The organism is Pseudomonas monteilii NBRC 103158 = DSM 14164 (assembly GCF_000730605.1).
Lineage (GTDB): Bacteria > Pseudomonadota > Gammaproteobacteria > Pseudomonadales > Pseudomonadaceae > Aquipseudomonas > Aquipseudomonas monteilii.
This window is the reverse complement of record NZ_BBIS01000058.1, coordinates 1-52,572: the sequence shown is the minus strand read 5'-3', so window position 1 is coordinate 52,572 and position 52,572 is coordinate 1. Positions and strand designations below refer to the sequence as shown.

Below are 52,572 nucleotides of genomic sequence, written 5' to 3'. Positions count from 1 at the left end.
CCCCGCTAAGGCGGGGTCGTGGGGTTTATCAGAATCGGAACATTGGATCACCTGTATCCACTGCACCATTCGGCGTTTGGCTGTTTGGCGTTGCAGCATCAGCTGATGGCATTTGCTGGCTAGCTGGCTTTACTTTGGGTGAAACCGAGAGGCTGATGAATGGTGCTCCACCGTCAACGCCTTCCTTACGCCATCCCGCGATCCGCATTTCGTGGTTGAAGCCGAAGCTCCCCGCGTAGTCGGGACCCTTTTCCTTCTTGTCGGCCTCCTTGAAGAGGCTCGCGTTGATGCCACCCACCGACAGCGAATAGAACTTATCGTTCGTACCCTGCTTCTGCTTGACCCAGACGGCTACCTCAAGCTTGAGCTTCTGGTTGCGCTCCTTGTTCAGCGGGAACTCCATGTAGCCGACCATCACAGGTGCTGCGTCAGACGTGCGGTTCTTGTTTTCAAAGATGGTTCCAGAGCCTTCACTCAATACCAGTGCAATAGACATGCGTTTCTCCAGATCTGATTTGGGGGCGTTTACGCCATAGGTTGTACTGCTGATATGCAGCACATGGTTGTGTATCCGCTATGTAACACGTAAACGTACGCTATATGAATCGAATGATAGCAGGTTGTGGTTTGGCTCCGTGAACCTAAAGCACGCGAAGGATAGGACGGTACTCCATTGTGGTGGTACAGGACCTACCTAGGACCTGCTAGCACAAACCGTGGGAATGGGTACTGGCCTATATCCGCTAATCGAGTCAGCCGTGCTCGCTCCCTAGTCAGCCCGGATGATGCCTGTCGGCTTTCCACAACCAGAGCTGACCGTTGGGTTTTGCCGCTAAAGGTTGAGTCGCTTGGGCAGCATCAAACCAGGATCTATGGCCTAGCATGAGACATCCCTTTTCACTGTGAAATGACAGGGACCAACCAGGCAGAGACACACGCCCTGGAACAGCGATCGAGGCGCCCTAGTTTTCACAGTGAAAAGTCTCAACCTTCTCGTGTTTCAAGCCTTGGCATGTGGCTCTGTACCTGGGAAACCTTTTCACTGTGAAAAGCCCGCGAGATGTTGATCGGCCTGCTCGTGTAAATCAGGTCTGGTCAGGCGACGCTTCGTTGATGCTCCGAATGATTGAGTCGCTTGGGAAGCATCAAGCTGTTCCCCCTTGGGGCAGCTCAGGTCTACCTTTTCACGGTGAAATGGTTGGAGCCACTCAAGTGGAGTCATCTACTGGAAAGTAGGTACATGCGTTAACAGCAAAAGCTGAGAGTCGTGGTACTTGGAACTTAGAATCTGGTGACCAGGTTTTCACAGTGAAAACCTGGCATGTCTCGTTCTAGCTGCTCTCGGCCAGTGGCTCTAAGCCGGGGATGCCTTTTCACTGTGAAAAGCTATCCATGATGAGGGTCGACCTGCCGGTGTGCATCAGGTGGGGGCGGAGCGACCGTACTAGCGTTACCCAAACAAGGGCTAAGGCGCTGGGTAGCATCAGCCCAGCAGCTCGGGACTGTTCCTTTTCACTGTGAAATGCAAGGCCCCCTCCGGCAAGACAGCTCTTAAGGTGCAACTGCATCCCATGGCCGGTAGATGGTTTGAGTCACACAGCCTGGATCGGAAAATGAGGCGCGATTTTCACAGTGAAAAAATCAGGCAGGTCGCGTGCTTGCGCCCTTGGCCAGTTGCTCAAGATCAGGGAGAGATCTTTTCACAGTGAAAAGCCCAGCGGGATGCGTATCAGCCTGCCCGTGATAACCGGCTCGCCTCACGACCAAGAACCTGGTTGTACCCAGTGAAAGGCTGCAGCTCTTGGACTGCATCAGGTCCCATTGAGTCGACGTTTGGGTATTCCCTTTCACTGTGAAAGGGCGGCTTAAGCCTATTTGAGGGCGTGGGGGCCTATCCTCGTCATCCCCAATGCTTGCCACTATATGTGGATCGTTCGAGCGCAGATGACGTCCAGGAAAGCTCATGATTTCACTGTGAAAGGGTGGTGATTAAAACCCTCGCCATGGGGTTGGTGTGCTTGCAGTTGATGCGTGGTCATTCACAGTGAAAAGACAGGCAGGCCGAGTGTAGGACTGCCCAGACCAGTCTGAGCAGCTGGTTCGTTCGCCGGCTCATGTTGAGGTGCTTTTCACTGTGAAAGGGTGAGCGGATCTGATCGGCACCGACATCAGCCTGTGGGAGATGCCAGTGATATCGCTCTCGTTGATCTTAGAGCTCAGTTCTGGAGCGCAGCCTGTAGCCGGCAGTCAGGACGGGGCTCCAGTCTCATTGGGAAGTGTGTATGAGAGCTACAAATTCCCCCAGTCGACGCGCAGTGGCTGGAGGCGAGGAGTCGGCCTGGGCGAGGGGCAAGCTCGATGGACCTTTTCACAGTGAAACGGTCTCCACGCGGGCATCTTCGTTGCTGCCCAAGCAGGTAGGACGATGTGCACAGTGGTAACTGTGCAGTGTGCAGTTATCACTGTGCAGTATGCAGTGAATGGTGCGTTGTGCGTGTTGGTTTGAGCAGCAAGATCTTCTCACCAGGCTAATGCCGACTGTTAAGTCAGACGCCTGGTCGCGACACCCTCGATGATGAGTGAAATTTTCACTGAGAAAAGATGCGAGCGATCTGATTTTCACAGTGAAAACTAGCCAACGGAACCTAGAATTTCACTGTGAAAAATAGGAGCTAAAAGGAGAAAACGCAGGATGAGATTTTCACAGTGAAAACGTGAAAAGCCAGAAATATCAGAGGATTAACCGGGGGAGGGCGTAGACGCCACGCCGCCGGAGGACCCGGCGGCGGAGTGGCAGCGAATTAGCTACGAGCTTTGAGCATCTCCTCGATGTAGGCGAGGACCTCCGCTGGATCAATGCCTTTGGGAGGGGTGAGGATCAACTTGCGCCCATCAATACGAGCATCCAATTGGGTGCGCTCTTTATAGTCGATCTGCCGTGGAGGGATTGGTGCTTGAGGAGAAGTCTTGCGCCGGACCTCGCCCTTGGCCCAGTTGATTGCGCTGTCCTGGGACGCACCTTCTTTAATTCGGTTGGCGGCTGCCAGTACGGTTTCAGTATGTCCCTTGTCAGCTAGAGCAACCATCTCCGAGACAACCCTATTACCAATCAGGTCAGGATCTTCTTCCAGCAGTGAAATGACACCCTCAGGCAGCTTGAAATAAGCAAGGCAGCGGCTGATCGTGGCCATGCTACGGCCGACACGGCGGGAAAGCTCTGCCTGGGATTGCACAACCTTGTCATCGAGAAGCTTCTTGTAACTCGCACCTCGCTCGAATTCAGTAAGGTCTTCCCGGGCGTCGTTGTCCGTAACCGACAAGATAGCCGCTTCAGCATCCGACAGATTACGGATGAGCGCGTAGATGTGGTCTTTGCGGAGCAGCTCATGGGCTAGGAACCGGCGCTCACCGGCAATCAGCTCGTAAGTACCGTCCGCGAGAGGGCGAACGATAATCGCGTTGTTGAGGCCTTTATCTTCAATCGTGTTTGCGAGAAGACCCAGCTTCTCAGGGTCGAACTTGCGGCGTGGCTGATACGTGCCTCGGCGTATGAGCGCCAAAGGCAAGAACGTCGCCTCGCCTGGCAAGCGCTCCCCGCTCAAGACTATGTCATCCAGGCTCGGCTCATGTACGTGGTCCGCCTGAGCAACTGGTGCACGCTCAAGCGGCTCTTTTGAGCTGCTGGTTTCCGCATCAAGGTCCATCTCACTCAGCACATCGCTCATCGGCCGGAGGTTGGCCTCCGGAATCACTTTAGGTACGTGAACACCTTGAATGCTGCTCGTACCCTCAGCCGTCGGGATTACGGTTGGTTTGCCAATTGGGCTAGAACTCCTCATTTACCCTTCTCCAAAACCGTTTTGATTCTGCCAACCATTTCCTCAAATACGCTGCGGAACGCCCCCAGAGAGTTTTCGCTACCTTGCTTCCAAAGTGAGAGAGGAACACCGTCTTCCAAGCTTTTCGAGTAGTCCTCGGAGTGGAACAACTGTTGCTCGGTAACCTTGCCGGGGAACAAGCTGGACAAGCGAGCGAGGTTAGCTTGTAGACGTGGGCGGTTGCGCATGTACATGGTGGGAATTGCAACGATCTCTGGGGCCCGGCCGAAATCGGAGCTCATTTCATTGATCTTGTGCGCCAGACGGGAAAGTGCACGGAAGGAGAATTTGTCCATACGGATAGGACACAGCAGGAAATCAGCAGCGGCAAGGCTGTTACGGGAAAGCATAGTTCCAGAGGGTGCGTTATCCATGATGATCACATCATAGCTCGACAGGTCGCAGTGCGGCAGAAGGCCTTTGCGGGCTCGCTCGATGAAGAGTGAATACCGGAAGTCGGCGCCCTGGGCATTCCGTAGCACAACGTCCATGTCGTCCAGAGAATCAAACGCTGGGATGAGGTGAGGGCCATGCTCGCCGAAAGGTTTCTTGATTACCTGGTCAAGCGTCATCTCTGTGAAGTTACCGAGGCGGATCAAGTTGCCGAGATGACCCTCAACAGCTCTATCAGCAGGGAGGCCAAGCTCTACAAGCTCTTCGGTTGTTTGGTCAGGATCATAGCCCAGCATGCTGGACACGTCGGCTTGAGGATCGTTGTCGATGATCAGGGTTTTGAATCCCGCCAAAGCGAACTCGATGCCGATGTTGCAGGTCGTGGTGGTTTTCGCGGTGCCACCCTTCTGTACGTACGTAGAGCAGGTGATGGGGCGGGAAAAGCCTTTAGTGTTTCCATTCCCGCGACGAATCGAGGCGATCAAAAACATGTCAGCGAGCGTGTAGCTACGAACCTCAACGGATCCACGAGCTACACGAGCGATGTTGAGGTCGTTTTCCTTCTCTATGGCCTTGAGGGTCTGAGTGCTTATCATCAAGCGTTCAGCCACAAATTGTGGGGTGAAGGTTAACTGAGTGAAATCAGTGAAAGTGTACTGATCGAGGGGAGTAGCAGCTGCAGTCATGTGATTTACCAGTGCCAAGTAGGTAGGATGACCGCATTCTCATACGAATCCATACGGTCAGACAAGCATAAATGCGTTTCTACCAGATAGAGATAGACCATAAACCGAAGTTTGTCATTAGGTCATATCTCGAAGAACCAGCTGTCAACCGCATGACTGAATTGATAGTTAGACCGTTTTGCGGCATGAAATGTCGAGGGTAGGGCGCTCAGGATTAGGTAAGGGAGAGGCACAAAACAAAGGACAACTAGGCAGGGGGCCTAGAGCGAGCCCCGCGGTTGGCCGGGCATCGAGCGAGGTGAAGTAGGTCACGGAGCTCATAGGTGTGTCGGAGCTCAGGGCTCAGCAGACCTGTGCAGCGCTTGGCGCGACCTCATTCTGCGGCAGCGGCCAGCCGCTCGACCTCGATGCCGGCGGCCTTTGGCCTGCGGCAACACTACCGGTGTAGTCGCGGTGTGCTTAGTGTTTGGACGACCCCTGCATGCAAAGCGTCGTCTTCTGTGTGCAGATATCGGCTGGTTGTTTCGATTTTGCTGTGACCAGCCAGCGCCTTGATCATCACCAGGTCGCCGGTAGCTTTAGCCAGGTGGCTAAAGCACGAGTGGCGGAGCCAGTGTGTTGAGGCCTCTTCAAGCCGGTCGGCTAAATCAAATAAGCTGCGCTCAACAGCGAGGGCTGCAGCGCGATGCATGATGTCTTTGATCGATTTCAGGATGGTGTCGTTATGGGCGCGTTTGAGCTTTGAGTTCGAGGCTAGGAGGAGGGGGGTTGTGTCCTTAACTGGAACCTCACGTGGCAAACCGAACGCTTCGCGATACTGCAGTAGGTCCTCATAGAGATCATCGGATATCGGTACATCTCGAATTTTGTTCCGCTTGCCCAGGACCTCCAACCACAGAACCCCGCTAGCAGAGCGCCTGATCTTGCCCATGGTTGCCCCAGTCGCTTCGAACGTCCGCACACCGGTCATGTAAAACAGGCTCAGCATGAAATGGTCACGGGCCCGTTTGCGTGGGCTTTTGGTCGCTGCAATAGCCTCGAATGCCAAGGCGATGGCAGCCTCGGGCAGCAGTCGCTTGATTGTTAAGTCCACTTCGACCTGTGGCTTTGCCACGAGCGATACGGGGTTCGCTTTCAGGCGTCCACCCTTGATCATCCATTTGTACATGCTGCCAATCTGGATCAAGGCATACTGCTGGGATGCTTTGCTAAGAGGTCCTGCAAATGGTCTCCAGTCTGGGTTCGAGCGCTTGTGCTTTGTAGGCGATACCCAAACCTCAGTCGGCTGGGGGTTATCCATAAAGTCGATGTACTGGTTGATGTCCATCACCGTGATCTGTGAGAGCTGCTTACCCAGGGTGTGCATTGCCCAGAGAATGAACCTCTCCACTTCCTTTTGCATAACGCGCCTGGTCTTCGGATTTTTTCCTTTGGCATGGAGCCACATCCAGGCTGCTTCGATGTCGCTATCCGCTTGGATTACATCGACCTGATCAAAGTCGTCAGCTGACTCGCGATCGAGCAGAGCAACTTCTGACTTGGCCTGGAGGTAAGGAATTCCGTGTACGGCTGGAGAGTTCGTGCTCATCGTATGTCTCGCGTTTTGCCGTTGTAGACAAGGCAGTCGTCAATCTCATCGGGCTCGAACCAGCGCTGCGCCCCTGATGGTGCTTCGCACTGGTACTCTTCCTGTGCACCTCCAGCCGAATCGACGCCTTCCCGTGTGGCGATCACCACCAGGATGGCCCCATACGCTGCAAAGTTGTCGATCTCCCTGTCGACGACAAGCTCGGCGCCGCGGGTTAGGTACCGTCTCCAACGATAGCCGTCGGTATAGGCACCGGCGAAATCGTCGTCATCATCGTCATCATCATCATGATCCCAATTGAAAGGCTTGGGTGTCGCAGCAGGGGGCGCTATCGCTTGAGGCATTTCAGGCGATGCTTCATGGACTGCATTTGTCTTGCGCGGCCGTTTTGTTGGTGGCGCCAGCACTAGTCGAGCTGCCTTAACGGCGGCCTGTTCGTTAGGGCTCAGTGTAGGTAGAGCTCGCGCCAGATCGTCCCATTTACAGTCTCGGTCGTCGTCTGCTGCGATGCGACTCATGTGCTCAGGGCGAATTGACCATCGGCAAGCCACATCTGCCATGCGCCATCCCTTCTGAACGATCAGTTGCTTGAAGTCATCTCGGGACAGTTTCCCCGGGCGCAAGAGCAGCAGCCCACGAGAAATCTTTGCATTTTTGGCTTGATCCACAGCGCAAGTCTTTTGTGGTGAAAGCCCTGATTTTAGGGCCTTTCATGGTGAAATCAAGTGGCTGGATGAGCTAGGTGGACTATGTCCGGTAAGCCCTGAAATGAGCCCAAATAACCGGATCCTCACGCGCTCCTGTGTGAAATCTGACGACGTTAGCCCCTGCGAGTTGATCAGAATCGACGTAGGAGCGGCATTCGAGGGCGGTTCAAACAAACCCTGGACGGCGCTGCGGCTCATGAGCAAGGTGAAGCTGTGCTTTTACTATGTCCTCGGAAGTAATTCTTAGGATGCTTGCGGAACTAATTCCCAGACCATGGCGTTTTTCCTCCAAGTCCACGAATTACTTCCGGCCGTTGGCTGTCATGCCTCGGATCGTGTGGATTGCCGCCGGCGTCCGTCTGCTCGACATAGAGGGCTTCTGCAGGTTTTCTGCAACTGGTCGGACCTTGGCCGGGCAGCGGTCGCTCCGTGCTAAGCTTTGGAGGATGAGCATGGATCGATTCGACGATGGTGCTCCGCGGATGCCATGCCGCTTTGCTTTAGCATGTTTAACTGTGGTTGTGCATTTTTCGCATATATGACTGTGGTTTCGCATTTTTAGCTGACGTAGACACTTGATCTCCAGCGCAAGCAAAATTTCCAGAACCCCTTGTCCATAAGGGTTTAGCGAGAAATCAAAAACGCCTCTCTGTAAAGCCAGCTACTGATAGCGATGGGCTTTTAGAGGGGCGTTTTTTTGCCATCTGAAAAATTCGTGATAATCGGAGATATTCACGAGTTTCGGCTCGCATCGATAGGGATCGTATGATACACAGTACATTTTTGCAGTTTTGGGGGCGTGGGGGTAAGCTCCCCCCTGGGCCGCGCCACCCCGTCTGATGGCGCGACCTAGGCGCAAGCCAGCCTCTCGTCGAGATCGTCGACGCCCAGCCTTCTGACTTTACCTATCTACCTATCAGGTTACGCCTAATGACCAGCACCGGAATTTCATCTGACAAAAGGCTAAGTACGCGGGATCTTGTGCATGTCTACGCGAGGAAGCTACTTGATGCGGGGCGCGAAGTGCGCCAGGCGGATATTCGTGAGTGCATTTACGTCAACCACGACATAAAGGCCTCGCCCAACCTGGTGTACGAGGAGATCAAGAAATTCTGGAGCGAGATAGGCCCTGTCCTGAGTGCCAGGCTGCGAAGACCTGGTGTTCCTGACGCGGTGTGCGAAAAGCTCGATGAGGTCTGGGATGTGGCCCTGAGAGCGGCAGCTGACTCCCATGCGGTTGAGCGTAAAGCCCTTGAGGCGGAGGCCGCAGCCGCCGTAGTTGCGGCAAAGGTGGCGCAGGAGAATGAACGGACTGCTTCAGCGAGCCTTGAGGCCCAGCGCCGAGAGCTGGCCGGACTCATGGCGGACAAGGAGCGGCTGACTGTCCAATTGGATCAGGTGAGCGCTGATGTTCGACAGCTCCAAGCAGAGCTCGCAGATCTCAATGCAAAGCTCGTTACCTCAAGCCAGTCGCATAGCGAGGAAATCAAGCGCCTTCAGGAAGTGCACCACGGTGCAATCGAGCGCACCCAGGAGATGCATCGTGGAGAGCTTGAGCGCCTTCAGGAGCAGCTCAAAGCAGCCAACACGGCGACAGAGACTGCCCAAGCGAAGGCCGAGACCGCCCGGGTTGCCGCAGAGCAGCACCTTGAGAAAACCGAGAACCACTTGATGATGGAGACCGCAAGGGTTCGGGACGATGAGAGAGCCAAAACAGAGAGGGTCAGCAAGGAGTTGCAGCAATCGTTGACGCTGGTTGACCAGTTAAGGATTCAGCGATCGAAAGCCACTGACGAAGCGGCTGAGATGCGTGGTCGGTTAGAGGCTACCCAGCAGGGGCTGCGCGCCCTAGAGGCCCAGAACAAGGAGCTGAGAGAGTTGAACACCACCCTGCAGACTGCCCTGCTGGAAGGCTTGAGGGATGCTAAGGCGGGATCGCTAGCGGCAGACGAATAGTTTGCTATATTGTCATTTTGTCAATTTGTCAAGTGTTTGTTGATTATTTCCGATGGATGGTGGTATCTTTGTGATGCATCATTTGGTGCACCAACATAAATGAGGAAATCACATGGAAATCAACCGCAAGACTTCATCGGACACCGACACCAACCTGAAAGCACTTCTGGATGTGTTCGCCCAAAACAACTTCCAAACAGTCATCTTTTTCGCAAGTCCTACCGTCGGTGGATCAGATCATGATGGTCCAGACACGAACTGGCCATTGATGGCGGCCTTGGTTCAGACCCTTCAAGGCAATTATGATATTTACGATGGATTGTTCCTGACCGCAAAACGGTACCCGCGCTACATGGAGGTGAAGAGCTTGCTGGATGCAGCCGTAGCGGTTAGCAACGGGAGCGTCCACTATGCGCCAGCACCGCTGCCGTTCACTGCTGGTAAAACGGAGGAGGACGCTCTTGCTATGATGCTTTCAGTCCAAACCAAGGTGTTTGACCAAGATTCGCGAGCGGATTATTTCAGGCTGCTGAGTCGAGTGACCGAAAAGCAGCTCGCTGAAATGAACTACTGATCATGCCTCCCTGGCTTTCTACGTGACAGCCAGGGAGTCATGGTCAGGGTCAGTAGCTCATAGGTACCAGTTGCATCGGTGCAACCGGAATGCCCACCATCACCACTCCAGGTGCAGCCTCTACAGTGGGCAACTTCTCGGTTCGAATCAGCGTGCTCAATTTCAGTTTAGGGTCGTAGATCATCAGGTCGGCCTCCAGCACGTAATCAAATCCATCCCTTGTCCCACAGATCGGAATTTCTGCCGCTTTCACTGCTGCGCGGATACCTTGCAGCTGCTCAGCTGAGCTGGTTTTTTTCTTCCTAGGTGCAACGAATGCAGTGAAGTTGGCGCCCGCCTCTGCAAGTGCCTTGAGTGCCGCAGCCTCGGCAGCCGGGCTTACCCTCCGCGTTGGCACAGCGTCTGGATCAGGGATAGCTACCGCTACAGGAACGGAAACGTCTGGGGCGTCATTGTTCGGTACAGTGGCAGGGGCAGTACCCTCTTGTTCTGGCGCTGAAGACCCACTTTGCTCGGTTGTATCCGCCAGCAGGGGCTCACTGACCGCGAACGCGCCGAACACATCATCAACATCATCGACGTCATCGTTACCAGGCTGCCCAGATTCCAGATTTAGGAAGTCATCCTCTGGTTCTGCCTCTGGCCCCGGCCCAAACGAGCTGAGCGACAAGCTCTGTAGATCGTCGTCTAGTAGGTCGTCATCATCACCGCCGCTCACGATCGGGTCGTCATCATCCAGTGCCGCTTGCGCTTCAGCTGACATACCAGTTGGAGCGTCGTGCTCGTCGCTGGCCTCGTTAGCCGTGGTGCGGGCTGGCGAGGAGCTTTGATGTTCGTTTGCATCGGTCGTCATAGCACCTGGTTTCGCTCCACTGGTGACAGCAGTTGCAGGTTGACCCTGCTCCACATCAGGCTGAGCTTGTGGTGCTGGTGCTGGTGCTGGTGCTGGTGCTGGTGCTGGTGCTGGCTTCTCTTCCTGCTTGCCGGCGATGTTCACCTTCGCTGCAATCTCAGCGCTGAATCCGCGAGCAACAATCGCACGAAGCGCATCAGCTTCAGTGATACCCAGGTTGTGTGTGAACAATGGGCGCTCGATGTCCAGTTTGGTACCCATGTTTGGCAAACCACTGAGGCCGGCAAGCTCGGGGGTCGTGGCAACTGGCAGTACGATGATGCAAGGCTCCCAGGTAGTCAGATGTGCACCTGTTTGCGCGTTGCGCAATGACACCGAGTACATCGGCAAGAACCGGCTCATGTCGGCATGATTGTGCCGCGAGTACAGCAGCCCTTTTTCTTGGAGTGTTGTCATCAGGTTGAGGGTCATGCGGTAACGACCCTCACCCTCCTCCAACGACCAGCCCATTTTGGCCAAGATGAGAGACCGTAGGTCCTTTTCCCTGATGACGATCAGTCCGTCATGCTTCTGAGCAATTTTGAGTGTGGAGTCTTTGGCCTGGTCACCGGTGCCGTTTACCCTGCCGTACTCCGTGATGATTTCGACGAAGCAGTGATAAATGGCGTTGGACTCGTCCTCAGAAATCTCGTGATCACTCAGTGTCTCTGTGATGCTCGACTCGGCCATGCCGGTCTTCTTGTCTGCCAGGATCAAGAACTCCATGAGGGCTGTCATGCGGTCATCCAGGCTAAGGCCATTGCGGTCAACCGGGAAATCACTTGGGTGGTGGTAATGTGCGATGACCAGGTTCACGGCTTGTCGATCGCGCGCAGGGAGGGCCCAGTATTCTGGGAAGCGAGCAAGAATTCGCGCACCCAGGGCGTCGTGGGAGATGCGGTTGTCATCTTGAGGGGTGAGCGCTCCGCCCTCCTCTTGGGTTTTCACGCTACCGTCGGGTAGGAGGACGTAGGCTTCGAGCTTCCCGATATCGTGCGCCAGGCCCAGAATCGGGATCAGTGGATCAGTAGCGTCAAATCGATATTCCTTGTTCTTCAGGTCGATGATTTTGAACTTGGGCTTTCCACGGGCCTTTATGTAAACCCCGTCGAATACGTAAGTGCCAGCGTCCTCCAGCGCGGTGTCTGCCACGGCCAGACAATGCTCCCAAAGCCGACGATTTCCGTGCCCCCCTTTGCGATGCGATGCGGGGAAGTGAGCATGTGCAGAATAGGTATCCCAGATGGCCCAGAAGAACGCTACATGGGCTGGCCACTTCTTCTCATTGGCGGCAACCCAGGCGAGCACTTTTTTGCTTGCGATAGGTAGTCGCTTTGACGCAGCCTCGACGCGAGGTAAAGCCAAAGTGGGCATAGGAACTTTGCCGAGCGTCGAGCGGGCGCCGTTGAGGATGTTTCCTTTCTTGCCGGCGTACAGCTTGTTCAGTGCAGACAACCTGGTGAACCAGATGAACCAGACACCGATGAACAGGCCGGAAACAACACCCAGGATCCAGTGTGAGACGTTGTAGCCCACCAGAGGCCAGCTATCTAAAAACTCCATAGGAGAGCCGCCGAAGGCCCGGGCAGTGAGCAAAAGCCACCAGAAACCGAACACGATGGTCGTTGCGCGTATGACCTTGTTGTTGGTGTTCACAGAAAAGCTCCGCTGTCTGTCTGGATCGTTGGAGACGGCGCCCCGTCAGAACTGGCTGGTTGTTCCTTCGGTACCGGAGTCCCGTTGTTGTCTTTCAAGGTGTTAGAGCACCCACCGCCCCCCTTCACAAAGCCACTGCAACCCCAGAAAGGAGACTTTTCAGCGTTCCGCAGGTACATAGGTTTGCCGCAGAGGTCACATGGAAATGACTTTGGCCGCTCCACTGGATCGCCGTCGCGATCATTCATCGTGTGGTTGCACTGCTCTCGATCGACGCAAGCCCAGAAGTGCCCTTTGGCCACTTTGATTCTGCGCATGCCTCCCTGACATTTCGGACAGGAAACGAAATTCCCTTTGGAGTCCTTGGTATTCGCCGTCGGGTCGAAGTAGAACTCAACCTTTCCGGTGTCGAGCAGCTTAAGACCGGCCTCGAACTTGGTGGATTTCTTCGGGTTCACAAAGCCCTTGAGCCCAAGCACCACCTTGTCGCGAAGCAATGTTTCTGCTTCTGATACCTTCAACATGCGGCCGGCAATCTCCCGCCATATCGAAAATCCGCACTGCCGCTCGCACATGAACGTTCGGGCCTGGATCTCAACTGCGCCACCACAGGTGGGGCAAAGAGCGCCAAGCTTCTTGACCTGGACACCTGCGTATTTGTTCTTGATGGTGTCGAGGATTTCCGTCGTCAACTCTGCAAGCTCGGACTTAAAAGCGTCCCGCTTGTACGCCCCCTTTTCCATCTGACGGAGCTTGTGCTCCCATTCCCCGGTGAGAACTGGCGACGTAAGGGCATCGATGCCGTTGTCGACCAGGAAACGGTAGACAGTCATCCCCTTTGCACTGGGAGCAAAGTACTTCTTCTGCTGGATGAGATAGGGCTCTTTCTTTCGGCCGGCACCGTCCTTGGTGGATTGGAGCGATTCGATCATTGCAGAGCGCGTGACCGGTGTACCCAGCCCCCGCTCTTTCATCGCCTCACGAAGGTCCTCATCCTCTACCAGGCGCCCTGCCGTCTCCATCGCGCCCAGCAACGTGTCCTCGGTGTACCGTTCTGGAGGCTTGGTTTTGAGCATCTTCAGCTCGATGCCCTGCGGAGTGACTGACTCTCCCTTGACGTACCGTGCGAGCTCTTTCTTGTCGTCGGAGTCACCATCTCGATCGGTTGCGTCTTCGACGATCCCGGCTCCGTAAACCACCATCCAACCTGGGGAGACAAGCACACGGCCAGTCGACCTGAAGAGTTCGTCAGCCACCGTCGTAAGCCGGACAGTCACCGAATACTCAGCCGCTGGATGGAAAACGGCTATGAAGCGCTTGACGATCATGTCATAGATTTTCTGAACGTCCGGCTCTAGGTCCCCTGCTCGCTTTCCGGTCGGAATGATTGCGAAGTGGTCCGACACCTTCGTCGAGTCGAAAATCTTCTTGTTGGGTCGCACCCAGCCTTCATCTAGCACGCGTTGCGCGTGCTCTGCATAGGGGGTTCCTCCAAACATCCCCATGACCTTCTTCGTGTCATTGATTGCGTCATCAGGGAGGTAAGCCGAGTCTGTTCGTGGGTAAGTGGTGAGGCTGAGCTCCAGGTAGAGCTTCTGCGCAATCTCCAGCGTGTAAGCTGCAGAAAATCCAAGCTTGCGGTTCGCCTCGCGCTGCAGTGAGGTGAGGTCGTATAGCTTGCCAGGGCCTGTCTGGGCAGGCTTGACTTCATCCACCACACTGCTCGGTGCTACTCCAGAGCACTTGCTGATCAGAGCATCCGCTTTTGCTCGATCCATGATCCGGTGCTGGGATCCGCCCCTCGCCTCGGAGGGCTGTGGTGCCACCCACTTGCCGGTGTATTTACCAGCGGCCACCCCAAAACTGCCGTGCACTTCCCAATAGGGAACCGGTCGGAAGGTTAGAATGGCCAGCTCCAAAGCACAAACCAGGGACAGCGTTGGGGTCTGCACGCGGCCGAGCGGGAAGATTTCAGCTTTGGCTGTCTCACGCTCGTAGAGGCGGGAAATCCCCCGACTTGCGTTAATGCCTACGATGTAGTCGCCCTCGCCTCGTATCTCTGCCGCCATTGCAAGGTTGTCGAAGTCAGCGCCGGGCTGCATATTCTTGTATGCCTGTCGGATGGCGTCATCGACCATGGATCTCATCCACATCCGAAGCATCGGCTTTGTGCACCCAGCCATCTTGTAAATGAGCCGAAAAATCAGTTCACCCTCGCGGCCGGCGTCACACGCGTTCGCTACAGCAGTGACATCCGGGCGCCGCATAAGGCGTTGAAGCACGTTGTAGAACTTGGCCTTGGGCTCGATGACCCTCAGGTCGAATTGATCAGGGATCACTGGCAAATTGCCGATGTCCCGCCCGGCCTTGGCCATTTCCTCGGAGTGGATTTCAACCAGGTGGCCGGCCGCGGGGGCAAGAATTGCGTTCTCGCTCTCAAGCCATGTTTCCACCTTACTGAAGCCCCCGACCGCTTGCGCGATAGAGACCGCTACGGTTGCTTTTTCAGTGATGATCAGTGTCTTGCCCATTGCGGCTTAGTCTTCCAATACAGAATTTGATTTCTTCCTCAGCTGCCGGCTGTGACTGATGGCTGAGAAACAAAAAAGCCACCGACTCCAATGCTGGATCTCGATGGCTTCACGAAACGAGTTGAGGCAGCCTCGCTTAAGCGTCTTGTTGCTCACCTGGGGTTGCAGGCTTGCTTGCCGACTCAGAACCAAAGGCCGAAGCGAACAAAGCGCTGCGTTCTGCACCGCCTTCTTTCGGTTGCGAAGCTTGAGTGCCGTGGCTCTTGAACAGTTCAGCGGCCCAGCCCGGCACGATCTTGATATGACCTGAATCGGGGGTCACAGGAGCCGGCATGTCTTTGGCCTGGATGTATGGGATCTTGGACACCTCAGCGATCCCTGTTTTCTCGTCAGGCAGGGAGATGGCCTTGACGTCCATACGGAACTCACCGTTGACGATGATGGGCATGCCGCGGGCAAGTTTTTCGGACAGCGGCTGCAGGTTACGCCCATACCACCGAACAGGGATGCAGGCATCGGTGTCTTTCGACTGTCGAATCAGCACCACCAGGCGGTCGTTGATTGGCGTACCGTCCACGGGGTGTCGCCGGTTGCGTTCCAGATTCTTGGCTTGGATGAAGCCTGCAATGCGAATCTGGTTCGAGGCGTTTTTGTTGAGATCCATCGCCTTCCAGTCGAAGGAGTCGAGACGGTCTTCAGTACCTGCGCCGGGCTGCTGCTCCAGCGCTGCAACCGAGGCCGGAGTGCCAGAGTCTTTTGCGGCGGCATGTACGACAGCATCCCACTTCCGCATAAAGTCATCCCGGAAGCGGCCGCCCAGGTGCATAAGGTTCGGCGCCTCGAAACGGATGCTCTTGAGCCGTGCAATACGGTTTTCACCCTGCATGGCGCCATCGGTGTGAACGAACGCCATGATGAGGTCCCACTCCTTGATCTCCCGAGGAATCGGCGACTTTTTGGGGTCGTAGTGGATGGGAAGCATGTGGTTTTCCGAACGGGTCTGCTGGATGAAACAGAGACCTTCGACCGGATCATTGAACCGCAGGACGCCGGCGATGTAGCCAGAGTTGAGCATCCCGTTTGGATACGAATAGGAATCAGGCTTCCGCTTTGCGTCCTGGGGCAGCATTGAGTACCTCGATACGTGAATGGCGTGGTTTACCAAAGAATACGCAACACGTACCAATAATACAAGACGAATCAAAATCGCCTTGTCTCGCGTGAAGCGCCCGCAGAGCTACCGGCACAGGGACACACCAGGTCAAAAAAGTCTCTTTTTCCACCGGAACAAGAGATTTGAATCTTGTTGTTAACTGTGTAGAATCTTTTCCATTTAATACTGGATTTCTCTGCTTTATTTGTTTAGAGAGCGTCCCGAATCATGTTAGACGCCGCGACCAAACCGGAGCCGCACAATGCCCAAAGCTAGCGACAAGACCGCAAGTGAATCGACAGGACGGCAGTCTCAAGCGCCTGCCAAAGCACCTGCAAAAGCACCTGCAAAAGCTGCTGCAAAGCCAGTAGCTCGAAAACGTGTTGCTGAGGCCGAGGCACAGGCTCCTCAGGCTGCCGCCACGCCTAAGAGACCTCGTGCCTCAGCCAAGGCCAAAGCAGCGCCAAAAGAAACTTCACCTGCAGCAAAAAGCACTCGAAACACCATGCCTGGCTCCCGCCTCGTCAAGCTGATTAAGAAGGTGATCGTCGATCGAGGGCTGCCCGACCGTGCAATCGCCGATGTCATGGGTATCACAGTCATCTACTGGAACTCCCTGGCTAACGGGAATCGCCAGATTCGGTCGCTTGGCAAAGAAAAGCTGTCGTTGGTGGCCGACTTCCTTGGTCTTCCGCTCATCCAAGTTTACAACCTGGCTGATTTCTTCACGCCAGAAGATTTTGTCTACAAAAAAGATCTTGATGAGCAACTCTGGCTGTCGATTGAGAAGATGGGCAGCGATCCCACCTGGGTTGGCTATATCCCGAAACAGGAAGAATGGGATCAAACTCCTCTTGCCGTTCGCATGACCATGGTGTTGCTGTATGAGCAGCTCTCTGGGCGCCAGCTGTTGGCTAAGGCGGAAATCGAGCTGCCTCATCTGAAAGGCTCGCCGACTGCTTAATCCATATCCATAGAGAAAAAAGAAACCCCGGCCATTGACCGGGGTTTTTTGTGGGTTAGAAAATGAACGCAGTTGTTGATGCCTGCGAGTTCGTATCCGATGCTGCCGCCTTCTCAGGCTCGATTACGGGTTGATCAGCTGCTGTTCCAAAGAAGACATTATCTTCTGACTTACGACCAGTTGGAAGTGGTGGGATCACAGAGACTTCAGGGACAATAGTCACCTCATCGTGTTCAACTTGTGGCTGAACAGAGGAAGGCGCCGAATTACTGAAGAAAGCGTTGTCTTGATCGACTACTGAGGCCGGATCTGACGCTTCTACACTCAACGGATCAAACTCAGTCGCATGATCTCCAAGAATCTTTTCAGGATCCATGCAGAATGACAGCAAGCTTGATACTTGAATGTAAGCAAGTCCTTCAATGCTCGGTCCGCTAGGGACAGCCGCTAATACCGAAGCACACATCTTTTCCAGGTTAGAAAACTTGCTTGAGAGAACGCTCATCGCTTCAGCTTTGTCCTGAACGCGACGAATCAAGCCCAAGATCCTTGATGTGGTTTTCCCGTTGCCTTTGCGAGTCCAGGAGCGATTAACGTCCTCCGCAATCTCTAATGCAGCTTGCCCGACTAGGCCTTTGACCTCCTTTTGAAGCGCATCATCTTCACCAAAGTAGCTGGTGTCGTTGATACGAATCGCCGAAGTGTCGAATGTCAGCATCCTTTCAAGTACTGAAACCTGAGGAGCATGCTGGCGGATCAAGTCTGCACGAGACTTACCACCCTGTGTTACACCTGCGTTAGTAGCCGAACTAGCCCAGTCCTCTACCATTTTTGGAAGACCGCTGAGGAATGTAGCTTTCTCCTCTAGGTACTTCTCTTTAATCGCATTAAGTACTTTTGCAAGCTCTTTGGCGTGTTGAGTAGGAACGAAGTACCCTCGGATACGATTGTTCACCTTGCGAGATACCCCTACCTTGAGAATCTCCCGCTTTGCTTCCGACCGGTACTTGTTGACCCAGGCAAACGAGCCTGAAGGCAGCATGCGGCCAACCTCACGGATGAAGTCGTCGCCATCAACAGTCTTCTCACCGGTGCTGCCACCAATGATGTAGTCAAAAAGCACCACATCCTGAAGGATGCTGATACCCAGGTCATCGGTTTGATTGGTTGTGCTCATGATGGCTCTCCTGAAATTGAAAGAACGGATCCCTTGCGAAAGACCCAGTGTCAGGAGATGTCTCACAGGCGCCCATAAACGAAAAAACCCCGGCGAACCGGGGTATGGTGAGGCGTTAAACGGTACCGACGATGGTCGACCAAGTCTTCAAGATCGACGTGGCTTCATCGTGTCGAGCAAAATCCAGAACCGTCATTTGGAGAGCTAGTTTTTGGCTTTCCTCGGTCGTTTTCCCCATCTGCATGAGCAGCCTGTAGTTCATCGCCCAGTTCAGCACGTTCCGGGTGGTGATTGTGAAGTTAAGGGCCATGCCACCAGCCCCTGCGTCCTCAGTCAGAGCAATGAAATTGGCTCTGATCTTGGCAGCCAGGGTTGCCATCGCTTGCGCGATGACCACGGGGGTGCCGGTCTGCTCAACAATGAGGCTGGCCTCCCGGCCTTCCTCCATGTAGGTGCAGTACATGACGTTGAAACGGTCAATCGTGGCGATGTTCATTTTCTTCGTGCCCCTGTAACCCGCAGCACTACCTCCTTTACCGCCAGCTGAACCGCTACCATTCGTGTTGCCGGTAGCTGCGATCAAACAACCTGGCGCGATGTGAATCAACTCGCCAGTCTGATCAAGGAAGATTGGCTTACCATCGAGGATCCCGTTGAGGCCCATTTGGATCTGAGGTGGTAACTGATCGAACTCGTCCAGGAGAAGAATGGAGTTAGGGGTTTTAGCCCACTGACACACCTTCCCGTAGATCCACTGCATCCCGTCAGGACCGCAGAGTTTCCAGCTACCGAACAGGTCGGAAAGCGTAGACTCCTCTGAGCACTGGACTGTAAACACCGATCTGCCCGTCCGTGACGCGAAGGCCTCTACCAGGGTTGTTTTGCCGGCGCCAGAGGGGCCGTAAATGTAGGTCGCTTTCTTGATGGAGGCCTTGAAAAAGTCCTGTGCAAGTCCAGCTGAGGCTGCCCAAACGATCAAGCGAGTTAGTAAATCCGGATCAAAACTGTACGGAACAATTTTTGGGGTGAACCGGGTTTCCTTGAAGATTTTGGTCTGCAAGCCAACAAAAAATGGCGCGTCGGTACCAAAAACTTCTGGTGCAAGACGAACAGCGATTGGGTTGAGTGTGTCGATTACGGCGTCGAGTTGTGGCTCATTGATGGACTGAAAAGCGGTCATGATCGATTCCCTGTAGGCAATGGATGGCCTCTTGCGAAGGCCTGGTACAAGGGGATGCCTAACACGCGTGTAGAAGAATAAAAAAACCGGACCCCAAGGAGTCCGGCTGGTCTTACGTTGTGGTCTATACGAAACCCTGCTTAAGCGCCGCAAATACGGCTGTAGCCAGGTCGTTGTCAGTCTTAGCTACACCACAGGCCATCCCAGCATCCTGGAATAGGTTGTAGTGTTCATCACCGATCAGGACGAAGCGTACTTCGATTCCCATGAGCGCTGCCTCGTCAACGGCCGACCTCAGCATGTCGCTGTTACCTGGGTCGCCATCGGTGATCACAATCAGGATCCTGCGCGCCTCTGGCCGGTCAATGAGTTTCTTCAGCGCCCATACCACAGCAAGGTGAGTTTTCGTTTGTCCCTTGGGAGTAGGCATATACCGTTGCAGCGTGCTAGCCAAGCTATCTTCAAATGCGTGCCATTCCCGAACCACTGTGTTGTAAGTGGCAATTCCGACAGGTATGGACGTATTATTCAGCACCTCACCCACTGCGACCGAAACACGGTTACAAGCTTCTTGCGCTGTGATCCTGTTGTCGTCCTTATCTTTTTCAGGTTCGGGTCCAAGTCGACTTTTCATGGACAAACTTTCATCACCCAACAAATAAAAGCAGGTGTCGATTTCCTCCGCTTGCTTTCTTTTGGTGAAGATCTGATCGTCGCCTACTGCGTACCGCCAAAGTTTTCTGGTGTTGAGTCTTCCCTCATTTGTTGTCAAAACTTCATTTTGAGTAATAGCTTCAATAAACTGCTCGAAGGTTGCAGATAGCATTGCTGCCGTTTTCTGAGCACCAGCCCGAAGAAGGCGTCGATTTTCAAATGACCCACCAGACTTCGACAGACTCATTTCCTGCATCTCGTTTGATAAGTCTGGTTGATATCCGCCAGCCCGATTCTGATTGATCCCAGGCAGGCTAGAGCAAATTATATCTTCCAGTCCTTTTGCGTAACTTCCGCAGTCACTCTGGCTTGCGCTAAGGACTTGGTTGAGAGCGTCTGAGATATCTCCTGGTTGACCTTTCCCTTCAGTCTGACCCGGAGAACCGGGCTCGCCTTGCGTCTCGGACGGGCTACCAGGGCCTTGCTTGGGCGCAGCTGTTTGTTGGTCCTTGGCAAGTTTCAGCAGATCGACAATTTCATTAGCAGCTTTGTTTGCTCCCAGAGTATCTGGTGCATTGCAGCCTTTCACAGCAATAGCCTTGACTTGATCAACCAGCGCCGAACCAAAAGTTTCGACAGCAAGAGCACGATAAGCGACAGAGAACTCCTGCAGGCAGGTTTGTTCAAGGAGCTCGCTACGAAGCTCAGTGACCAGCCAGGCGACCAAGATTGACTGAGGGGTTTCTTGGCCAGCGATAGGCCCGTGAAAAATCCCTCTTTTCTTCAGGATCTTTAGGGCGTTGTGGATATTGGTGTTGGCTCCACGAAAGCGTGGCTTTGCCAAAAGCTCACCACGCGGATCCTCAAGAACGTTCAGCAATGTTCCGGAGATATCTGGTTTCATCACGACGGAGAAATCCGTGTGAAGGCCATGGCAGAGGATTTCATGGTCGAGTAGACCATTAATCAGTTCGAGATCTTCATCAGTACCCATAGCAGCAGTCTGTGGCAAGGTCAGTAGCAACCCGCCAGACTCCTGGTGATCAGGGCCAATCGAAGCCGTTTTGATATTCCCCCAGATGATGCGCACCCGTCGACCCGCCTTGTTCGCTTCCGCGATCAGCAGATGGGTGTAAAGGTAAATGTGACGCATCGAGACGTTGGACTTTGCAGGAAGCTGCGCTTGAGCGAGATCCATGGATATCCCCTGTTGTTGAATGACGGCATCGGCTATGCCTACGCCTTACAAAGGGGGATGCTTGACACGTGATTAGAAGATCACTGGTCAGTCAATGGCAGCTCGATGCCATGCTTCATCAACTGGTCGCGAAGAGCACCATGGAGGTCCTTCATCAGTGCTTCGCCGTCAAGTGAAGGCGCTGGAGGCTGTACTGGGGCCGGCGACAGTGATTGATGGTCTAGGGGTGGCAGTAGCGCCCGCCCGTTGGCTTTGTAACGGGCGATATAGTCCTCGACAATGTCGCGCAGGAGTGCAGAGGGTGTGAGGCCTGGATGGGATGACTGCGACATCTCTGCGACGATCGCTTGAAAGTCCTCTTCGGTTGTCCGACTTACCCTGGTCGACAGCGGTTGATCAGCGCTCTCGCGACCAGCGAAGTTTATTTTCTCTGCCTGGCTAAGGTATGGCTCCAAGATCGGTGCCATCAGATCACGCACGACCTCGTCGTCCACATACTGGAAGCATTGGATTTTGACGGTTCGACTCAAGAAGCCTATGAGTATTGGCGAACTCTCAACTGCCTCAAGCAGGCGCAGCTCAGCGACGGCGTCATTCGCATACTTCCAGATGGTAGGCAGGCTGATGACATACATGCGGCCGACATCCCGGGCTATGTCCCCTGCGAGTAGCCGCTGGTAAATCGCTACCTTGACTGCGAGCGGTGTTGATTTTGCGGCCAATTTGACCTCCCTATCTATTGCTGAGCCGGAATGAGGCCCGCTTGTACAGCCCCGGCCTCTATTTCACCACGAGTGAGGCTCAGGCCAAAAAATAGAGGTCGCGTGGCACCAGATTGTCTCTCGCCCTCTAGGCTAAGATCGCCATAGCCGCGACTCTCCGCATCCTTTTCGGCCAGTACAAACCCGTCATTGCAAGCGGTCAGCAGCCTCAAGCGTGAGGACGCTGACTGTTTGATTGGACTGGGTAGATACATGATGAAGAATCCGCGGCCTCCTTTCCGAGCTACTCGGCCACGGAGCTGGTGCAACTGAGCTACGCCGAAGTGTTCTGGACTCACTGCAACCATCAGTGTCAAACCCGGGAAGGTTACCCCAACCTCGATCACAGTTGAGGCGACTAACAGCTTGATTTGGCCAGATTTCATCTTCTCTATGGTTTCAGTTTTGGCCGACTCGGGAAGGCTGCCGTGAATGTAACCTACATCGTCTCCCAGAAGCCTCCGGAAACGTTCGTAGGCTGCCTCCACAGCATTCCGAGTGTCTGCCTCACCATTCACCACGGGGATAGACGAACGCAGCCTGTCCGCCCTGTTTGATGATCTGCATAACCAGATCATGCAGTTTCTGCCTGGCGTTGTGGGTGATGATCCTTGTGACGATATCCCGCGGTACCGGGGTGGACCTCAGGATTGAGATCGGTAGCCCGCCCAGTTGGACCAGCGCCACTGTTCGCGGGATCGCGGTTGCTGTTGATTCAAGGAAGTTGGTATGAGGCGCGATGAGCTTCTTTCGCTGAGCTACAGAGAATCGTTGCTGCTCGTCAGCGATGACCAGGTCAAAGACGATCCCTTCTTTGCTTGCTGCAGAAATAACTGCTGTGGTGCCCACCACGATTCCAGATGACAGGTCGATCTTGGCTTTCCCAGCAGGGCCTACAACGGTGACAACTGGAATCTCGTAAAAGAGGCTGCTCAGCTCAGCCGCCAGTTGCTGCGCGAGGATCTGGCCAGGCGCGATAATGGCGACCCTGGCCCCAGCGAGATAGCTCGCGGCGGCTGGAATCATGAACGTGAATGACTTGCCGGTACTGACATCGCCCGACAATATGCGCTGCATTGGATAGGGTGACCTTAGGTCTGACACGATCTCATCGATTGCTTGGAGCTGGTCAGCAGAAGGCTTGAAAGGTGCTCGCTTGATCAGGTCAGCCACCTGGTCCCGGTCGATTCGCAGGAGAGCCCCCTTCACTGCCGGGCGGTTCCGATGCGCTTCGACGCGATTAACCAACGCCTGTATGCAGACGGCCTTGGCAATTCTCACCGCCTCCTCTCCCTCCCGGACTGAAAGGGGTGAATGCAGGTTGCGTAGCAAGTCAGCAGGGTCGTTGAGGCCTGTGAACTTTCGAAAGTCATCCTCGTGCATCAGGGCCTGTTCCAGCAACAGGCAGGTGGCCTCATTGATGTGCGCCATAGCCGCGGTGACGGCTTCGCCAAGAACTTCGGCGCTCACCTGATTCTGCTTGCCCTGGTAGACAGGCATCACACGTCCAATCATCGCCGGAGGTATGACCATCGGATTCGACATGGTAGGCCGCCCTTCGAAGGTGACCACCTCACCGTAAGTGTGCACAGTTGCGCCAAAGTCGTACCCCATCCACGGTTCGATCGAAGGCTTACCTATCAAGTTGATGTGCAAGCGCTGCCCTCGCCCGTCAACCACCTTGACGTATCCGCGGAACGCTCCTTTGACTTCTTGCAGTGCAACGCCGCTACGATCAAAGATCGCTCGCTCAATCAAGGTCAGAGCCATGTATGAGGCCTGCCCGATATCTGGCAAGGGAAGCACCTCAATGGGCTCGTGAAAGTCCCTGTATTCCTTTGGTACCGTCAAAAGGCACTCGGGCAGCGTTGTGAACCCCAAGCGAGTAAGTCGCCCTATGTCATGCATAATCAGATTTCGTGGCTGGTGATCGAGGATGGATAGTCACGCGTAACTATAACCCATGAGAATCAAAAGTGCTTGGCGCAAAAAAGCCCTAGACGATGTATGTCGTCTAGGGCTTTGGGGTGCAACTTTTTAGTGGCTGACCCGAGAGTCGCCTGTTTGGCCTGTGATCAAACGAACCGAATCACCAGGGGCAAAGGTCTCTGCTGGATCTTTGGCCTGGGTGACGGCCTGCAAGCTGCCGTCGCTGCTCATTTTCACAGTGATTTCGATCCCGTCAGCATCATGGGCTTTCTTGTCGACTGCTGCACCAATCGCTGCGCCGACCGCGCCAGCGACAACCATTACGGCCAGTTGTCCCAAACCACCACCGCCATTGCTGCCGGCGATCGCTCCGAGGGCACCACCAGCCATACCGCCGATCGGTGAAGGCTTCCCGTTGATTTTCACGTCACGGACTGAGTAGACAACGCCGAGCTCAACCTTCATTTTCTGCATAGCAGTTGCTTGGGAGTAGTCCCGGCTGGTCATATTCGAAGCGCAGCCAGACATGACAGTAGCCGTGGTGATGATCAGCAGAGTAGCGATGAGCTTTTTCATAATATGCATCCTTGAATTAGAGGTTTGCTTTGAGAGCGCGGATTTGAGGATCTTTGGTTAGCTTCACATTGACGGTATGTGCAACACGCGCTTGTAAATCGCAGCAAAAAAAAATCAGGAGCCGTTATGTGCTCGTGTAACTCATCTCTTAGGCCTCACATTAATCAGCCCGTGGTCTGGCGCATATTTGCGCGGGGCGGGCTAGAAAATCCGCAAAAAAAAGCCCCGCTTATCCGCGGGGCCGCACAGTAGGTTTGATTTAGTTGTATGTGTTCTCGCTGGCTTTCTGCGAGATGTCACTCTGAATGTCTTCTACCTCTGGAAGAACGGTCGCATTCATGATGTCATCTACAAACTCAGACAGGTCGAGCGCTGAGAAGTCGATTTGCTGGAACTCTTCAACCGTAAATCCTCCACAACTAGGACTCTCGGGCGTTCCCCAGCCCTTCCCGATCTGCGGCTTGCCCTGCTCGTTGATGATCTTCGCCAAGATCGAGTTGTAGCAGCAGTAGGCTTCAGTTGTCTCCAGGCAGGCACCAAACACTTTCTTGGAGCAGTAGCTGCCGACGAAGTGGCAGAGATTTGCACCGCGGTGCATCCCCAGTTGCTGCTCTTCAGGCTCGCACGACTTGAGCTCCATCACCACTTGAATTGCAACCGCAATCGCAAAGCTGTATGGGTCGAAGTAAAAACCATTTCCCAGAGCATAAACAGGCCCGCCTAATAGTCCCGTTGCGGGAACAGCTGCTGCACCACCCACTGCATAGCTCAGCCCGTAGACACTGAAGCTAAGGGTTGGAGCGGAGGGAGCCGCGGCTCCCAGCGCAGAGGCACCTTGCTTCACCCACTCGACGTTATTGTATGCAAAGTCATACATGTACTTCGAGCCATAGCTCGCTAAGCCACCCCCTACTGTGGTGGCTACCTGGCCCATAATTGAAAAATTAGTTTCAGCTCCACCACTTTTTCCACAGCAGTTTTTGATGCCACCATACCCCTTACGGCATGACTCATCTTCCCCTCCGAACAGCTCACCATCTGAACCATAAACGCCGGCTTCACGTGCGGCCTCTTTGGCTGCAACAGCTTTGGCGAAATCAGTATCCGAAGGGTAACTTGTATCCCAGCAAACACCCTCATAGCAGGAAACCTTCGTGCTGCAGTCCTCGGTTGTAGTTGTCTCACCTTTTTTTGTAATGCAGCTATATGTGACCTGGGCCATGACGCAGCCAATTGGATCAGTGCTCTCGATACAGGTTTCGTCGATTTTTGAGCAGCCTTTATCCTCGTATTGCTGACAATCGCTTTCTTTTTCCGGATTGATACAAGAGTAGTCGTCCTGGTATTTCCAGCATGCCTTATAGACTGGTAATCCGTTTATTACGCGGGTTTCCGGGCCTTCAATACACGTGTGCGAAGCGATGTAGCACAGTGGGTTGGTAGCCAGTGGGTTACATTGGCTGGTGTCCAGTTCATCGCGAACGATGGTATAGGTGTTGTCCAGTTGGACTGTGTTCGACGGTTTCGTTGTTGCCGGGTTGTCGCAGCGGTAGGTGCGCTGCTCCACCAAACAGGTTCCGTTCCATGCGGTTGAGATGCAGGACGTGGATGTCTGATAACAACCCGCAACTTTTGATATGGCCGCACAGTAGTCTACCGAGTCTGGCTTGATACACTCATAAGTAGATCTGTACCTCCAGCACGCCTTGTAAATCATATTGCCGGCTATGTTTCTCGTTTCAGGACCCTCTACACATGTCTGTCCTGTGATTCGACAGTCACCAGCAAGTGCAGAACCACTGAACGGAAACGCCATTAGAATAATCAGTAAAATAAAACTAAAACTGATTACTTCGCCTTCGTGTGATTTTTTTATACAGCTCATGTCTACATCCCAGGTTTAGAGGCGAGCGTTTAGCGCACTGCATTGATCTGTCCATGTTTCGGTGCACGGTCCATTGCAGAGCATCCTGGCGTTGATTGTTATATATGTTTCGCCTGTTCCGCCGACGGCGGTTCTTGTTTCTAGTCTGTTTGTTCCTGATACTAGGTAGGGGACTAGGTTTATATTGGGTTTGACAGTGTTGTTGCGCTCAAGGTCAAGTCTTCTAAGTACGCCATCGCCAACATCCACCTTCCCATTGACAATTTCCAAACTAGTCCCACCAACCGGGCCGCTGTAGATAAAATTTCCATTTAACTTAATTATTATGTAGTCGTCGAACGATATTGAGGCGAGGACGAATTCTGAAAGTTGATTTGGATCCTTGACTTTGAACTCAAGGGATCGATCATACATTCCAGCTTTCCAGTAGTTATCACCAATCGAACCAAATTGCAGGGCGTATGTGCCATTTGAATTTGCCAAGGTCCATGACGTATACATGTCTGCTTGAGTAGAACCTGGAACAATTCCGCCGTTGTCACAGCCAACAATTGGGGGTTCGCAAACCATGGTTAAGTACTTGTCGCAAGCGACTCGTTCCACGGCGTTGTGCGTTACATTGCACTGAAAGTTGGCTTTGGCGTCAACATCAACTACCTGGCCCATGGAGCAGTACTTCTCTTCACTTAGATTGTAGATGTTGCAAACCTCAGTGGAGTAGATATCAGGTGTTGTTGTTGTTTTTGTTCCGCAATTCTCGGTAATGTCACCAGGCTTAGCGTTGTTGATGATCTCTCCAATACCACTGATGATCGGATCATTCTCGTCCACATCGACTTTGACACGCTCATATGGATTCTTGGCCAGGAAGTTGACAGCATCACACTCTTGGTTCGCTATCTGGTCGGTGCCATCGGGTTCTGTTTTGCAACTATTGATCCGTGCGGTTCCGACGTTGAAGAGAGAGGTACTACCAAACTGAGAGGATTGCGACGGAGTGTCCGTATAGAACGGCATCGCCTTGGCATTGGAGGAAGTCACATTGGAGGACAGTTTACTGAGGTTAGACTTGCCAAGCTCCGTTCCCTCAGAGTGTGGGTCAGCCCCAGCAGTGCTAGATAGCACCAGAGCCGCGGCCAAGGTCAGTAAGCTTTGCGTGCTGAATTTCATTGGGATTGAACCTTGTTAACCTTGGTTGGCGAGTGCGGGTCTTGAGTGAACAGGCTTGGGTCTGCCGGTGGGGAGCCGTCTTCACAGACGTTCATCCCCCAGCCAACTTCGAGTGGGCCGGAGCCGCCGTTGACCTTGGGTACCTCTTGCTGCGTGAACTGGATTGCTACGCGGGCGCAGCCGGGCTGCTGGAGTTGCTCAACGACCTTGGCCTCCACCATGACTGGTTCGCGTGAGTGGGTTTTGGCTTTCCAGACGTCAGCTTGGTCCCCGGTTAATTCGGCGGATGCGTGGCCGGTTTTCACGGCTTCGATCAGAATTTCTTTCGAGGTGTCGGCGTGCGCTGTGAAGGATGCTGCGCCAAGGACGATGAGGGAGGTGCACAGGGCCAAAAGGTTGGTCTTGAATCGCATTTTTGCTTTCCAGATACTGACAGTATTTTACACGTAACTGTAAGTCAGTTCAGGCATCGAAAGCAATCTGATAGATTTGTATGAGGCCGTGCCGATCGCCGCCCGGTAACCAATGCTGAAGGACAATTGTGCGAGGTCGACACGGTGGATGAGTTCTATCGCGCCACGATGGAGTTTGCGTTCGCAAGCCCTCGTGGTTACGTGGTGCCGATGCTCGCAATGGCAGTTGTCGTCAGAGCGTTGCCACCCCGGTGGCTAGCAACGTCTCTACTTAGGAGCGCTGGGGTTCTGTCCCATGAAATAGCCCACCTCCTGGTGGGGTATTTCACGAAGGCGAAGCCAGTCGGAATGTCGCTCATACCCCGCCGCGAAGGGAATCAAATTATCCTAGGGTCAGTAGAGTTCGAGCGCCTGACCTGGGCGAATGCCTGGATAACTGCTCTTGCGCCCCTATTTGCCTTGCCAGGCCTTTATGCGCTCGCCTTTTGGCGAACCTCGAATCATTCGGGGGGACTGACTTTGGTGGATCTGAGCTGTTGGATTCTGGCAGGGCCGATAATCCTGCACTGCTGGCCATCGAGGACAGACTGGCGATTGGCCCTCATCTCGTGGCCCATTCTTGGCTTGGCTTTGCTAGCCGCGGCGCTGTACGTCTGGAGTCAAGATTTGTCGTTCCTGTTGGCCTGGAGCAGTGTGGCGTCGTAGTCAGGGCGCTTCATGTGCTTATGCGTCGCAAGCCAGTTGGTTGCGAAGCTGGTCGCGTCGTTCTGCTCTTTTGAGCTGAGCCCGAAGGACGATATGCCACCCGAATTCATCCCCGGTTTTCCCTTGTTAAGGCCGACGTAGATCATCCACCAGGAAGCAGCCATCTTCTTGTTCTGATTCATGCTATGGCCATTTTTGTACATGGCCGAGAGGATAGCCGGTGCGTTGGGCTCGCTGGCTTGCGCCGCCTTCGTCAGCCAGTTGTACGCTTCCTGATACTCTCCCCGCTCGTAGAGCATGCGCCCAAGGAGGTAGTAGGCAGTCACGTTACCGCGATTGGCGCCTTCGTTTGCCCATGTCCAGGCCCTGTCACGGTCGCCTTTGTTGAGGTAGTAGAGTGACAGGCGTACAGCGGCGAGGTCGACGGATGCGTCCTTCACAGAAGACTCGAACATCTCCATCGCCTTGGCCTCATCCTTCGCAACACCACGGCCAAGTAAGGTAAGGACGGCCAGATTGTACCTAGCAAGGGGGTAGTCAGTGCTGGCGGCTGAGAAATATGCGGCAGCGGCAGCGCTGTCCTTCTTGACGCCTTCGCCGTGATCCAGCAGATAGCCCACCACGTTCTGTGCTCGGCTATTCCCGCCCTGGGCGAGTTCAAAAAGCTTCGGCAGTGCGGCCTTATCTCCGGCCTTGTAGGCTGCCCACGTCCGAAGCACGTCGCCTCCCTCTCGGGCGCTAGAGAGCAGCCCCTTCATGGCAGAGGAGATATCTGGAAGGCCGGAGTCCCCAGCGGCTTGGCTACTGAAGTACGCAGCGGCGGAAGTGTTTACGGAGCTGTCAGCTGCACAGGTGACGCTGGCGAGCGCTAGGGGCAGCGCCAACAAGGCCGGCAGTCGATTCGATAAAGCCATGTTCTGATACACCTTGTTTATTGATACGCGTAATGTATTCTTAAGCGCATGAAAAAACTATCCCTCCTTTTGCTTCTGGCAGGTGTGCTGACCGAGATGTCCTCGGCTGCTCACGCGGACTGCTTCGCCGACGCTGCTGCCCGCTATAGGGTCAGCGAGAAGCTGCTCCGCGCCATCCAGGTCACCGAAAATCGCCCGGGTAAAGCTGACGCAGTGAGCCCTAAGAACAGCGATGGCAGCTGGGACATTGGGCTGATGCAGATCAACTCATCTTGGCTCCCTGCGCTGTCGAAATACGGCATCGGTGAGAAAGAGCTTTTAGATCGCTGTGTCAGTGCAAATGTTGGGGCGTGGATCCTAGCAAGCAACATCGCCTCTCACGGCCACGTCTGGAAAGCTGTTGGCGCATACAACAGTCCCAACGAGAAAAGTCAGCGAATATATATTCAGAAAGTCATGAGCAACTATGGTGGTCTATAAATGAAACAGATATTCAGCAGTTGTTTTGCTGTCCTGTTATTCGGGTGGATACTGTACACGGTATCGCCTGAAGAGCCCTGTGAGCGAGTAGATCGAGGGGCTTTACCGATACGAGTAGTTTTTGATGCGGTTCGTTGGGCTGGCACAAACTATCTCAGTACTGACTCACGGATTGATTTGCTGCTTTGGAGCATTGCAGCCGATAAATCCGTGCAAAATTTCATCTCGCGTTTGTTCTATGGCCCAGAACTCACTTGCTCTAGCGGCCAGGCTAAATAGGAGCTGACTGTGGCAAAAGAACCAGATCTCTTTATTTTCAACTCGCAATCGGATAAGCCTGCGGCCACGTACTTGAATGATTTATTCCTGAAGGCTGCTCAGAATAGAATTCCGGATATTCATTTTCAGTGGGTTCAAGGGCAAGTGCATATCCAATTGCGTGAAGACGGTAAGCTCAGGCACTTTGATACCGTAGAGCCGGTGATGGGCAAAATGATCGATACGAAAATTCGATCGCGAGCCACCATGGACCTCTCTCAGCATCAGATTCCCATCGACGGGCGCATCGGGTTGAGATATCCGGGTATTGAGCTAGAAGTTCGAGTGAGCTTGGTTCCAAGCCACAACGGGCAAAAAATCGTATGCCGGTTGCTCGATCAAGAAAACGCGTCTATGGACCTAGAACGCATCAGGATGCCAATGCTGGTTGAGCATGCTTTCCGCGAGATGATCAACGAGCCTCAAGGGTTGATCCTCGTCACAGGTCCAACCGGCTCAGGAAAAACCACCACCCTCTACGCTGCACTCAACGCAATCAATGATGGAACGCTCAACATCTGTACGATCGAGCATCCTGTTGAGTACGTGGTCAAGGGTTTTGTCCAAATCAACGTTACACCCCAGCTCAGTTTCGCCTTGGGTCTTCGGGCCCTGTTGCGTCAGGATCCAGACGTCATTCTGATCGGTGAGATTCGTGACCAGGAAACCGCGCAAATTGCCATTCAGGCTGCGAACACCGGCCACCTGGTATTCGCCACCTTGCACTCCAACAGTGCCGCTCAAGCTGTCCCGCGGATCATTGATCTGGGTGTCGACGCCCAGACACTCGCTTCCGTTCTAATTGGCGTGATTGCGCAAAGACTGGTCCCTACTCTGCGGGCAGATATAGAGCATGAGTGGACGCCCATAAATGATGTTGAGCGTATGTGGTTGAAGAAAAATGGGCTACCAGCAGTGACTGGAGACGTACCACTTGCGACATCGAAAGATGCATTCTCTGGTAAATGTCCAATCATTGAACTTATTAGATCGGATAAGCAAGTACGCGCCGCCATAGTCAGTGGCGGTAGCGAGATGACAGTTCTTAATGCTGCTGCGCGACAAAACCAATTCGACACGTTAGGCCAATCTGCAGTGCGGATGGTGACTGATGGCGTAACCACTATGGCACGGATACGGACCCTGATTAAAGACGACTCAGTTAAGCCGACAGTCAGACGCATCGGCGATGTTCTGATTGCGCAAGGCAAAATCACCTTTACACAAGCGAATCAGGCAGCCGAGCTGCAACTCCGCTGCACTATTGAAGGAAAGGTGAAAAAATTCGGGCAAGCCCTCATCGATCTGAAGTTAGTCTCCCAAGATGACGTGGTATATGCGCTTGGCTTCACCGAGGGTGCTGTCGAGTTTTTGAACGACCTGGCCGCCGCCCGAGAAATTAACTTCAGGGCACTGAAGGAAACTGTTGAACTGTGGCGTACCGAGCGTAATCAAGAATCGATTTTCGACATGCTCATCGAGCAGAACCTGATCAGCAAGGAACGGTTATATGAAGAAGTTTATAGTGCAGATGGCTATGGCAGCCGTACTGGCCACACCAGTTCTCTCAATAGCGCAGGAGTTGCAGCCATCGCTGCCGTATAGGGAGGTTTCGGCTCAGGCTGAAGACAGTCACAAAGTAGTTGTGTTCTTCTCGTTTGCGTGCCCAGTCTGCGCTTCATACGACCAGACCTTCTCACGCTGGGCCAAAACGCTGCCGCCCGGCTGGTCAGCTGAATTCATTCCTGTGGCGGTTCCCGACAAAGGGAATTACTTGGCTGCTCGTGCATTCTTCGCTGTCCAGGATGCAGATCCGAACCGAGTTGCTGCATTCATGTCAGCGGCCTATACGCTGATCCAGCAAAACGGCATGACAATGGAGGACCCCGGCACGTGGTCGAGAGCGGTAGCGATGGCAAACGTCCAGGGTTTCAATGAGGCCTGGCATAACGTCACGCAACAAAGGCTGGAGAGAGCATTTGCCAAGCTCCTCACGTATGGCGTCGACGCCACACCGTCCATGGTGATCAGCGGTAAATATGTGATCACGCCTGACGATGTCTCAGGCGATAGTGCACTCTATATGAACCTGGCCAACGGTATGATCTCTAAGGTGATGCAAGAGCGTTAATACTGGTTGTTTGGTCTGTCCGATAAAGCTTGTGAATACGCCTAACCCCCGTACCGTCGGGGGTTTTGCTTTTGTAGAGCAAGCTGCGGGCCTGGTTAGACCTCCATGCTATCCGCTCCAGGCACCCTGCGGCCCTCGTCAAAGATTAACCGAGATGCCAGGTTGAGCCGAAGGAGATGCTTGGGGCGGCCGTCATGGAGATTGAGTAGGAGGCAGGTACGCTCCCTTCGTCCTCTCACACCACTGTGCGTACGGTTCGGAACACGGCTGTTCAGGTTGATCCCATAGTTTCTTCGGCAGCGCCTGATTCATATGCGGCGCTCCGGAATTTCGCCATGGACCTCGGCCACCGCAGCCAAGCGGGTTACGCTTGCGCGCAACGCGCCATGCCTGACGCACTACGAAAAAGCCCGACTATGTCGGGCTCTATTCAGGTACCTATGGTTAGTGACTGCCTCCTCTGGTTGTAGGCGGCGTGGTGTCCCCGTCACCCTTGTCATCCGGGCCCACAACAGTGTTCTGCAAGGTCATCACTCGCGTAGCTGGCGCTGGTTTCTCCCCTCCGGAGAACGGGGATTGGTACGCATCCGCTGCCCCCATCATGCCCTCGCCATATGGGCTACCTTGCCCATTTTCTGAGACTGCTGGTTGTGGCTCCCCTGCTGAAAGACCGGCGCTAGTCGCCGATTGACCACCGGCGGTCATTAACCCCCCTCCAGACCCTGTCATCAGGTCACCAGCTTCAGCGTTCGTGTTCATCGGTGTGACAAGGGGCTGACCTAGCGCTGGGGCTTGCGCATTCTCGCCGGGAGCAGCCATCAAGTTGCCTGCATGACCACCTAAGGGTGCGAGAGCATCAGCTGGCGCCGGCATTGGAGCTACAAGAGGCTGACCACTCTGTGCCGGAGCGGCTTCGCTCTGAAGCGCTGAGCGCACGCTTGAACCAGGCTCATAACGTTCGGGCTTGCCGTTGGAGGCGACATCAGCGTTGTAGCTATCAGCCATTTTGTCGGCGGCAATCATCATGCCCGGAACCACTGATACGTTTCCAGCAAGCTTAGTAGCGCCGGCAAATTCACGACCCGCCGTGCTCGCAGCCGCCGTGGCGTCTTTTGCGGTTTTTGCCGCCTCTGCTACATGTTCGGCGTGCACAACACGCGAAGCTTGACCTTGGCCACGGAGCAAAGCGGGTACTTCGTGGCCTGCGGCGTTGACAACGCGTGCTGCCTGCGCAACCTCGGTACCAGCCTCAGCGGTCTTGAGAGCAGTTGCGGCCCCACGCGCTGCCATAGCAGCCCTTCCCGCTTGCGCGCCTTTGAAGACTGCGCCTCCCCACCCTGCGCCGGGAACAAACATCGTAGCAGCCGTCACGGCCATCGCCGTTTTAGGGTTCTCTTGCTCCCACTGTTGCTCTGCCTGGCCAGCGCCCACCAGTGTGTTCTTGATGGGGTCTATCGACATAGTGTCGCGGATCTGTTCTGGTGCAATTGTGGTATCTGCATTCTGGGCAGCGGTTTTGGCAGCCCGAATTTGTTCCTGCCCTTTTGAGTAGCTGCTTGGGAGCTGCGAGCCGATAAACGTTTCTCGGTCCTCATAGGAGCGATAAGGGTCCATGCCAGATGCTGCCTCTTTGAGTTCCTGAGGTTGAGGGGCTCCCGTTGGACCAACCTGGTTAGGATTCACCCCGGCAACATTCAAAGAAGGGGTGCCGATATTTGCCCCGGATATCGGGCCTCCAGGGTTATCAGCGACTTGATTAGCTCTGCCGCCTACACCTGCGAATTTGGCAGCATTTCCTTCGGCAGGCCCACCAACAACATTTCCGGTCATAGCAGATACGACATTGGCAAATTCAGTGTCGGCACCGATTGCTTTGAGAGCCCACATCTGAGCTGCTTCCCGCGCCCCAACCATACCTACGGATTGTTGGTTATAACGGGTTTCCAGTTCTGGGAACTTCTGGTTGAACGCTGCTCGCTGCGAGTCAGACAAGCCTGCGATGGCACTATTCAGTGCTTGCAGACCCTGGGGGGAACGGCTGAGATTACCTCCCGTTGTCTCCTCGCTGATTAAGGCGTTTGCCGAAACTCCAGCTACAGCAGAGGTTGCTTGCTGGAATCTATTGAACGAGGACTGGGTATCCGCTGTGGTTGAGCTCAGACGCCGGCCAAGAGCATTCTCTGTAGCAGCTTCTCTACCAGTGCTGTGAGAAAACGCGTCAGCCACTGAAGCCTTCCAACCGGACATGTCGCTTTCGTTCTTGGAGATCTCGGCACCAAATTGTGAGGCGACCTTGGTTGCCTGGTCTTTTGTCATTTCCTTGCCGGTTGCGTTTGCGATACCAGCTTTTACACCTCCAAAGAGACCACTAAAGCCAACATTGGCTGCAAATTCTTGTCTGAATGCATCCTTCTGCTGGCCTGTGAAGCCCAGCGAATCAGCAATGCTATCGCCAGTCTTCAGTGCCTGCTGGGTAATGTTTGTATGGGCTCGATCAAGTGACTGCATACGCTGGTCGGTCCAGCTGTCACCCGATTTATACGAAGACATCTGGCGGAGCGAGGCTTCGACAGCTGAAGAACTTTCGCTTCGTTTTGAATGATCCGAGCCGAAAGCACTTTGCAAGGCGGTGCTGAGCTCGTTCTTCACGCCTGCAGTATTCCAATAAGCTCCAGTCGCACCGAGGCCGTTTTTGACGCTGCCCGAGTGCTCAGACTGGTATTGGTTACGGCTTGCAACATCGACGTGGGCGCCGTTCTTCAGAATATCAGGAGATTGCAGTTTTTCGTCATTGTGGTCTCGGCCGGACCAGCGACTGGCCAGGCTCACCATGCCATAGGCCGTCAGGCCTAGCATTGCTGCTGAGATTAGCGGTGTCGCAGCCAGCATGTCCGAAGCTATGCCAAGCCTAGTTGCAAGGACGTCGTAATAGACGGCCTTCAAGTTACTTGGTACCAGCCCTTGCTCTGTGAATTCATTCAGCTTTTCAGCGACATCGTTCTGGATGTACATCTGAATCACTGCGGAAAATGGCAGCCAGGACGTGGTCCAGATACCGAAACCGAGAAACTTCACATACATCATCAATGACCCAGCCCCTTTGAACAGGCTGTAAATAATTACGATGGGGGCGAAGCCGAAGAAAAGGATCTGAAGAAAAACCATTGTTGGCATCATAATTTTGGCAAAGAAACTGCCAGATGCCGCAGCATCAGAACGGAACTGCTCGTCTTGCTGAGTCAAGGAAGTCATACAGAGGTTGAAACTGTTTTGATCGGAAATACTGTCCAGGCAGTTATATGTGCCCACGATAGAGTTGAAGAACAGTGCGTTCACCATGAAATCATCAGCGCTTTGGGCTGATGACCAGAGCGAAGGCACTAGGTTGGTAATCGCGGCCATTACATCGTCAGGTGTGTACTTGCTGCCAGACGGGCTCTTATCCTTCATGCCAGCATTGATCATTTTCTTCGCGTTTGCCGAAGATGGGAACGCGTCAACCTTTGCTGATAGTATTGTTTGCGCTTCCGGGCAAGAAAGCGCTTTGCCACCAATGTTCACATTATCCCAGTAGGTGGTTAGACCCGAGCCTCGGGAGTTGTCTAGCACGTAAGAAACAATATTCGTGGACTGTTGAAAGTTCTCGATGCTGAAAGTCGTCGATCCTGGAACGCAGTCAATCACATATTGTTTCAGACTGGCCACAAGATACGGATCCACATTTTCCACACCTTTACGCAACGTGAGCAGCAATTTCAACGGGGTCACAAAGCCGTTTTGAGTAACAGCCATATAACTTCCGGAAGTGCTTTGATAAGCCGTGTTGATCTTCTCAAATAGGCCATACATGGTTGTTGTGAATAGGCTGGCTGGTGCCGCTATTACTAGCGGAACATTGTCAACTTTGTTAACCGTTCCAGTGTAAATGTCTTCAATTTTCACATCGGCTGTGATGGTGCAGCAAGCAACCATCATGGCAAAACCAAAGAGCCCCCCAACAGGACCGTTTGCCGGTATGAACTGTTCCGAGGCACCCTTCTGGATTACGAACATAATCCCAGAGATTAATGCAATGAAGCCGCCTACCAAGTATACGCCAGTCATGAAGCCTTTGGCGTTGAATACCATCGCTACGCTGTTTAGCGTGTTATAAAAGGTAGAAACATCACCCAGTACATATACAGTGAAGTCCATAATATTTCCTAGAGGCCCGGCTTGACGAAGATGGCTGGGTTGCTGGTAAGGATCATGTTGATATATTGCTCAGTGGCAACAATTTTAGGTTGGAAATTCGCGTGTTCAGACCTGATTGCTGCCAGCTCTTGAGTTAGTTTGTTGATGTTTGGGTCTACAAAGTCTGGCTTTATGCCCTTGACACCGTTGAATGTTTGATTGGCGGCGTACAAAGCAGCCTCCCCATATTTAACCGCTAACTCATTGGCGATGATTGGAGCCATTTGCTCAGCAACCCCCTGAATAGCCCCCGGGAATTGTTGAACTTTTCTGATCAATGCCAGAGCAGGCGTATTGATAGATTCGATGAACTGCTTCTGTGCTGCGGTGAAACCACAGGAACTGCCTGTGCAGCTCGTAAGCTTTCCTACGATCGACGTGCTAGCCGTGCCATTAGTTACGCCTTGTGCGTAACCGAAGAGCATTTTGTTGGTGTAGCCAAGGGTGCCATCAAAGCTCAAGGTTTTGTTGGGGTTAATGCTCGTGCACTTGGTGCGGTCGTACCCGTTGTCGCAGTGCAATATTTTGAGCGGGGTACTGTTGGTGCTTGAGCCATTTTTGAAGTTCATCAACGTCAAAGTTGGGCTATAGATCTGTCCAACTTTAGGCTTCTCAGAACCATCAGAGTTTTTCGAGGAGCTGTCGGGGGCAGTCATTACAACTGCGCCAATCATGCTCATCACAACTTCGTTAGCGAGGTTGCTATCGGCTTCTCCACTATCCGGGTTACCCAGATATTGGCCGGATGAGGTGTCTGTTAGTGCTTTCCAAACAGGATTACCGCACTCCTCGCAGCTCCCGTCATTCGTACCCTTGTCGGAGCTCTTGTTCGGAGAGCTGAACAAATCATCCAAGCCAGCGAACAGATCAGAGAAAGAGCCAGTTGCAGCAGATGCAGCAGTAGACGCTTGGTCCACCATCTCTTTTCGAGCTGAGGGATCTGTGAAGGACTTAACAATCGAGTTAGCGACTGCGCAGGTGTTCTTCATCATCTGGTTCAGAGCTTGCAGTTTATTCTGGAAGTCCTGCATGAGCTTGCCCAGCGCCGGGTTGATCGCGTCGATGGCAGCTTTGAAAGCCACACCAACAGCGTTCGCTGCAATCTGACGGAAAAGTGCAACCAGGGCGTCGGCGTTAATGAACGAGAATGACCCCGCGAACAAATCAATTCCTCCGCAACCGGCGGAGAATCGTGGTGGATCGAACGCGACCAGGTTAATGTTACGAACTGGGCTTCGGAGGGCTGCGCCACCGCCAACCATACCCCCCCGGCTCTGGCTGGAGAAAGCCCCAGCGCTGGTGCTGTTCGACATGAACATACCGTCTAACGCATCAGCTAGCCCTGCTGACGCTGGTATTGAAACCGTGGTAAGCGTCGCCACAAGTAGTAACGAAACCAGCTGCTTTAATTTATTCCGCATCATTGCTGCCCCCCTTCGTAGCGGCCTTCCAATTTGTCTTTCAGGTATTTAACCCATTGCTTGGGATCATCACTCGCGCCCCGTTGAGTGTCTTCATTGGTCAAGACACCTCGATCATAGGTATTGATTTTCTGAGCAATGTCTTTGGGTAGTAAATTGTTGCTATCGGCGGCAATGATGATCCGCTCTGCAAGTTGATCCTGAGCCATCATCCCTTGCGATACGATGTAGTAATTGTTAGGCGGAACAACGAGTACTGTTGTTGGCGTGATGCGCAAGTTCAGGATGCTCGCTTGTCCGGTGTTTTTCTCGTATTCGCTTACATTCGGGAGCGGTTTTCCATCCATGGAAATGAATTTCGTAACAAACCCGTATTCTTTGGACAACTTCTGAACGGTATTAACTTGAGGTCGGCAGAACTCACACTTCGAATCAAAGAAAACCCACAAACCGCCAACGGTCGCGATATGTTTTAGCGCTTCGGTTACACCGGCTTGCGCATTTCGCAGGAAAAACGGTTTTGTGTACGTCGCGATGGGGACCCGGTTGTTTTCATCAAGGAAGGGGTCGGCGGCCACAACTCGGGTAGTCATCTCTGCATAGCGCTGTGACTTGTCCAAGGCCACGCGCTGGGCGTATAGGTAGGCCTCAACGTTCTCCTTGCTAGGGTCGTCGATCGCAGCATCCAGCAGCTTTGGCATGTTTGTGCGCAACCACGAAACAGAAAATGGCTGGATCTTCTGCTCCTCCTTGGCAGGTGTTCCGGTAGGGGCTTTGGGCTCTTGAGGAATCAAGGGCGGTGGCGGCGGATTCTCCTTCGGGTCTTTGTAGAAGAACCAGCCTTCAGCTTTGCGCTCGATGAACCTCGGAGAGCCACTGTCGGATTCAGCAGAGGCAGCGCCAGACAAAGCGGCGAGAGATGCCAGGAATAATACCGGAAAGCATTTATTCAGTGCATAACGCGTACGCATACTTTCAAATCGCTTGAATGAGGCTTTCATCAGATGATGGGCCCTACCCTGCCAATGATCAGCTTTTCATCAAGGAAGCCCCAGTAACGACCGTCATAGCTCCGAGGCTCAGTTCCGATGACAAGAATCTTGCCCGCCGGAACCGTCATGACTCGATCGAAATCGCCAGGCTTTTTGCCCAGTTTCTCGATGAGGTCCAGCTCACCGATCAAGCGATCACCGATGTAAGCGACGTTATTCTTCACGACCAGTTTATCGCCCGGGAGTCCAGCAACCATTTTTCCGACGGTCTTCCCTTCAAAGTGTTCGCCCATAAGGCCATCCTTTGGCACGAACGCTACAAAATCGCCACGCTTCAGGTCAGCAGGCTGGCCGTAAGTGATCATGTACAGGCGCCAGGGCAAGCAGCGGACTGACGCAAGGTCAACGCCAATCCGGTAGTCCTGGCGAAATGTCGTAACCGCTGCAATAGCGACGATGAAAGCTGCTGCGATACCAAGGATCGAGTTTCGGAGAAAGCGGAGACGTGGTTTGTCCGTTCGCAAGGTTTTGAATGGGGAGACCAGTCGAGTCGCCAGTGCTTTAGCGCGCATGAGATCACTCCAGCTCAAGGCCGAGGTGTTGGGCAACCTGATCGGTTACGTTCAACCCTGCAGGGGCATTGAGGGCTACCGAGGAGTTGATGACCAGTACCCCTGAATCGGTGTATGCCTTCAGCACATTCTGAAGGTCAGTCACAAATGTGAGACCGTCTGCCTGCGCTTGCTCGGGGCTCATTCCGGCCTTATCGAGCGTTCGCTTCATCTGCGCATTGGCGAGCTTTGTGCCGTCCACCAGGACTACCTGGGCGCCAGAGTTGATGTTCTGTCCGGCGAAGTGATAGGCCATAAAGCTGGTAAAGCCGGATACAGCGAGAGCCACGACGGCGCATGTCAGAAAGGAAACACCACCAGGTGATTGCTGGGCTTTACTAACACTCGCTGGCTTCGTCCTCACCTGGTCGTCATCAGGGCGGATTTGTTCCCCGGGTTGTTGTTGGCTGTCCGCGGTATCAGTCATCTCGGCGTTTCCTAGTAGCGATGTAAAGAGGCAGCGCTCAGCGCGCAGTTGTTTGTGGAAGCATAACACGTAGCATTACGACAACAGTATTATTTGAGGCAACAAAAGCCCGGTTGATGACCGGGCTGTGAACAGGCGTTATCTGCTGCCTACTAGGCTGCTGAGCTTTGGCGAGCCATGAAGTTGTTGACGGCCTCTACGGCATCAATGCCACGGTCAAGATCGTCGAGGATCTCGTTACGAGCTGCGCCTTTCGAGGAGAACGTCACGTTGTGGAATTCATCTACAACAAGGCGCACGATGCCCCAGTCGGTTTCGCTACGCTTGACCATGATCTCGCTGTACTTGCCGGGCATGGTGTGCACCGTCTTCAGCATGTGAGCCCCGTAAGGTTCAATCTTGAACTGCTTGCTGTCGATCGCAGAGTCAATCGACTCAGATTTTTGCTGCAGGATGAACTGCCAGGCCGAGTTCGCGGCGATAGCCTCGGTATTTTTCGACGCATAGACATCGCCGATAGCCTGCGTGACCACCAGCACCGCCCCGTCTTCTTTCCGCGCTTTACGGTATGCGGCGACCATTGCCTTGGCCATCATTGGGTCGTCGAGCATCTCCCAGGCCTCATCGACAATGAGGATTTTTTTCCGGCCCCGTTCGCCCAGTTGAGCTTTGTACATGTCATGGTTGATACGCGAGATCAGCTGCAGCAACACCACCTGTTGAAGCGCTGGGCGCCCTTTCAGGTCGCTCAGCTCCATGCAGATGAACGCATTGCTCATATCCAGGTTGTTCTCGCCATCGAACCACTTGGTGTATTGGCCACCGGCGAACGGGAACAGCTGGCGCCCCAGTCGCAGGCACTCTGGGTCGTCTGACTGGTTGATGAACCAATCAGCGACGGCGGTAATGGTTGCGCGGTTGCCGAACTTCTCCCAGGTACTGGTGATGGCCTGTTCAACTCGGGACAGCTGGTAGTCGTCAAGCGTGTCCTCGGGGGCGGCCATCTTGGCGATGGTGGCTTTGAGGATATCCATTTCTTCGTGCAGGTCTTCAACGTGCGTGAAGGGGTTCAGACACACATCCGAGTCAGGCTTGAACTCGATGAATTCACCGCCAACCATCTTGCACAGCTTGAGGTAACTTCGGCCTGCGTCAATCACCCACAGCTTGGCGCCTGCAGCGAGGTAATCCGCGGCTATTTTTTGTGTCAAGAACGACTTGCCAGCACCAGCCTCAGCAAAAATGATCCCGCTGTAGTTGGTGCTCGATTCATACAGATCAACCAGAGCCGGCTGGCCGCGGCGGGTGAGCATGAGCATAGCGCCGGCCATTCCGCTGCCAGTCCATTCACCGAGTATCGGGAGGAACTGGCAGGCATGTCGCACTGCCATCGTGTGGAATCGATAGAGGTTCTTGACCCCTTCCTTTGTGGTATTCAATGGCAGCAGGTTGTTCCAGAGCGCTTCCAAAATGCGCCGGTCTTCCCGGAGCTCGAAAGCCAGAGACGTGTAGTAGGCCTGCAGGCCGGCGGACAGCTTGTTCAGGCGCTGCTTGTCACGCGAGAAGAGGAAAATCGTGAAGTTCACCTCAACGATGATCGCGCCTTTGCCGTCGATCTCGTGGATTAGAGTGTCGATACCTTTTTTCTTGTAGCTGAGGATGGGTATCAGGTGTGCTGTCGGCCCAAAGACCTGGTGGTTGATGATTGAGGACGTTTGCTTAACTTCGTCCTTCTTCACGACCTGATCCGGATAGTGGATGGTCAACACCATGTAGTACGGCTCGGTGATCTGGTTCGAGAGTCCGTTGGGATCGCCGATCATGTGGTTCATGATCGCGAGGCTGGTGCGCTGCGGGAAGTGTTTAACGCTCAGCGCTTTCGCGTAGTGAGCGCCGTCATTGAAATTGATGGTCGACGGATCATCGTAATTGATGGAGTCGCCTGGGTAATAGATCTGATCCTTGATCAGTTGCTCTTCGTCGTAGTGTGACCGGGGAGAGTTCCACAGGTTTGTGAGGATCCGCATGAGCACCAGATAACCTACAGCATCGAGCTGGAACAGGTTCAGCGACGCTGCCTTGAGAGCCTCTGTGATCCGGTCGGCCGATTCTTTCGTGGCCGCGATGTCAGCATCGTCTGGGCGATCGTTACGGCACGGGAATTTGACCGTAACGATAATGCGCTGACGGTTGAGCATCACACCGCTGCGCTGGACCAGCGGGACATCGACTCCGCCACTAATCAGATTCGCATGCTGGCGTGAGAGTGCCTTGAGGATCGGGTTGAGCGCAGGTTTGCTGTTCAGATATGCATCGATGTATTCGCCGACATCGGGGCTCTCAAGCATCGCAATCTGAATGTAGGTGCCTGGAGCAAAGCTCATGCTCAGAGCAGACTGGAGTTTGTCAACAGTCGAAGCGCTGGCGCCTGTCAGGGCGTCGGAAACAAAACATGCCCCGAGATAATGTTCATTACCGTCGGAGCAAAAGAAGATTTTGGAGTCGGGATCGATCGCCCGGACATTGAGTTTTTCTTGAGGGGTAGATTTTCTGTCCCCTTTGAGAGTCGCTTTCGAGGCTGCCATTTCACTGTTCGCCATAATTGGTGGTTGAGTAGGCTTGGAAGGCCTGGAGGGCAACCCGCAGGCAGAGCCAGTTGAAAAGGCGCACTAGCGACCTAGTGCGCCTTGAGGGGCGTTACAGCGTTGCGGTGAAGATGTTCGTCAGTACGCCTGGGCCAACGCTTGCAGAGAGCGCTACGGCTACCCCGGTCACAACGGCCATGACCGATTGCTTGACCACGCCGATTGCCAGGCCGGTACCCAGAGCGCCGAGAGCAAAGACCTTACCGAGGGAGCCGGTCATCCAGCCGTCGAGACTGGTAACGATCTCGGTGAAGGTGGAGTCGGAGCCTGCGGTCACGTCGGCGGCGACAGCCAGGCCGATAACAGCCATGCTCAGCAGTGCACGCTTGTCGATTTTCTTGAATGGAGCAGCTGCTACTGCGGTGGTTTCGATTTGTGCGATTTGTGCGGTCATTGTGTAGCTCCCAGTGTTATCAGTTCAGATTGATGTCAGTTGTGGATGGGATTGCGGACGACGAAACTTGTGGTCCGTAATTGGTTGGTTCTGCAGCAACGTTTTCCGGTTTAGGGGCGGGAACGTTAACTGGCGGTACAGCAGTTAACTCAAGATGAGGAACCACCATGCCTTGGCCGGAATATTCGGATTTACCAAACGACCAGGTGCGCGGTTGAATCTCGGTGAAGAGGTAGGATGGAAAGTGCAAATCGTCCTTGCTGTCGATCCAGGGAGCGATCCAGATCCGCATAACCTGGGCTGGAACTCGGACCGGACGGGCAAGATCTGCAACAACAGGCCCTGGCACACCATTCGACACCTTGAGGTTATGCTCAGAGCCGGCAGTCTTTCCCATATCGTCACCGTACTTTACGTTCGGTGCCTTTTGACCAATTGGCATATCGCTGTCAGTCAGCGCGGGGCTTTGTTCAGTAGATTTGTAAACAGCCATTGGCGACTTACAAATGATGCCTTGTGGCATGCCAGGACACGAGAACTCGTCTTCATCGGCGGTATTCAGCCAGGACGAACAGCCACTGAGAAGAGCAATAGGCAACAGCGCTGCGGCTAATGCAGAACGTTTCATAAAATTACCTTTCATCATTTCAGTTCGATCCCTTTCACCAGCATGATCGTGACTTTTCGGCCGGCGTCGATTTCAACAACCGGTGTCATTTCGCGAGCCAACTCCATGTAGAATTTGGCTACTTCATTTGCGGATGTAGAGAAACCTTTAGCAACACCAGTTTGCAGAATGGTCGAAGCATCAGCGCTTTGGGTTTGAGTTGTGCTGTTATCACCCAAACTTAATTGAGGGATTGTTTGCGGAGTCATACCTTGAGCCAGGCCGGAGAGACCGCCGGCAATCAAGGTTTTGGCAATCATTTGGCCCTGCTTCGATACGAGCCGGCCGCGCATACCTACCCGCCCATCTTCGCCAACGATGTAACCTTCCATCTTCCCTTCAATGATCTTGCCGTCCTTGCGTACGCAGGAGAATGTTTCGGTCCGAAGCATGGCGCGTTCGCTTGAGAGAACGCCGTAGCCAGATGCCAACGCAAAGCATTCTTTGACGTCGACGTTGTACTTGTTGGGAAGCACTGCATCAGACTTGATGCGCATGGTTGTCGGTACAGGGTTTTTCTGTGTTGTGGCGCTGGTCGGAGCGTCCATACCGTTCAGCAGCACTGCTTCGAAGAACGAGCCGGCTGGCATTGCTGGAGTTGGCTTCTCTGCCTGCTTTGGGGCCTCGCTACGTGTAGTTTGCGTGCCACCGGTGATCCGCAGAGTTGCTGCTTTCGGCTTGGCTTCCTGCACGGCTTCACCAGTGCCAGTGGCAGTTTCATAGCCAGGCAATGCGCCATTCAGAGCTGGTGCTGCACCAGCCTTGCCCAACTCCAGTTTTTCCAGTCGATCACTCATGCGCTTCAGTTCGCGAAGCGTGTCTTGAGTCACTGGGTCTGGTTTCTGCATACGCTGCTGTTCTTCGAGTGATCGCAGCCGATCATCCCTGCGATCTTGTTCCATCTGTTTGATCGATCTGCCGAACTCATCGAGCCGCTTTTTCTGTGCATCCATCAAAGCCATGAGTTGCTCGGGAGTGTTGTTATTCCCACGAGGCAACAGCAGTTTCGTATCGGACGTCGTGCTGGCTTTCGCGTTGGCCTTAGGTTTGTCATTGCCGACAATTACTGTGCCGACAATCATCAGAAAACTGAAAAGGCCGGCAATGGCGAAGATAGTTCGCATACGCGGACTAAGATTGTTCCACTTTTCCTTCAGCTGGTCATTAATCGCCATGTTTAATTCCTCGTTGCCGACTTATCAGAGACGATGAATACGTCAGTGGTCATGCCGGCACGAAGAGTGGCGGTTGGAAAGAATGAAACGGCCCGGACGCCTTCGCTGTAGAAAGTGCCCTCGTCAAGGTCAACGTCAGTTTTAGAGGTTCCTTGCAGGCTATAACGATAGATATCGTATTCTGGCCCAGAGTAGCGGACTTTCGGGTAAGCAATTACATTGCCGATGTTAGCTGCCGATGCCGGCAGCAAACCTTCGCTGAAACCTTCAGGGGTTTTTCCGAGGGCTGCTTCACGGAGCACATAGCGGATAGTGTCGGTGTAATTGTTGCTGTCGGGAGCGTGGTTTTCAGACCCATGACCACCAGGCTCTGCCATTGGCTTGTCCAGCTGCAACGTAATCGTCTGCTGCGGGAGTTCCTTTGGAATCAGGGTCAAGGAAATAACTGGGTCATTTGGATTGGAGCCGGTCACGTAAAGTGCGACAGGCTTATCCTTGGTTTTCATCGTCGCATAAAGAGATTGGCCTATCTGGGAGATATCCAAATCGTCAGGCTGTTGGTCTACAGCTTTAGGTGAAGCGAACGGTGTGGAAATACGGTTCGGCAAGATGTTCGAAACGTAAATGACTTCGTTCCGGTCTGAGCTCACGCGAACAACCTGGGTGCGCGAATCAGATTCGGCACCGGGCATCACACCCAAGCCTGGAAGTGGCTGCGCTTCGACAGGTTTGACACGTTTTGCGGCTGTAGGAACAGGCGGTAGCTTGACTTCCGTCATCCCATCAGCCCAGGAGATGGATGCGTGGATGGTGGCCAGCACGACTAAAGCAATGGCTGAGCGTTTCACTGAAGCGCCTCCTTGGTAGGTTCTGCTGGCTTAGGTGGGTGAGACTGAAGCCACTTGAGTGTTTTGGGGTTGTTGCCTGGATAGTGGTTAAAGCCCTCAATCCATGGGCGGCCTGCGCGCATCTCGATGACGTACTCGACCACCTGGTAGTCCTGCTTCGGCCTGCCAACTGCGCTGCGCGTTTCCATCGAGCCGAGAATGAAGACCTTCTTCGTATCCTTCTCGTAGCTGATGTCTGTGGGGGTCCAGGACACGGAGCCGGCATTCGTTGCGAACACGGGATCGTTGGCCAGCACAAACATCTGCTTGCGAACGTCCGCGTAGATCTTCGGATCAACGAAGGCGCTCACGGAGTCGGCGATGAAGTTCACGTTCTTCGGCGTGACGTTGCCCATCAGCGTTGAGGCATAGAGGCCAAAGGACTTGAGGTACTCGTCGTCCGCGTTGTTCCAGCCCACTTTCACCGCCTTGTCCAGGGTTGGTGGAACTAAGCGGGTTGTTTCGTGCTGCCCCATTTGGTTGATGGAGAGCAGCGCAACTGCTACCGAAAGGCCTACGTTCGACAAGATCAGGAAGCTGGTGAGACTTTTCAGCCCCTCCATCGTTTTCTGCATGGACTTGATTTTCATTGCGGCCCCTGTGCGTTACTGGATACATAACGCGTACGAATAAAAGCATGTGAAAGCATTAGTAGAAGTAGTCGCGCTTCAAGGAATCGTCGTAGTGCTTGTTCAGCGGCATAACGCCTGCCCAGTAGCAAAGGTGGCGAAGAACACCATCCAGCGCACCGCTTTTGAACCGCTTGAACCGCTTCACTGCATACCAGCCGCCGGCGAGGGAAGCGATCGTTGCCCAGCCCCCTAGCGCGATGCCTGCGCCCAGGCAGCCAATGAAGATCACCGCTTCATCGATCTCCCAGAAGAGCAATTGCGTCTGGCTGTCTACGTAGCGCGGGATATCGATCTCTTTCACAGAGACTTCTCCGCAGCTTTCACGATGTCGACCTCAACCCGACGGTTCAACGAACTGTCGGAATTCGAAACTGGGTCGCGCTTGCCCCGGCCGTAAACCTTGATGTTTTGCTTCTTAACACCTTGCCGGATCAGGTAGCGCGCAGCTTCGATTGCCCGGCTCTCGGAGAGGTGCTGGTTGTAAATCGCCTCACCCACTTCGTCCGCATAACCGATCAAGGTAATGGTGCTACCGATGCGGAGAGCGTCAGCGATCACGTTTGTCAGCGGCCACCAACCGGTTGGTTTTGTTTTGTCGAAGTCGAAATAGAGCGTGGTCCGTGTGTGACGTGCTTCCTCGGCGATCCTTGCATCCTCTGCATCGAGCAGAGCCTCTTCTGCCGGCATCAGAGCGCGAGGCTTAGCTCGCTCAGTCACGGTCCAGATTGGGCGTTCGGCTTTCTGCTGGGTGTCACGAATAGATTCAACGAGCGCGTGACCTGCATGCGCAGGTTCAATCGCAACGCCGTAGCTATCAGGAACCACCACCTGTCGCACATCAACGGCACCTGCGGTGCTTGCTGAGAGCGCAAGCGATGCAAGCAGAATGGCTCTGTTCAAGGTGTTCATAGGATACTCATTGGTTTTGATTGCGAAATAACACGTAGCGATAATACAGGCAGGATGCTTTTTGTTGCAACAGTCTGTTGTGGCGCATAAAATATAGTGACGTGTTACGTATTGCAATCGCTTTTGATGCGTTCGACGTCTAACCCGCCCCACCTTATCAGCAGCTGTGCTTCATACCTCTGCATTAGGTATTCCCTCTTTGCAGAGTCGTAGGAGTCAAAAATGCAAACCAGAACAGAAGCAGCATCCCACCAAAGTCAGGCCAACGGCGATTCGCTGTGGGTCGGCCAGGGCCAAGCCGCGGCTTCTATCGGCCTGGAGGTGTGGAAAAAGGTAGAGGTAACCGACCCTGATGAGACCAAGTCATTCAACAAGGGGGGGTTCCAAGGGACCGCGATTGCACCCATCTACCAGGTCAAACGTGCCACTGAGGCCTTCGGGCCGATTGGTCTTGGCTGGGGTGTCGAGCTGATCAGCGAAGCGTACATCGACGGGAAGCCGTTCGTAGTGGATGGCCAAGTAGTTGGCAAAGAGGTCATTCACAAAGTCTACGTAGAGCTGTGGTATCTGCAGCACGGTTTCCGCGGCTCAGTGAAGCAGTTCGGAGCGACCGTCTACATCACCCGAGATGCCTTCGGAATCATCTCTAGTGATGAGGACCACGCCAAGAAGAGCTTTACGGACGCGACCTCGAAATGCCTGTCGTTGCTCGGCTTCAGTGCTGATGTCTTCACTGGCAAGTTTGATGACTCGAAATACGTCGAAGGCCTGCGGGCGGACAAGCAGCAAGGACAGGCAAGCGATGCAACTGCAGGTACGACCACCCCGGACGGGGCTGGCCAGTCGGACACCCAGGAGCAGGCAACTTCGCAACCTCCCGAGAAGACTCGGTATCAGAAGTACAAGGACCAACTGACACATATTGAACAAACGGGTCAGACCGTGAAAGACGTTCGTGGTACGCGGGAGATCATCTCGCAGGACAAGCTCCTGTCGCAGATGGAAATCCAAACGCTCTTGCAATCGCCACTGTTGCGCTTACCAGCAGATGAGCATGACCAAGCCAATGCGCAGACTGATAAGTCGAGCGTGTTTCTCTAACCCCCACAACCCGAGTGCCTCACGGCGCCCGGGTTTTTTTGTGCGTAGCTAAAGGCTCACCTCCATGAGTATGGATCAGATACTTCGCTCGAAAATTGGCGGCTTCAAAGACACTCTGGCACTGAGCTCGATCGGTGCTGGAGGTCTTTTGACATCGCCTTTCTTCAGCTCAGTGCCGGCCACCCTCCCCCTCGCCATGGGAGCTGCGGGTGCGGCATACATGGGCAACCGTGTCTTTGATTTCTGGAAAAACCAGCTCCTCCTTGAGTCGAAGATCAATATCCGTTCGGCTACCGACCTTGCGAACGGTGATGGCTTGCTGCTTGGCTTCACCACTGACACAGGCCAGCCTGTACGTGTCCCTGATGAAGACTTCATGCGACATGGTTTTATCCTGGGCCAGTCGGGCGTCGGTAAAACTGTCTTGGGTAAGCTGATGATGTTCCAGCAGATCCAGCGTGGCGGAGGTCTGACGTTCATCGACGGCAAGATGAACGCGGACGACATTCAAACGATCTACCAATACTGTTGCTGGGCGGGCCGCGAGCAGGACCTTTTGATCCTTAACCCGGGCAACCCATCGCTCAGTAACACCTACAACCCCATTCTGCGTGGTGACCCTGATGAGGTCGCCGCTCGCATCCTGTCGATTATCCCGTCCACCGAAAATAACCCTGGCGCTGACCACTACAAACAGTCGGCGAACCAGGGCATCACTACCCTCGTAGCGGCAATGCAAGCTGCAGGCCTCGCCTACAACTTCATCGACTTCACCATCCTGTTGATGAACCACAAAGCGATCGAGGAGCTGGAAACACTGCTGAAGAAGTCCCAGCCACACAACCCAGCCACCAAAAACCTTTCCCTGTTCCTTGAGCAGTACAAGGTTGGTGGAAAGCCGGGCATGGAGAACATGGTCGACATCAAGCGGATGAAGGAGACCTTCGGTGGTCTTGGCGGCCGGATGTACATGTTCGGTACGGGAAAATTCGGTGATGTGATGAACACCTATGCCCCGGAGATCGACCTGTTCGAAGCTATTCGGGCGAAGAAGATCATCTATGTCGCGCTCCCAACGATGGGTAAAAACGAAGCTGCCGCCAACTTCGGCAAAATGTTCCTCGGTGACATGCGGACGGCCATCTCATGGATCCAGGCGCTGCCAGAAGAAGAGCGCCCTAACCCCCCGCATTTCAATTTCATGGATGAGCTGGGTAGCTACGCTGTTCAATCCTTGGCTCGTCCCTTCGAGCAGGGGCGAAGCGCACAGATGGCGCTGTTCCCAGCCGCCCAGACCTTGGCCAACCTGGATGTGGTTTCCCCTGACTTCAAAGAGATGGTCATCGGTAACACCTGGACCAAGATCTTTTTCAAGATCGGTACTCAGGCGACAGCCGTCGAGTGTGCAGACCTGATCGGTATGAAGATCGGCGTCACGAAGTCATTGAGTGGCACACAGAATGAGAGCAGCAGCACGCCGCTTCTCAATGTGGCACCAGAGGGTGGCACCGGGGCCGCCGCGGGCATGTCGATCGGCGAGCGTGAGCAAGAGGAATACAAAGTCTCGCCGGATGACCTCAAAGCGCTCGGCAAGGGCGAATGCATCATCCAGTACGGCGGCGATCAGATCTTCAACGTTCGGGTACCGATGATCAGCATCGACCGGAAGCTGCAGAAGGAAATCGGCCCCATCCGAATTAATCACTTCCGCAGGGCGCCCGTGAAGGGCGCAGATTTCTTCAAGAACAGCGACAAGTACCTCGGTGGCAGCGGTCTGCCCACTGGCGGGCGGAAAAAACCACAGGAGCAGTTGAGAGATGAATAGCCTCACGTCAAAGGGCGGTGATGTTGTGCCCGGGCATACCCTTGTGCTCGATGAACATTCCGAAGGTCAGGGGCAACTGATCAGGGCGGTGATTCGGAGTCGAATTACTGCCGGCGCTGCTGTCTTCGTTGTTGGGGCGTCGATCGACGAATCACTGCTGGCAGCCATGATCAGCGCCAGCACAGCCGTTGGCCGGGGCGCCGATCTACTCATCGTAAACCCTAGCAGTCCGGCGTTGAGCCACACCTACAATCCGGTGCTGCACACTGCTCCAACCAAGGTTGCCAGCCATGTCTTGAATTTCCTCGCGGATAAGGACGCGACGGGCGCATACAGTTCAGCTCCAAGTGCAGCGCTCGTTCGAGCGATTGTGTCCTCGCTGCAGCTTGCTGGCCTGCCCTACTCGTACCTTGATCTCGGCATGTTTGTGATGAAGCCAGACGCTATCGAAGCGCTGGAGGAGTATATGGCCTCAGCATTCCCCCATTCAGTTCAGCTGGGAGCCCTTCAGCAGGCCTGCAAAGCTTTCCAGGACGCTGCCGGTGATATCTGTGTGGAAAAGCTGAAAGGAAGCTTCTCGGGGCTCGCTGGGAGCTTGTGCATGCTCGGCGCCGGTAGAGCGGGTGAAGTGTTCAACAGCTATCACCCAGACGTGGTGCTACATGGGGCTCTGGTAACGCGGAAGATCGTGTATCTCGCAATCCCCTACATTGGCCGAGGCCGAGCTGCGTCAAACCTGCGCCGCATTGTGATCTCGAATTTGGCGGATGCCGTAGCGCGTTCGATTGGTGAGCCTTCCGATCCCACTGCGCTGGCGGTGTTCACTGATCCTGGTGGTTGCAATGACCCCAGCATCGAGCAGTTGCTCTCGCCAGAGACTGAACAGGTATTGAGCGTTTGGGTTGCGGCTGGGTCGCTTGACGATCTTGGGCGTGAGTCTTTGGACCTTCGCGAGGCTTGTCTGAGCCGGGCGCGCAACGTGGTGCTTTTCAAACCCCAATCCGATGCGACGGCACAGGTCTACTCCCAGCTGCTGGCGACTGAATCGGAACAGGTCCAGAGCGAGGGGACGCTGATTCAAAAACTGAGATCGATGAGCAGCACTGACTACGCAATTGTTTCCGGTGAAAACCAGGTTATTTGGGCACATGTAGCTGCCCCGGGCAAAGAGAGGGTCACCACCAGTGCGGACATCAGAAGGCCTACCAGGCGCCTGCATGCCCGGGTAGCCGGCGCAGACCAATTCACGCAAACAGTTCCGGTTTAAGGGTGGGGCCAATGAACGAATTCACTGATATGCAACTGGGCAACGAGGAAGAAAATGATGTCTTCGGATCTGAGCTTCTATCTGACGATTCTGGCGGTCTTTCTGATCCTAGCGATGTTCGTAACTGGCTTGAGAGCTTTGATAGCGCCAATCTTTTCGAAGGTCTTGACGCCTTCGATCTTGATGGCGCTGCAGACGACGCTCAAGTGGATTTTCTGGGGGCTGACGAAACTGTGGTCGAGTCATATCCTTTTGCTGAAGAACTTGGGCTCGCCGCACTCAATAATCTATCCAACACTGGAGCGCAAAGACGAAAACTGAGGAAGGATGAGCTACGCCGGCTTGATGAGGAGGATTTTGAGGATGGGGTTGCGCGCCTTGCTTTCCGCATCATCAAGGCCAACGTCGAGGCCTTGTTCGCGAAAAAGCTTCCAACCGAGGTGTATGTCACTGCGGCGCAGTGGGTATTTGGACCGACCCTTGGCGACTGGGCTTTTGACAAGTGCTGTGAAGTGCTCGGCGCTCGCAAGGACGTCATCCGCTTGCGGATCCACTACGAATTCTGGCTACGCTGGTATGTGTTCCCGGTCGAGTTCCCTTTCATGATCGACCCCGTGCCCGAAGCTGTTGCAGATGAGATCTTCATTCTGGCCGGCAATGAGGGGTTCGATCTTGCTCGGGTAGCATGGGGGCAGCCCGGCATCCGATCTGCAGAGCTCCTGGCTCAGGCGTCCCAGGGCAATGTCACTGAGGCCTATCGTTCGGCTCTGGAGAGACTTTGTGATCGGTACATGCTGAGTCAGCAGAATGATTGTTGGTACCTCACTGGCCGTAACCCAGCACTGAGGGCCGTGGACCTGGCTCTGTTGCCCCACAAGCCCTTGGTTAACCAGATCTCCTGGTCCAGCATGTTCTAA

Annotated in this window: 42 protein-coding genes; 10 read left to right on the top strand and 32 right to left on the bottom strand. The window is 54.1% G+C overall.

The annotated features are described in order from the left end of the window. Positions 1-28: 28 nt before the first annotated feature. From PM2_RS25785 to PM2_RS31260, 5 genes are all read right to left on the bottom strand, one after another. The gene (locus PM2_RS25785) at positions 29-496 is read right to left on the bottom strand and encodes a hypothetical protein (RefSeq protein ID WP_004574778.1); all 468 of its coding nucleotides are present in this window, start codon (positions 494-496) and stop codon (positions 29-31) included. Between the two features lie 2,305 nt (positions 497-2,801). After that, on the bottom strand, positions 2,802-3,725 hold the full coding sequence (locus PM2_RS25780; protein ID WP_169739405.1) for a ParB/RepB/Spo0J family partition protein: 924 nt from the start codon (positions 3,723-3,725) through the stop codon (positions 2,802-2,804). A gap of 110 nt (positions 3,726-3,835) precedes the next feature. Continuing rightward, the gene (locus PM2_RS25775; protein ID WP_004574780.1) at positions 3,836-4,957 is read right to left on the bottom strand and encodes a ParA family protein; all 1,122 of its coding nucleotides are present in this window, start codon (positions 4,955-4,957) and stop codon (positions 3,836-3,838) included. 436 nt (positions 4,958-5,393) lie between these two features. After that, positions 5,394-6,545: a tyrosine-type recombinase/integrase gene (locus PM2_RS25770; RefSeq protein WP_004574781.1), complete on the bottom strand. Its 1,152-nt coding sequence runs from the start codon at positions 6,543-6,545 to the stop codon at positions 5,394-5,396. Further along, complete coding sequence (locus tag PM2_RS31260; protein WP_169739404.1) at positions 6,542-7,213, bottom strand: hypothetical protein; 672 nt, start codon at positions 7,211-7,213, stop codon at positions 6,542-6,544. The genes PM2_RS25770 and PM2_RS31260 overlap by 4 nt, the downstream gene beginning before the upstream one ends. Positions 7,214-8,182: 969 nt before the next feature. Here PM2_RS31260 and PM2_RS25760 point away from each other — a divergent pair. Both PM2_RS25760 and PM2_RS25755 read left to right on the top strand, forming a co-directional pair. Then, positions 8,183-9,208 carry a DNA-binding protein gene (locus PM2_RS25760; RefSeq protein ID WP_016486991.1) on the top strand — a complete coding sequence of 342 codons (1,026 nt, stop codon included), beginning with the start codon at positions 8,183-8,185 and terminating at the stop codon, positions 9,206-9,208. A 112-nt stretch (positions 9,209-9,320) separates the two neighbouring features. Continuing rightward, a complete protein-coding gene (locus PM2_RS25755) occupies positions 9,321-9,782 on the top strand; it encodes a hypothetical protein (protein WP_016486990.1) in 462 nt (153 codons plus the stop codon). 49 nt (positions 9,783-9,831) lie between these two features. On the opposite strand, the gene PM2_RS25750 is transcribed toward PM2_RS25755, so the two are convergent. From PM2_RS25750 to PM2_RS25740, 3 genes are all read right to left on the bottom strand, one after another. Continuing rightward, positions 9,832-12,330 (bottom strand): HD domain-containing protein, encoded by a 2,499-nt coding sequence (locus PM2_RS25750; RefSeq protein WP_028699878.1) that lies wholly within the window; start codon positions 12,328-12,330, stop codon positions 9,832-9,834. Beyond that, positions 12,327-14,861 carry a DNA topoisomerase gene (locus PM2_RS25745; protein WP_016486988.1) on the bottom strand — a complete coding sequence of 845 codons (2,535 nt, stop codon included), beginning with the start codon at positions 14,859-14,861 and terminating at the stop codon, positions 12,327-12,329. Before PM2_RS25745 ends, PM2_RS25750 begins: the two co-directional genes overlap by 4 nt. Positions 14,862-14,997: 136 nt before the next feature. Beyond that, complete coding sequence (locus tag PM2_RS25740; RefSeq protein WP_028699877.1) at positions 14,998-15,990, bottom strand: hypothetical protein; 993 nt, start codon at positions 15,988-15,990, stop codon at positions 14,998-15,000. Between the two features lie 286 nt (positions 15,991-16,276). Here PM2_RS25740 and PM2_RS25735 point away from each other — a divergent pair, with 286 nt between their 5' ends. Then, positions 16,277-16,978, top strand: coding sequence for an XRE family transcriptional regulator (locus PM2_RS25735; protein ID WP_231995374.1), 702 nt, complete (start codon positions 16,277-16,279; stop codon positions 16,976-16,978). A gap of 55 nt (positions 16,979-17,033) precedes the next feature. Here the strand turns inward: PM2_RS25735 and PM2_RS25730 are convergent, their stop codons facing one another. From PM2_RS25730 to PM2_RS25685, 11 genes are all read right to left on the bottom strand, one after another. Then, entirely contained in the window at positions 17,034-18,155 is a 1,122-nt protein-coding gene (locus PM2_RS25730) for a DUF3150 domain-containing protein (protein ID WP_016486985.1), read from the bottom strand. Positions 18,156-18,270: 115 nt separating this feature from the next. Further along, positions 18,271-19,335 (bottom strand): AAA family ATPase, encoded by a 1,065-nt coding sequence (locus PM2_RS25725; protein WP_016486984.1) that lies wholly within the window; start codon positions 19,333-19,335, stop codon positions 18,271-18,273. 124 nt (positions 19,336-19,459) lie between these two features. Next, positions 19,460-21,187, bottom strand: a complete 1,728-nt coding sequence (locus PM2_RS25720) for a VWA domain-containing protein (RefSeq protein ID WP_016486983.1) — start codon at positions 21,185-21,187, stop codon at positions 19,460-19,462. A gap of 80 nt (positions 21,188-21,267) precedes the next feature. After that, entirely contained in the window at positions 21,268-21,822 is a 555-nt protein-coding gene (locus PM2_RS25715) for a hypothetical protein (RefSeq protein WP_169739403.1), read from the bottom strand. Between the two features lie 101 nt (positions 21,823-21,923). Further along, positions 21,924-22,526 carry a helicase-related protein gene (locus tag PM2_RS31655; protein WP_080641048.1) on the bottom strand — a complete coding sequence of 201 codons (603 nt, stop codon included), beginning with the start codon at positions 22,524-22,526 and terminating at the stop codon, positions 21,924-21,926. Beyond that, positions 22,456-23,718 (bottom strand): DEAD/DEAH box helicase, encoded by a 1,263-nt coding sequence (locus PM2_RS31650; protein WP_231995373.1) that lies wholly within the window; start codon positions 23,716-23,718, stop codon positions 22,456-22,458. The genes PM2_RS31655 and PM2_RS31650 overlap by 71 nt, the downstream gene beginning before the upstream one ends. Positions 23,719-23,985: 267 nt before the next feature. Then, positions 23,986-24,453, bottom strand: a complete 468-nt coding sequence (locus PM2_RS25705) for a membrane protein (RefSeq protein ID WP_016486979.1) — start codon at positions 24,451-24,453, stop codon at positions 23,986-23,988. A 259-nt stretch (positions 24,454-24,712) separates the two neighbouring features. Continuing rightward, on the bottom strand, positions 24,713-26,338 hold the full coding sequence (locus PM2_RS25700) for a conjugal transfer protein TraN (protein WP_080641047.1): 1,626 nt from the start codon (positions 26,336-26,338) through the stop codon (positions 24,713-24,715). A gap of 15 nt (positions 26,339-26,353) precedes the next feature. Continuing rightward, positions 26,354-27,508, bottom strand: coding sequence for a hypothetical protein (locus PM2_RS25695; protein ID WP_016486976.1), 1,155 nt, complete (start codon positions 27,506-27,508; stop codon positions 26,354-26,356). Then, positions 27,505-27,921, bottom strand: a complete 417-nt coding sequence (locus PM2_RS25690) for a hypothetical protein (RefSeq protein ID WP_016486975.1) — start codon at positions 27,919-27,921, stop codon at positions 27,505-27,507. Before PM2_RS25690 ends, PM2_RS25695 begins: the two co-directional genes overlap by 4 nt. Positions 27,922-28,580: 659 nt before the next feature. After that, entirely contained in the window at positions 28,581-29,540 is a 960-nt protein-coding gene (locus PM2_RS25685; RefSeq protein ID WP_016486972.1) for a tetratricopeptide repeat protein, read from the bottom strand. Between the two features lie 48 nt (positions 29,541-29,588). On the opposite strand from PM2_RS25685, the gene PM2_RS25680 reads away from it, so the two are divergent. The 3 genes from PM2_RS25680 (at position 29,589) to PM2_RS25670 (ending at position 32,469) form a co-directional block, all read left to right on the top strand. After that, positions 29,589-30,020: a lytic transglycosylase domain-containing protein gene (locus tag PM2_RS25680; RefSeq protein WP_016486971.1), complete on the top strand. Its 432-nt coding sequence runs from the start codon at positions 29,589-29,591 to the stop codon at positions 30,018-30,020. Between the two features lie 288 nt (positions 30,021-30,308). Then, a complete protein-coding gene (locus PM2_RS25675) occupies positions 30,309-31,943 on the top strand; it encodes a GspE/PulE family protein (protein ID WP_016486970.1) in 1,635 nt (544 codons plus the stop codon). Further along, the gene (locus tag PM2_RS25670) at positions 31,876-32,469 is read left to right on the top strand and encodes a thiol:disulfide interchange protein DsbA/DsbL (RefSeq protein ID WP_042132602.1); all 594 of its coding nucleotides are present in this window, start codon (positions 31,876-31,878) and stop codon (positions 32,467-32,469) included. The genes PM2_RS25675 and PM2_RS25670 overlap by 68 nt, the downstream gene beginning before the upstream one ends. Before the next feature lie 444 nt (positions 32,470-32,913). On the opposite strand, the gene PM2_RS25665 is transcribed toward PM2_RS25670, so the two are convergent. The 13 genes from PM2_RS25665 to PM2_RS25610 all read right to left on the bottom strand — a co-directional run bounded on the left by PM2_RS25665 (position 32,914) and on the right by PM2_RS25610 (position 47,462). Next, positions 32,914-36,663 (bottom strand): conjugal transfer protein TraG N-terminal domain-containing protein, encoded by a 3,750-nt coding sequence (locus PM2_RS25665; RefSeq protein ID WP_016486968.1) that lies wholly within the window; start codon positions 36,661-36,663, stop codon positions 32,914-32,916. An 8-nt stretch (positions 36,664-36,671) separates the two neighbouring features. Beyond that, complete coding sequence (locus PM2_RS25660; RefSeq protein WP_232866929.1) at positions 36,672-38,126, bottom strand: conjugal transfer protein TraH; 1,455 nt, start codon at positions 38,124-38,126, stop codon at positions 36,672-36,674. Continuing rightward, entirely contained in the window at positions 38,123-39,124 is a 1,002-nt protein-coding gene (gene traF, locus PM2_RS25655; RefSeq protein WP_231995371.1) for a conjugal transfer protein TraF, read from the bottom strand. The genes PM2_RS25660 and traF overlap by 4 nt, the downstream gene beginning before the upstream one ends. Further along, positions 39,124-39,687, bottom strand: a complete 564-nt coding sequence (locus tag PM2_RS25650; protein WP_016486965.1) for a S26 family signal peptidase — start codon at positions 39,685-39,687, stop codon at positions 39,124-39,126. Before PM2_RS25650 ends, traF begins: the two co-directional genes overlap by 1 nt. 4 nt (positions 39,688-39,691) lie before the next feature. After that, a complete protein-coding gene (locus tag PM2_RS25645) occupies positions 39,692-40,153 on the bottom strand; it encodes a hypothetical protein (protein ID WP_016486964.1) in 462 nt (153 codons plus the stop codon). 152 nt (positions 40,154-40,305) lie between these two features. Next, positions 40,306-42,738 carry a type IV secretion system protein TraC gene (gene traC / locus PM2_RS25640; protein ID WP_028699872.1) on the bottom strand — a complete coding sequence of 811 codons (2,433 nt, stop codon included), beginning with the start codon at positions 42,736-42,738 and terminating at the stop codon, positions 40,306-40,308. Between the two features lie 112 nt (positions 42,739-42,850). Continuing rightward, entirely contained in the window at positions 42,851-43,192 is a 342-nt protein-coding gene (traA, locus tag PM2_RS25635) for a TraA family conjugative transfer protein (RefSeq protein WP_016486962.1), read from the bottom strand. Positions 43,193-43,211: 19 nt separating this feature from the next. Next, positions 43,212-43,838: a type IV conjugative transfer system lipoprotein TraV gene (gene traV, locus PM2_RS30335; protein WP_201766676.1), complete on the bottom strand. Its 627-nt coding sequence runs from the start codon at positions 43,836-43,838 to the stop codon at positions 43,212-43,214. After that, complete coding sequence (locus tag PM2_RS25630; RefSeq protein ID WP_028699871.1) at positions 43,835-45,034, bottom strand: TraB/VirB10 family protein; 1,200 nt, start codon at positions 45,032-45,034, stop codon at positions 43,835-43,837. Before PM2_RS25630 ends, traV begins: the two co-directional genes overlap by 4 nt. A 2-nt stretch (positions 45,035-45,036) precedes the next feature. After that, entirely contained in the window at positions 45,037-45,882 is an 846-nt protein-coding gene (locus PM2_RS25625) for a TraK domain-containing protein (RefSeq protein WP_016486960.1), read from the bottom strand. Further along, a complete protein-coding gene (locus tag PM2_RS25620; RefSeq protein ID WP_016486959.1) occupies positions 45,879-46,511 on the bottom strand; it encodes a TraE/TraK family type IV conjugative transfer system protein in 633 nt (210 codons plus the stop codon). The genes PM2_RS25625 and PM2_RS25620 overlap by 4 nt, the downstream gene beginning before the upstream one ends. A 58-nt stretch (positions 46,512-46,569) precedes the next feature. Beyond that, a complete protein-coding gene (gene traL, locus PM2_RS25615; RefSeq protein ID WP_016486958.1) occupies positions 46,570-46,854 on the bottom strand; it encodes a type IV conjugative transfer system protein TraL in 285 nt (94 codons plus the stop codon). Beyond that, on the bottom strand, positions 46,851-47,462 hold the full coding sequence (locus PM2_RS25610) for an OmpA family protein (protein WP_016486957.1): 612 nt from the start codon (positions 47,460-47,462) through the stop codon (positions 46,851-46,853). Before PM2_RS25610 ends, traL begins: the two co-directional genes overlap by 4 nt. A 222-nt stretch (positions 47,463-47,684) precedes the next feature. Between PM2_RS25610 and PM2_RS29565 the strand changes: the two genes are divergently transcribed. The 4 genes from PM2_RS29565 (at position 47,685) to PM2_RS25590 (ending at position 52,572) form a co-directional block, all read left to right on the top strand. Continuing rightward, positions 47,685-48,563, top strand: a complete 879-nt coding sequence (locus PM2_RS29565; protein WP_016486956.1) for a hypothetical protein — start codon at positions 47,685-47,687, stop codon at positions 48,561-48,563. Between the two features lie 64 nt (positions 48,564-48,627). Next, positions 48,628-50,388 (top strand): type IV secretory system conjugative DNA transfer family protein, encoded by a 1,761-nt coding sequence (locus PM2_RS25600; protein ID WP_028699870.1) that lies wholly within the window; start codon positions 48,628-48,630, stop codon positions 50,386-50,388. After that, positions 50,381-51,655, top strand: coding sequence for a type IV secretory system conjugative DNA transfer family protein (locus PM2_RS25595; protein WP_016486954.1), 1,275 nt, complete (start codon positions 50,381-50,383; stop codon positions 51,653-51,655). The genes PM2_RS25600 and PM2_RS25595 overlap by 8 nt, the downstream gene beginning before the upstream one ends. Before the next feature lie 11 nt (positions 51,656-51,666). After that, the gene (locus tag PM2_RS25590; RefSeq protein WP_016486953.1) at positions 51,667-52,572 is read left to right on the top strand and encodes a hypothetical protein; all 906 of its coding nucleotides are present in this window, start codon (positions 51,667-51,669) and stop codon (positions 52,570-52,572) included.

Bases quoted from the DNA above. Each gene is read 5' to 3' on its own strand.
- PM2_RS25785 (WP_004574778.1), bottom strand. From the start codon at position 496: ATGTCTATTGCACTGGTATTGAGTGAAGGCTCTGGAACCATCTTTGAA.
- PM2_RS25780 (WP_169739405.1), bottom strand. From the start codon at position 3,725: ATGAGCGATGTGCTGAGTGAGATGGACCTTGATGCGGAAACCAGCAGC.
- PM2_RS25775 (WP_004574780.1), bottom strand. From the start codon at position 4,957: ATGACTGCAGCTGCTACTCCCCTCGATCAGTACACTTTCACTGATTTC.
- PM2_RS25770 (WP_004574781.1), bottom strand. From the start codon at position 6,545: ATGAGCACGAACTCTCCAGCCGTACACGGAATTCCTTACCTCCAGGCC.
- PM2_RS25760 (WP_016486991.1), top strand. From the start codon at position 8,183: ATGACCAGCACCGGAATTTCATCTGACAAAAGGCTAAGTACGCGGGAT.
- PM2_RS25755 (WP_016486990.1), top strand. From the start codon at position 9,321: ATGGAAATCAACCGCAAGACTTCATCGGACACCGACACCAACCTGAAA.
- PM2_RS25745 (WP_016486988.1), bottom strand. From the start codon at position 14,861: ATGGGCAAGACACTGATCATCACTGAAAAAGCAACCGTAGCGGTCTCT.
- PM2_RS25740 (WP_028699877.1), bottom strand. From the start codon at position 15,990: ATGCTGCCCCAGGACGCAAAGCGGAAGCCTGATTCCTATTCGTATCCA.
- PM2_RS25735 (WP_231995374.1), top strand. From the start codon at position 16,277: ATGCCCAAAGCTAGCGACAAGACCGCAAGTGAATCGACAGGACGGCAG.
- PM2_RS25730 (WP_016486985.1), bottom strand. From the start codon at position 18,155: ATGAGCACAACCAATCAAACCGATGACCTGGGTATCAGCATCCTTCAG.
- PM2_RS25725 (WP_016486984.1), bottom strand. From the start codon at position 19,335: ATGACCGCTTTTCAGTCCATCAATGAGCCACAACTCGACGCCGTAATC.
- PM2_RS25720 (WP_016486983.1), bottom strand. From the start codon at position 21,187: ATGGATCTCGCTCAAGCGCAGCTTCCTGCAAAGTCCAACGTCTCGATG.
- PM2_RS25715 (WP_169739403.1), bottom strand. From the start codon at position 21,822: ATGTATGTCATCAGCCTGCCTACCATCTGGAAGTATGCGAATGACGCC.
- PM2_RS31655 (WP_080641048.1), bottom strand. From the start codon at position 22,526: ATGATCTGGTTATGCAGATCATCAAACAGGGCGGACAGGCTGCGTTCG.
- PM2_RS31650 (WP_231995373.1), bottom strand. From the start codon at position 23,718: ATGGCTCTGACCTTGATTGAGCGAGCGATCTTTGATCGTAGCGGCGTT.
- PM2_RS25705 (WP_016486979.1), bottom strand. From the start codon at position 24,453: ATGAAAAAGCTCATCGCTACTCTGCTGATCATCACCACGGCTACTGTC.
- PM2_RS25700 (WP_080641047.1), bottom strand. From the start codon at position 26,338: ATGAGCTGTATAAAAAAATCACACGAAGGCGAAGTAATCAGTTTTAGT.
- PM2_RS25695 (WP_016486976.1), bottom strand. From the start codon at position 27,508: ATGAAATTCAGCACGCAAAGCTTACTGACCTTGGCCGCGGCTCTGGTG.
- PM2_RS25690 (WP_016486975.1), bottom strand. From the start codon at position 27,921: ATGCGATTCAAGACCAACCTTTTGGCCCTGTGCACCTCCCTCATCGTC.
- PM2_RS25685 (WP_016486972.1), bottom strand. From the start codon at position 29,540: ATGGCTTTATCGAATCGACTGCCGGCCTTGTTGGCGCTGCCCCTAGCG.
- PM2_RS25680 (WP_016486971.1), top strand. From the start codon at position 29,589: ATGAAAAAACTATCCCTCCTTTTGCTTCTGGCAGGTGTGCTGACCGAG.
- PM2_RS25670 (WP_042132602.1), top strand. From the start codon at position 31,876: ATGGCAGCCGTACTGGCCACACCAGTTCTCTCAATAGCGCAGGAGTTG.
- PM2_RS25665 (WP_016486968.1), bottom strand. From the start codon at position 36,663: ATGGACTTCACTGTATATGTACTGGGTGATGTTTCTACCTTTTATAAC.
- PM2_RS25660 (WP_232866929.1), bottom strand. From the start codon at position 38,126: ATGATGCGGAATAAATTAAAGCAGCTGGTTTCGTTACTACTTGTGGCG.
- traF (WP_231995371.1), bottom strand. From the start codon at position 39,124: ATGAAAGCCTCATTCAAGCGATTTGAAAGTATGCGTACGCGTTATGCA.
- PM2_RS25650 (WP_016486965.1), bottom strand. From the start codon at position 39,687: ATGCGCGCTAAAGCACTGGCGACTCGACTGGTCTCCCCATTCAAAACC.
- PM2_RS25645 (WP_016486964.1), bottom strand. From the start codon at position 40,153: ATGACTGATACCGCGGACAGCCAACAACAACCCGGGGAACAAATCCGC.
- traC (WP_028699872.1), bottom strand. From the start codon at position 42,738: ATGGCAGCCTCGAAAGCGACTCTCAAAGGGGACAGAAAATCTACCCCT.
- traA (WP_016486962.1), bottom strand. From the start codon at position 43,192: ATGACCGCACAAATCGCACAAATCGAAACCACCGCAGTAGCAGCTGCT.
- traV (WP_201766676.1), bottom strand. From the start codon at position 43,838: ATGATGAAAGGTAATTTTATGAAACGTTCTGCATTAGCCGCAGCGCTG.
- PM2_RS25630 (WP_028699871.1), bottom strand. From the start codon at position 45,034: ATGGCGATTAATGACCAGCTGAAGGAAAAGTGGAACAATCTTAGTCCG.
- PM2_RS25620 (WP_016486959.1), bottom strand. From the start codon at position 46,511: ATGAAAATCAAGTCCATGCAGAAAACGATGGAGGGGCTGAAAAGTCTC.
- PM2_RS25610 (WP_016486957.1), bottom strand. From the start codon at position 47,462: ATGAACACCTTGAACAGAGCCATTCTGCTTGCATCGCTTGCGCTCTCA.
- PM2_RS29565 (WP_016486956.1), top strand. From the start codon at position 47,685: ATGCAAACCAGAACAGAAGCAGCATCCCACCAAAGTCAGGCCAACGGC.
- PM2_RS25600 (WP_028699870.1), top strand. From the start codon at position 48,628: ATGAGTATGGATCAGATACTTCGCTCGAAAATTGGCGGCTTCAAAGAC.
- PM2_RS25595 (WP_016486954.1), top strand. From the start codon at position 50,381: ATGAATAGCCTCACGTCAAAGGGCGGTGATGTTGTGCCCGGGCATACC.
- PM2_RS25590 (WP_016486953.1), top strand. From the start codon at position 51,667: ATGAACGAATTCACTGATATGCAACTGGGCAACGAGGAAGAAAATGAT.